Raw genomic sequence first — 57,671 nt, forward strand, 5'->3', positions numbered from 1 at the left:
GGGAAGCATTTTGTTTCCTTTGGTTCATCACTATCACATCTTCTTTTACAAAAATTATTTACTCTCCGCTTTTCGCGTCCGCTATTATTTTACCATATATTTTTGTATGTACTAAGCATTCTGCCGTGCTGTTACGGATATGGAAAGGGCCCGGGTTCTGGTGGATATCCCGGGCCGATGGCTTTACTATTCTAATCCGTTTTCCTGCTGCGCCCGATATTCGTCCTTTACCTCTGACCGGAAAGCATCCAGGCTGTCCCGGCGGCGCTCGTTCTTAGCTTCAATGCGCTTTTTGTCTTCTTCGTTTGCGAACTCCATAGAAGCCTCTGCTTCCTGCATATTCTCAATTGTATGGACGATCATTGATTGCAGCTTCTCAACGTTATCGCTTCTGTCATCGGGATTTGGCCTGTTATGTGCCATAACGTAACCCTCCTTGGCGGTAGTGGATTGTTGCCTGATTAGTTTACGGAATATGTTGTTTTTTCATGTAGGAAATGAGTGGGTAAAAGGGGAGGCATAAACATGCACTTAGAGATAAATAAGTGATCATACAAACAGCCGCCCTTGATTAGGGACGGCTGTGATTTATCATCTATTCGCCTTTAGTTTGAATAACCTGTGCGTGCTTTCCAGATGTATCCTGCATCTTCTTGCCTTTGTTGCCGCCGAATCCTCTTGATTTAGTTCCTATATGGTTCGGCACAAACTGGCTGCTGTCTTTTTTCGGATTGCCCATGCTTATCCCTCCTCCCTTTTAATATCTCCTTAAGAGGGGGAGTTACGAATGGGAATTTATTCAGCTTTGCCCATACGTTTTTCTTCAAGCCTTACTTCAATGCGATCTATGGCAGCCTGATCTTTCAGAAGCTGGCGCTTGTTTTCAAGGACAAGCTCTGCAAATGTCTGTTTTCTAGGTTTTCTCATTTCTTTCACCTTCCTTATTTCCTATTCTAACAGTTAATATGCCCAAAAAATCCTGTAATTATTACAACTTTTTGAAAATTTAAAGTAAAAGGGAGTAGTTGAAGGATATTTGCTTAAGACTTGTGGTTATTTAGGAATTTTTTAGAAGTGGGTTACATGACTAGCTTCTCGCGGCAATGCCATGTATCCCGGGGACCTGTTTAGATGCATGACTGGCTTTTTCGCAGCCATTTCGTGTACTTCGGGAAACTGTTGGCAAACATGACTGGCCTTCTTGCAGCCATATCATGTATCCCGGAAACCTTTTGGTGTACATGACTAGCCTTCTTGCAGCCATACCATGTATCCCGGAAACCTGTTGGCATACATGACCAGCCTTCTTGCAGTCATACCATGTATCCCGGAAACCTGTTGGCATACATGACCAGCCTTCTTCCAGTCATACCATTATCCCGGAAACCTCTTGGCATACATGACTAGCCTTCTGGCAGTCATACCATGTATCCCGGAAACCTCTTGGCATACATGACTAGCCTTCTAGCAGTCATACCATGTATCCCGGTGGCCTGAAAGGATACATTACCTCCCTTATCGCAGCTGCATGACCTCTGCTAAAAAATAAAAAATAAGCACCCAACAGGATGCTTACACTTCATTTCATTTTTTCAGTCATTTCCCACATGGTTTCTGCTTCCATCGCCGATAAATATTTATCCCGGATTATACCTTTTTCGTCAATAAAATAAGTTGTAGGAACCGTCATGACTTTATACTTGGTATTCACCTCGTCTTTTCCATCCAGAAGGATCGGAAAGGTAATTCCCATTTTCTCAATAAATTTTGCTGAATTGTATTGCGGATCGATATTGACAGCCAGGATGCTGATCTCATTCCCTGCTGCTTCATAAAATTTTTGCATCTCAGGCATCTCCTGTTTGCAGGGAGGGCACCATGGAGCCCAAAAATTGAGCATGACCTTTTTTCCGCGGAAATCAGAGAGCTTAACAGACTGCCCCTGAAGATCCTTCAGCTGAAAATCAGGTGCCTCTGTACCAACTGCAAGACCGGGCAAGTCCGCTTTAGCAGCATTCAGCGGCAATAGGACTGATATATGCACAAGCAGTAAGAAGGCCATCAGATTTATTAGTTTTCTGACCATTGCTATATTTCCTCCTTAAAAAGCTTATTTGATGAAGATATAAAGAATGCTTAACAGCCAAAATCCGCATAAAAAAGTGAATAACGCATAAATAACCAAATAGACCATTTCCCTGGCAGCCCAGCCTTGCTTTCTGCACTGTCCGGTAAAATAAAGAGCAGCACCGAGCAGGCCGAGAATAGCTTCTTTTATCCCTCCATTGAAATATAGCAAACCAAGGGGGTTGGTCCATAAAAGGGACGGCTGAAAAAGCAGCCTGCCAAACTTATATAAAAGAAACCAAATCAGCACTGCTGTAAAAAGCTTGTCCTCGAAGGTTTTTCGAAACTCTTGTCTGTTTTTCAAATGAAAGAAGAAAAACAGATGGACGATCAGCAGGGAAAGAAGGGATACCAGCAGGTCAACCTTAAGGTTAAAGGACCCTATTTCAATTGTCTCCATTATTACGTTGCCCCCGTTAGAAAAATATATGAGCGGAAAGAGCCCGCAGAAAAAAGCAAGCATTGCTGCTTGCTTCCTGAATATTATGAATGAAACAGCTTCTTCAGCTCTTCAGAATAATTCCCTTGAATGATCCCTTTTTCAGTGATGATGGCTGTAATCAGCTCAGCAGGCGTCACATCAAATGCCGGATTAAAAACCTTGACTCCGTCCGGTGCCGTGTTTTTGCCGAAACCATGCGTAATTTCTTCGGAGCCTCTCATTTCAATCGGGATAGCATCTCCTGATTCTGTTTTCATGTCAATGGTTGATGTAGGCGCAGCTACGTAAAAAGGGATATTATGTGCTTTGGCCAGCAGTGCAAGCCCGTATGTCCCAATTTTATTGGCAGTGTCCCCATTGGCGGCCACCCTGTCACAGCCGACAAAGACGGCTTCTGCCATTCCCTTTTGCATGACCATGGCAGCCATGCTGTCTGTGATAAGAGTCACATCAATGCCTGCCTGCTGGAGCTCCCATGCCGTCAGCCTTGCGCCTTGAAGGAGCGGCCGCGTTTCATCTGCATACACTTTTAGTTCCCAGCCCTTTTCCTTGGCAAGATAGAAAGGCGCCAGTGCTGTACCGTATCTCGCAGTTGCAATGCCGCCTGCATTGCAATGTGTCAGGACCCCCATCCCATCCTTCAAGAGGGCAAGCCCGTGGATGCCGATCATGCGGCATACCTCCTCATCCTCTTTCCTGATCTGGTGTGCCTCTTCCTCAAGCTTTTTCTTTATCAAGGCAACTGGCTGGTCTTTTTCCGCCAGGGCACGCTCATCCATCCTCTGCAAGGCCCAGAATAGGTTAACGGCAGTAGGACGGGAACTCGCCAGGTACTCGAGATTTTCTTTAAAATTTTTGTAAAACGATGAGAAATCCACCTCAGGAGCCTTATTGGCAGCCAGAACAAGTCCGTAGGCAGCGGCAATCCCTATGGCCGGAGCACCTCTGACTTTCAGCTGCTTGATTGCGTCCCACGCATCCTCCACCTTGGTGATTTCAAGAAATTCTGTGACCGCTGGCAGCAGGGTCTGATCCAATATATATAATGTGCCGTTATTATATGTAACGGATTGAAGGAATGTCTGTTCCACTTTTTGTTCCCCTCTCGAAGACTTTTCAAATTTTTCTGATGCTAGAGCTATTGTAGCAAGAATTATGTTAGACGCCTATATTTTATTTTTACAAAAGGAAAAAGCGCCGCAGCAATGCCGCGGCGCCCATACATTTATTAGTTTTTCAGTCTTTCGCGCAGAACCATCTGCAGGATTCCGCCATGGCGGTAGTAGTCGATTTCAACTTCAGAATCAAAACGGACAAGCACTTCAAAAGTAAGTCTGTTTCCATCTTCGTCTGTCGCTGTAACCTTTACGAAATCGCGCGGCCTTACATTTTCATCGATCTGTACATCGAATGTTTCCTTGCCAGTCAGGCCGAGAACTTCTGCATTTTCTCCTGCTTTGAATTGAAGCGGAAGGACACCCATAAGAACAAGGTTGGAACGGTGGATACGCTCATAGCTCTCAGCAATGACTGTCTTGATGCCGAGAAGATTTGTACCTTTGGCAGCCCAGTCACGGGAAGAGCCCATTCCATAGTCTTTGCCTGCAAGAACGGCAAGGCCGGTTCCACCTTCCTTGTATTTCATGCAAGCATCATAGATGCTTGTCACTTCGCCAGTCGGCCAGTATGTCGTGAAGCCGCCTTCAGTGCCAGGGGCAACCTGGTTGCGGATGCGGATGTTCGCGAATGTTCCGCGCATCATCACTTCATGGTTACCGCGGCGTGAGCCATAAGAGTTGAAATCACGCGGCTCAACGCCGTTTTCGCGCAGATATCTTCCTGCTGGAGTATCCTTGCCGATTGCGCCTGCAGGTGAGATATGGTCAGTTGTAACAGAGTCGCCGAATTTGCCGACTACACGCAGTCCGTTAAGCGGCTTGACTTCATCCGCATTTGGCGTAAGCCCTTCAAAGAACGGCGGGTTTTGGATGTAAGTTGAGTTCTCATCGAAAGAATACAGCGGTTCATTGCTGGTCTGGATTTCATTCCAGCGCTCGTTGTCGCTGAATACATGCTCATATTCTTTCTTGAAAAGCTCAGGTGTTACAGTCCTGCTGACAACCTCGTTGACTTCAGCAGTAGATGGCCAGATATCCTTGAAGAATACGTCGTTTCCATCTTTGTCTTTTCCGAGTGATTCATTCTGAAGGTCAATGTCAACAGTTCCAGCCAATGCATAAGCCACTACCAGCGGCGGTGAAGCCAGGTAGTTTCCTTTAACAAGCGGGTGGATACGACCTTCAAAGTTTCTGTTCCCTGAAAGGACGGAAGTGACAAGAAGATCGCTGTCAGCTACTGCCTTCTCGATTTCCTCTCTCAGCGGCCCGGAGTTTCCGATACAGGTTGTGCAGCCGTAACCGACCAGGTTGAAGCCGATCTGCTCAAGGTATGGAAGCAATCCGGAATCACGCAGATAGCCTGTAACTACCTTAGATCCAGGTGCAAGAGAAGTTTTTACATATTTAGGCACTTCAAGGCCAAGCTCGACCGCTTTCTTAGCTACAAGGCCGGCGCCGACAAGCACATATGGATTTGAAGTATTTGTACAGCTGGTAATCGCAGCAATGGCGATAGCACCTGTTTTCATTTTTGTTGAATCCCCATTTTGGAAATCAACGGTTACTTCTTTATTGATCTCTTTCTTGCTTAAACCGAACCCCTGGTTCCCTTGAGGAGCCGTAAGCGCCTGATTGAACTCTTCTTTCATGGCAGAAAGAGGAATCAAATCCTGCGGGCGTTTAGGACCGGAAAGGTTTGCTTCAATTTCAGCGAGATTGATCTCAACTACTTCAGTGTATACCGGTTCAAGTGAAGGATCGAAGAACAATCCATTCTCTCTGCAGTACTTTTCAACAAGCTTGATCTGCTCTTCAGATCTGCCTGTCAGACGCATGTAGTTGAGTGATTCTGAATCAACCGGGAAGAATCCGCAAGTTGCACCATATTCAGGGGCCATGTTGGCAATTGTCGCACGGTCAGCAAGCGGCAGTGCCGTTACACCTGATCCGAAGAACTCGACGAATTTGCCGACAACTCCCTGCTGGCGAAGAACCTGTGTCACCTTAAGCGCAAGGTCTGTTGCTGTAGCTCCGTTTGGAAGCTCACCAGTCAGCTTAACCCCTACTACTTCAGGCACAGGGAAATAAGAAGGCTGGCCTAGCATTCCTGCTTCAGCTTCAATTCCGCCTACACCCCAGCCAAGTACGCCGATACCGTTGATCATGGTTGTATGGGAATCCGTACCTACGAGTGAATCAGGGAAAGCTTCAAAATCGCCATCCGGCGTTTCAACTGCATGAACCACGTTTGCAAGGAATTCCAGGTTAACCTGGTGAACGATCCCGGTTGCCGGCGGAACAGCACGGTAGTTGTCAAATGCTTTCTGCGCCCAGCTAAGGAACTGATAACGCTCGGCATTACGTTCAAATTCAAGAACCATATTTGCTTCCAGGGAATCAGGTGTACCGTACTTATCAACCTGCACTGAGTGGTCGATAACCAGGTCGACCGGCTTCTCCGGATTAATTTTGTCAGGATCTCCGCCCATGTCAGCCATTGCTTTCCTTAATGAAGCAAGGTCAACAACCGCAGGAACGCCTGTGAAATCCTGAAGGATGACGCGTGAAGGCTTGAAAGGAACGTCTACTTCCTTCACTTGGTCAGATCCCCATTTTGCCAGGTTCTCTACATGCTCTTGTGTAATAACCCGTCCGTCAAACTGGCGCAGGACAGACTCAAGCAATACTTTAATGGAATAAGGCAACCTTGACACGCTGCCGATTCCTGCTTCTTCCAAAGCTGCTAATTGATAGTAATGATAGCGTTTACCGTCTAGTTCAAATGATTTCCTTGAATTAAAAACATCATTTTTAGACATATGTATTACCCCCTCTAATGATAATCATATACCAAAATTATAATAATTGTCGAAAAGTTTGAATTGTCATTTTCATCGCCACTTTTCTCACAATTCTTATCTTAATACAACCTTTTATATAAGTAAATAACAAGAAAGTTATTGTTTTTGATAAGTTTTACTTATTATATTTTTGATCGCAATTCATTTTGACATGATTGGACAGCTAACAGAGTCAATTTCTATATACCTTTTTGGAGATTTTTAAAACAAATATTATTGCAATAAAGCAATTTTTTACCGAATGAGGGCTGGTTTGCAGGCAAAAGATATGTATGCGGAGGTGAGAATTTTGGCGAAACGAAAAGCAAATCATGTACGTCCAGGCATGAACGCAGCTAAAAGCCAGGGTCAGGGCGCCGGGTTTAATGAGGAATTTTCAAATGAGCCATTGACAGAAGCGCAGAAACAAAACAATAAAAAACGCAAGAAAAACCAGTAATAGCTTGTATTGGGGCTTGGCCCCCTTTGAATAGCAGGACATAAAAAAACCCCTGAAACAGGGGTTTTTACATTTTGTCATTCAGCCGCATTAACTTCCTGGATGATTCTCGACAAATCTCGCTGAAATTGCTCCAGCTGGCCACGCTGATGTTCACTTGCTGTTTCAAGGGCATTTTCGATTTGCGCAAATGCTTCATTGACCTCATTTTCCAGATGCTTCAGCTGATGCCCGTAGCTTGCACTGTCGTTAACGATTTCATTATATAAGCCGCTGGCTTCGGCGAACCCTTGCTCTGCCGCCTGGAAAGCCTGCTGTTTGTCTTTATGATATGGCATGTTTTCACTCCTGTTAATCAAGATGTAGTGTTAAATTGTGCAGTCAGCAGGGAAAATATTCGGTATAAAAACAACTGCAAAAAACATCCTAATGTTAGGAGGGATGGCAAATGAACAAAAACGACAGCAAAGATATGCACAAAAATGCCCCAAAAGGAAATAACCCGGGTCAGCCTGAACCGTTAAGCGGCTCCAAGAAAGTAAAAAACCGCAACCATACAAGACAAAAGCATAATTCAGGGCACGACATGTAAGGTCCTGCAGAAGAAGGCCTGTCCCTACTCGGGAGACAGGCCTTTTGCAATCCTGCCCAGACAGGCAGAAATGATTTCTGCTTCTTCTTCGGAAACGGTCCGAAGATCGAATATCGTTTCTTCCTGGCGAATTCTTGCAATGATGGGCGTTCCCTGATGCTCCCTTAGCCTGACAGCCAGATCATCAGCTGAAATGCCGGGCATTATGATTGCTGCCGCATAGGTCGGCAGCTCCACATCCGGCATTGTGCCCCCGCCGACCATGCTGGTGCTTTCCATCACCTTCACTTCAGAGCCGGGGCACAGCAGACGTACAGCTTCGGCAAATGTTTCTGTTCTCACCTTGATTTCTTCCTTGTCAGCAAGCATATCCCTTATGACAGGAATTCCTAATAAGGTTTTTTCGTCTTTTATATAAGCCGAAAGCGTCGCTTCCAAAGCCGCCAGTGTCATCTTATCGACTCTTAGAACTCTTGCCAGCTGATGCTTCTTGAGCTTATCGATCAGTTCTTTACGGCCTGCGATGATGCCTGCCTGGGGCCCACCCAGGAGCTTATCACCGCTGAACGACACGATGCTTGCGCCGGCTTTCAGCACCTCGCTTACCACAGGCTCTTCCCCGATTCCATGCTTGCTGTAATCATACAGAACCCCGCTTCCGAGATCTTCGTAATAAATCAGCCCGCTCTTTGAAGCTTCTTCTGCCAGTTCACTGGCAGAGACACTTTTAGTAAAGCCCATGATCTTGAAGTTGCTCGTATGCACCTTCATCAGCATTGCGGTTGCCTCAGTCACTGCTTCCTGATAATCCCGGAGATGGGTTTTATTCGTTGTTCCCACTTCTACCAGCCTGGCCCCGGATTCCTCCATGATGGATGAAATTCGAAAAGAACCCCCAATTTCAACAAGCTCTCCCCGGGAAACAATGACCTCGCTGTCAGAAGCCAATGCCCTCAGAACGAGGAATACGGCAGCCGCATTATTATTGACGATCATCGCCGCTTCTGCACCCGTAATATCCTTTATCAAACCTTCCACGAGGTCATGGCGGGATCCCCTGCTGCCTTTTTCCAAATTGTATTCTAGATTGGAATAATTCCTGGCAATGCTGGCCATATGTTCAACAGCAGTCTCTGACAGCCTTGCTCTTCCTAAATTGGTGTGAAGAATGGTGCCTGTTGCATTGATTACTTTTTGTAAGGCAAAGCTGTATTTTTGCTCAGCGGCAGCTTCTACATCATTAAATAAACGGGCCAGAAATTCCGGGCTTCCCGGTTCAGGGCCGCTGTACCTCTCTAAGATAATCGCCTGTCTTACTGAGTCAAGCGCCATCTTGATCAGTTCGGCAAATCGTGCAGGCTCAAGCCCCAGCCTTTCCTGCAGGCTGAGCGCCCTTTCATCCCTCTGCAGCTCGTGTACAGGGGGAATTTGTCTGAGAATATTGTTCACTTTTGTAATCCTCCAGCATATTAATTAGAAGTATTATACCATTTTCACCCTGTGCGGTTCTAATGAATATACTGGTCGCAACAAGGGGGCATTATTATGGGAAGAAACAGCGAAGATAATCCATTCAAGGAAATGGAAAAATGGCTGGAGCACTTCTTTCTTGATCCGCTGACATCTTATCTTGATCAGTCGGCATTCCGGATCGACATTTTTGAGACAGATGCGGAATATATTGTGGAAGCTCTGCTGACAGATTATACAGCGGCGATGCTTTCTGTTATATTAAACGGCCATGAGCTGATCATCAGGGCTGAGAAAGATAAGGAAACAGTCAGCCGGGAAGTCGATTTTCCATTTCTTTTAACAGACAAACAGGTCACCTCCCGATTTTCCTGCGGCATACTGGAAATTTTCATTTCAAAGACCAGTAAAGGATCCGGCAAAGATCGCAGGGTGCCTATACAATAACCGTCCATCTAGAAGTTAACCATAACGGAAGCCCCGCTTTAAAAGAAGGCGGGGCTGTTTCTATCGTCATTTCATTTTATCAATGATTTCCTGGCTTTTAGGAAAGACGCCTGTTTCAAGCTTTGAATAGATTTTGCTTCCATTCACCGTCACTTCAAAGGCGCCGCCTGAACTGGGGACCAGCTCCATTTTACCTATTTCAGACCGGAAATGATTAAAAAGGTCCTCCGCGAAACTCGCGGCTTTTGGTGCGTAGTTTCACATCATGCAGAATTCAACCTTTACTTCATAATTTGCCATCAGTGCTGCCTCCTCTCCTGATTCTGTTTGCTGTTATTGTAGTACAAGCATGCAGGAGCCTGCAACCTTGCTGTCCTTCTCCTTAAAGAAATTCTGGCTTCAAGCAGTAATCAGCGTACTTTTTGGAACCCGCGCCCTCCAGATTCAATTCAACAAGGCTAATATGGACCAAACACACAGCAGGCATTAAAAGATCCTTATATCGGACAACATGTTAAAATAATTATAAGGGCCAGCCCGATGCGTATAAATTTAAGTGTATTAACTATAGCATAGTAGGTGAAAACGATATGAATATAGACCGCTACCTGGCCAGGATACAGGCCGATAAAAAGGAGACGGGGCTTGATGCTCTGGCACAGCTGCAAAAAAGCCATATGCAAAGGGTACCTTTTGAAAATCTCGATGTCATCAGGAAGGTCCCGATCAGATTGGATACAGATCAGTTTTACAAAAAAGTGGTGGAAAACAGCAGGGGCGGTTTCTGCTATGAGCTGAACGGCCTCTTCCAAACCCTTCTCTCAGAGATGGGCTATAGCTCTTCCCTCATCTCCTGTACTGTCAAAACACCTGCCGGATGGGCCAGGGAAAACAGCCATGCTGCCATACTTGTCTATCTTGACCAGCCCTATTTGACTGATGTAGGCTTCGGGGACTCAGCAAGGCAGCCTATCCCGCTTGACGGCACTGAAAAGGAGGATGCAAGCGGGAATTATAAAGTCAGGGCTCTGGGAGACGGCCGCTATGATTTGATGCATAATAACGGCGGGGAATGGCAGATTAAGTACCGGTTTTCTGATAAAAAAAGAAGCCTCGATTTCTTCCAGGATTCCTGCGAATTTAATCAAACATCAGCAGAATCGCCATTCACCAAAGATGATATCATTACTATCGCATCAGAGAACGGTCGAATCACGCTTTCAGGGAACACGCTTGTAAGAACAGAAAACGGAGAAAAGATTAAAACAGATTTAGACAAAGGTGCAAAACGGGAGGCGCTGAAAGTGTTCTTTGGCATCACAGAGGCATAGACGTTCAATAAAAAAGCTGGCGAGATGGTCTCCTGCCAGCTTTTTCACTTTATTTTACTGTTGTAACTTTCAGCTTTTCCAGCATATCTGCCGTCATTTTAGCAAGATCGTATTCAGCCTTAAAACCCCATTCATCTTTTGCTGCCGTACAATCAATAGAGTTGGGCCAGCTGTCAGCAATCGCCTGGCGGACAGGATCCACTTCATAGCTGAGCTCAAATGAAGGAATATGCTGACGGATAGCTTCAGCAATCTCTTCAGGCGCAAAGCTCATTGCCGCAACATTGAATGAGTTGCGGTGCTTGAGCCGGCCTGCATCAGCTTCCATCAAACTGATAATCGCATCAAGGGCATCCGGCATATACATCATATCCATATAAGTCCCTTTGTCGATATAGGAAGTGTACTTGCCTTCTTCGATCGCTTTATAATAGATTTCTACAGCATAGTCGGTAGTTCCGCCGCCTGGAGGAGTCACATATGAAATCAGGCCGGGGAAGCGCAAGCCTCTCGTATCCAGGCCGAATTTATGAAAATAATAATCGCAAAGGAGTTCGCCGGCAACTTTATTGACCCCGTACATGGTCGTTGGACGCTGAATGGTGTCCTGCGGAGTGGAATCCTTAGGTGTAGACGGGCCGAAAGCGCCAATTGAGCTTGGCGTAAAGAACTGGCTGTTCAGTTCCCGTGCAGCTTCCAGTGCATTCATAAGCCCGCCCATATTTAGGTTCCATGCAAAAACCGGATTTGCCTCAGCCGTCGCAGACAGCAAGGCTGCCATATGGATGACTGTATCTGCATTATGCTTCTTTGCTGTATCAAACATAGATTTAGCATCCGTAACATCCACGATTTCAAAAGGGCCAGACTGGGCCGCCTCAGAATCATTCCTTCGGATATCTGTTGCAATGACATTATCGGTACCATATATGTTTCTAAGCTTGATAGTCAGCTCTGAACCGATCTGGCCAAGAGCACCTGTAATAAAGATCTTTTTCATCGTTTTCCTCCACCTGAATCCGTCGTTTCATATCTATATTTTGAATCTTAGATAATACCCATTTCCTTGCCGACCTTCTTATAGATCGAAAGTGCCTGATCCAGCATATCCTTTGTATGCGCGGCTGTCGGCATGTTGCGGACGCGCCCAGTGCCCCGCGGAACAGTCGGGAACACGATTGATTTAGCATAGACACCTTCATCATTCAATTTTTTGCTGAATTCCTGGGTAGCCACTTCATCCCCGATGATGCAAGGAGTGATAGGCGTTTCACTGTCTCCAATATTGAAGCCGAGCTCCTTCAGCCCTTTTTTCAGATAATCGGCATTTTCCCAAAGCTTCTCATTCAGCTCAGTGCTTTCCATTAGGATGCTGATGGATTCGATGCATGCAGCTACATCAGCAGGTGTAAGTGAAGTCGAAAATAGGAATGGACGGCTTCTCACTTTCAGCCAGTCAATCAGCTGTTTCTTGCCGGCCACATATCCGCCGACAACACCGATGGCCTTGGAGAGCGTACCAATTTGGAAGTCCACTTTATCGGATAAGCCAAAATGCTTAACTGTACCTGCACCTTTGCCGAGCACACCAGATCCATGTGCATCATCAACATAAGTGATCAGGTCGAACTCTTCGGCAATTTCCACGATTTCAGGGAGCTTCGCAATATCTCCATCCATGGAGAATACTCCGTCTGTGATTACCATGACTTTATTATATTGTCCTGACTCTGTCGCTTCCTTTGCTTTTGCACGCAAATCTTCCATATCTGAGTGATTGAAGCGGATGATCTTTGCGCGGGACAGCCTGCAGCCGTCAATGATGGAAGCATGGTTCAGTTCATCGGAAAGAATAGCATCATTTTTGTCCATGACTGCAGAGATGGCAGCCATATTACAGTTAAAGCCTGACTGGTAAGCGATGGCTGCTTCTGTATGCTTGAATTCTGCCAGTTTTTCTTCCAATTTGATATGGATATCCATTGTGCCGTTGATTGTCCTGACAGCACCTGCTCCTACACCGTATGTATCAATTGCTTTTTTGGCAGCACTTTTAAGCCTGTCACTGGTAGCAAGGCCCAGGTAATTATTAGAGGATAAGTTGATCAATTCTCTGCCATTTATTTTAATCATGGGTCCGTTAGGGCTTTCCAGCGGGTCAATTACATTGTAAAGGCCCCTGCTTTTAAGATCCTCGAGATTTTCATTTAAAAAGCTATCCAAAGTTTTGCTGGACATATAGATCCCTCTCTTTATATAGAATAGAATGTCATCTGCAAACAAACAACTGTACTCCTTGGATGGACATTTCATGTCTGAAAAAGACTTATGTATCAAGGAGTTCCTTACTAGTTACTTTAACATATTTGATGAAATTGTACACTTGAAAAGGACAAAACAGCAGGTACTTTATTTTTCCCGGGAGGAGTGTATTTTAGTTTAAAAATAAAAGAAGGAAGCCTTTAAGCTTCCTAAAAATTGGAGAATCATTTTTAATTAGGATGTCGGTGGCTTAGCTTATCAACTTTGCTGCTGATTTCCGTTCCTGGCCTTCGCTTTCCGCAGGGCGGCGCTGAGCCTCCTCTTCGCTATGCTCATGCGGGGTCTAAGCTTTGCCGCTATTTCCCGCAGGAGTCTGCGTGCCTTCCACTACAATTAACAGGGTTTACAAATGTTTTTCTTATGTAAAATCAAAGCAGTTATGCAGTTATAATGAGGGAACAGCCATTGAAAAAAATTCTTACTCTAACATAGGATAGTTTTTTATATTATATTTGTTTACCAACTGTTAGTTTTAGGATTTCTTGAAAATTATCTTTCAATTAAAAAAACTTGCCTAAATTCAGGCAAGTCTCTTCTTAATATTGTGGTACTGGAGGATCAAATCCTAAAACTTTTTCACCGTCAACAGTCAGCCATACATAATAATGGTCGATTTCAGTTTTAAGGAGTTTTTCAAGCTTTTTGATAATTCTCTCTTGTGCTTCAAAAGTAATCTGAGCTGTTTCTTCTCCAAGCTCAATGCCTTCTAATCCAAGCATGTCAGCAATAGCTCTTGCTTCATCGTAAGATACCTCTACATACTTGTCGTACTCAGGCAGATAAGCTGCTTCTGCAGGCTTAATGCTGAAAACTGCACCAATTAAGAGTGCCATGACCAAAACACTGATTTTTTTCATTACTTTTCCCCCTTTTTAAATCTTGTCTTTCATTTTAAGGAATATATCTACAATGTACGGATTGTACATAGTTCCTTTGCATCTACAAATTTCTTCAAATGCCTCTTCTTTCGTTTTTCCTTTGCGGTAAACCCTGTCGCTTATAATGGCATCATAGGAATCTACTACAGCTATAATAGAAGCTTCAATGGAAATATCTTCGCCTTTAAGTCCATTCGGATAACCTTTTCCGTCATATCTTTCATGATGCTGCTCCACTATTTTCCCTGCCTGAACTAAGATTGGCAGACCAGTCTGCTCAAGGATTTCCCGCCCGAACTCGGAATGCTTTTTCATGATTTCCCATTCCTCGTTTGTCAACTTCCCTGGCTTTCTCAGAATCTCAAGAGGTATTTTCAACTTGCCAACATCATGCAAAAAGGAAGCTATATTTAAACTCATCAGCTGTTTGGAGTTAAAGCCCAAATATTCGCCAAACAACATGGACAGCTTATTAATCCTGCTGCAGTGGTCAACGGTGTATCCATCTTTTTCTTCTATAGATACAGCCAAATCCATTAGGTTTTTTGTTATCATGCTGTAATGGTGGAAAACCGGCTGTGATGTAACGTATAAGAATTCTGTCGTTTCTTCAGCCTGAAAGTAATAATGCTCCTTGACAGGAATTTTATAAAAGGAATCTCCAGCTTTATACGATTTCTTGGGATTGTCTGATTGGAGAATCAGCTCCCCTGAAAGAATATGTATAAATTCCATAGCATTCCAGTCTTCCTGTGGTTCAAGGCCCCATCTCGTATCGGCATGCAGCTTATGATAAATAACTTCTGTACCATCGCCAGATGCGAGGAGGGAGATCTGCAAGCCTTTCATGTGGACTGTTTCAATGAAACGATCTTCATTTATAATGCCCACTGTGTTACCCTCATTTCTATTTCTAAGATTGCTGTCGAAACAAGAAGAAAAGAATGTCAAATCTTCTTCTATTCTCCAACATTATAATACATAAAGTTAAATAGTAATATAGAGAATTAGAAAAATAAACAAGAATTTACATATTTTTTTTGGTAAATACTGAGAAAGTCCTATAAATAGCGCAGCGGCGCTCTCTTAACTATCAATCTTTGCTGCTGCGGGTACCAAAAGGCGCCGTGGTTTCGTGGTTTCATTGGCCAATCGCTCATCACCCTCTGAATAATCATACAAAAAATTGATTAGTTTACTCACATTACTTTAAAGGAAAATGAACAGTACACATGAAATCAGCCAAACTGGCTCGTATACATATTTGGAGGTTATATAAATGAAGCATCCGTTACATGTTACTTCGGAAATAGGAGAGTTGAAGTCGGTCCTTCTGCACAGGCCCGGCAAGGAGGTAGAAAACCTTACCCCTCAATACTTAAAAAGGCTGTTATTTGATGATATCCCCTATTTGCCGGCGATTCAAAAGGAACATGATTATTTTGCAGGAGTTCTGAGCAATCGGGGCATTGAAGTGCTTTATCTTGATAAGCTGATGACAGAAACGCTTGCACAGCCTGAAATCCGCGGCCGGTTCACAGAACAGATCCTGATGGAAAGCCAGTCCAATGTGAATGGCTCTTTTGAGGCAGTCTCTGAATATTTGAATTCACTGCCGGCAGATGAACTAGTGAGGAAAGTAATGGCCGGGGTACGGAAGAATGAAATTGATTTAAAAGAAAAAGTGCACCTTCATGAAATCATGGCGGATTCTTACCCATTCTTCCTTGATCCGATGCCAAATTTATATTTCACAAGAGATCCTGCAGCAGTCATTGGCAAAGGTATAACCATTAACAATATGAATGAACCGGCCAGAAGACGGGAATCCATTTTCATGGATTATATCATCAAGCATCACCCCCGCTTCAAAGAGCATGATATCCCTGTTTTCTTTAATCGGGATGAACATTATACACTAGAAGGCGGAGACGAGCTGGTGCTGAGCAGGGAAGTCGCTGCCATTGGTGTCAGTGCCAGGACATCTGCCCAGGGAATTGAAAAGCTGGCAAGGGAATTATTTGCCCGCCAGGAGGATATAAAGAAGGTAGTAGCTGTCGAAATCCCTAAATCACGGGCATTCATGCATCTGGATACAGTGTTCACCATGATTGACCATGATAAATTCACCTACCATCCTGCAATTGAATCCAGCGACGGGAAAATGAAGATATATATTCTGGAGCAGGGGAACTCTGGTGATCTGAAAATTACCGAAAAGGACAGCCTTGTAGAAACACTTAAAGAAGTCCTGAACCTTCCTGAGCTGGTCCTCTTGCCTTGCGGAGGCGGAGATGTTATTGCAGCAGCCAGGGAGCAATGGAATGACGGCTCCAATACCCTGGCAATTGCCCCTGGAGTAGTGGTTACCTATGACCGTAATTATGTTTCCAATGATATGATGAGGCAAAATGGCATCGAGGTCCTCGAAATCATGAGCTCTGAACTTTCGCGCGGCAGAGGCGGCCCTCGCTGTATGAGCATGCCGATTGTCAGAGAAGAACTATAAAAGGGCCTGGATGGCCCTTTTCTTTTGCTGTTTAATCAATCCAAGCCTCGCTAAGAAGCTTAATTCCTTCAGCTATTTCTTCGGGAGAAAGTCCTCCAAACCCCAGCATTATCAAGTCATCACCTTCTCCACCTGCCCAATACTGGTTCGCGGGATACACTTTTACGCCTTTTTTGGCAGCCTTGGCAGCCAGCTCTTCACTCTTCCTCCCTTCCAGCTTTATGAGGATATGAAGCCCTGCCTTTTGCCCAATCACAGCGGCTTTATGTTCCATCATAGAACTTACCGACTCCAGCAGTACTTTATGCTTTGCCTGATAAAGGACTCGCATTTTCCGGATATGCTGGTCAAAGTCCCCTTCCTTCATAAAACGTGCTGCAGCTTCTTGGATAATGGGAGCGACTGGCTGGCTGTACAGGCTGAAGTCCCTTTTATAGCCAGCCATAAGGGCCGGCGGCAAAACAATATAGCTCAGACGGGCAGCAGGAAGAAAGGATTTGGAAAGAGTTCCAAGGTAAATGACGCGATCATTAGGATCCAGACTTTTAAGCGGCGGAATCGGCTGTCCCTGATATCTGAACTCGCTGTCATAATCATCCTCCACAATATAACCGCCAGTTTCCGCAGCCCACTTCAGCAGTTTCAGCCGTTTATTGATTGAAAGGACCATACCCAGCGGAAATTGATGGGAAGGTGTCACATAAACCGCCTTCGCCCTCTTTTCTGCAAGCTCTTCAACACTGATTCCATCTTCCTCCACAGTGACTGGCTCTACTATTCCCCCTTGATGCAGCAGCACTTTCCCCACCCCGTCATAGCCTGGATTTTCCATCGCTATCACTTCTCCGCGAAGCTCGAGTATGCTCATAATCACTGAAATGCTGTTTTGGGTTCCTGAGGTGATGATGATTTGTTCTGGAGTGCACTCTATACCCCTGGATCTGTACAAATACCCTGTCAGCTCTCTCCTTAGGGAAAATTGGCCTTGCTTGTCTCCATATTGCAAAAGAGAGAGATCAAAGGCTGCTTCAGACAGGGCGTTTTTCCATCTTCTGGCTGGAAAAGCTACTGCATCAATATGGCCATATTGGAAATCTATCTTGGGTTTTTCCAGCTCTGCTTTTAATATAACAGGCAATTGTTCTTTCTCCTGCTTCAATGGAAATTCATCTAATTTGTTTACAATGATCCCGCTCTTCGGCCTGCTTTCGGCATAGCCTTCTGCCAACAGCTGCTGATACGCCTTTTCCACTGTATTTTTGCTTACGTCCAGAAATCGGGAAAACCTGCGGATGGAAGGAAGCTTTTCCCCTGGCTTTATTTTTCCTGACTCGATTTCCGACTTGATATACTGATATAGCTGAACATATAAAGGCATCTGGCTTTCCCTGTCTAAAAACGGCGTCATGCGGCACTCCCATCTGTCCCCTTAAGATATTATAAATCTGTCACTTTTAAGGCGGTCACATATACATTAATCTGAATATATCACAAATTCCTAAGGAGTGGAGTAAATGTTTCCAATGCGCCAATCAATGCTTGAAGTCAAAGGTCCGGAGAAAATCAGCACCTTCCTTAAGGGGGCCAGAACAGGATATCTTGGACTCAATGACAGTTCTTACCCTTATGTGGTGCCTCTTAATTTTATTTGGCAGGATGATTGTATCTATTTTCATGGAGCTTCTGAAGGAAGGAAAATGGAGCTGCTGCAAAACAATCCACATGTCTGCTTTACGGTAAGCGAAGATTTCGGCACACTTACCGACCCCGTCCCCGCAAAAACAGATACAGCTTATATGAGTGTCATGATATTTGGAAAAGCATTTGTGCTATCCGATATAGATGAAGCAACTATGGTTATGCAGAACATGCTCGACAAGTATGTACCCGGCTACTTCCAGGCACCGCTGCCAAAAGCCCATGTAGATAAATACCGTTCTTCGCTAGGAAGCAGGACAGCAGTTATAAAAATCTGTCCTGATGCTATAACAGCAAAAGGTAATTTTGCCGAAGAAGAAAGGAAGTACTATCCAGGCAAAACAGCAGCTGCCGATCTTAAGTGAAGAACAGTTTGGCCCAATTTTTAATATAAAAATGACGTGCAGCCTCCTGCACGTCATTTTATCAAGATTGAACAGCTTCTTCTTCAAGTTTCTTCATTCTCTCAGCCACTTCTTCTTCTGAAAGGTCATGTTCGCTGATATAGCGGTTGCGAGGGTGCACCCGGCAATCATGGCTGCAGCTCCGCAGATATTTATGCTCATTTTCTTCAGAGCTCAGGATTTGCTTATTGCATTCGGGGTTTGCGCACCTTACATATCTTTCGCAAGGCTCGCCTGTGTAATAGTCACGGCCGACGATGACATGCTCCTCCTGGTTGACAGGAACACTGATCCGGTCATCGAACACATAGCATTGGCCATCCCACAGCTTGCCGCGCACCTCAGGATCTTTACCGTACGTTACGATGCCCCCATGCAGCTGGCCGACATCCTCAAATCCTTCTTTAAGAAGCCACCCGGAGAACTTTTCGCAGCGGACGCCTCCAGTACAATAGGTAAGAATCTTCTTGCCCTCAAACTTATCTTTGTTTTCCTTGATCCATTCAGGAAGCTCACGGAAATTTTGGATATCCGGCTTAATTGCCCCCTTGAAATGTCCAAGGTCGTATTCATAGTCATTTCTCGCATCGAGGACGACAGTATCCGGGTCCTGCATCTTTTCAAAAAACTCTTTTGGTTCTAAATGTGTCCCTGTCAGCTTTAATGGATCGACATCATCTTCAAGGCTCAGGTTCACAAGTTCTTTTCTGACTCTGACGCGCATTTTTCTGAATGCATGCCCTTCTGCCTCATCAATCTTGAACACTGTACCTTTGAATAATGGATGATTGTCCATCATGTCGATATAGGCCTGTGTCTGCTCAACCGTGCCTGACACGGTGCCATTGATGCCCTCTTCAGAGATCAGCACACGTCCCTTAAGGCCGATGCCGTTGCAGAAATTCAAGTGTTCTTCTCTTTGTGCCGCAGGATCTTCTATATGAACATATTTGTAATAAAGCAAAATTCTATATGATTGTGTATCCATGATTTTTTCTTTCCTTTCCAGACCGTATGCAAGATTCTGTTCCGGCAGGCAGCCCCTTACCGGATTTTTTAAACCTATTCCATTATAACAGCCAAATAAAGGGTGTCAAAAACATTGTTTCCCGTAACCCGTAATAAATGGGCTGCTTCTAATGGTAATTGGAATCCTTCGCTATTGTTTTTTAGTATGATGAAATAATGGATTAGACATGCAAAGCGAGGAATATAAACGATGAGTTTATTAACTGTAGATCATTTAAGCCATACTTTTGCTGATAGAACTTTATTCAAAGATGTGTCCTTCCGTCTTCTCCAGGAAGACCATGTTGGCCTTGTAGGCGCAAACGGAGTCGGGAAATCGACTCTTATGAACATTATAACCAATCAGCTGATCCACGACAGCGGTAAAGTGGAGTGGACTCCCAATGTGCATTACGGCTATTTGGACCAGCATACAATTCTTACTCCGGGCAGGACAATGCGCGATGTGCTGAAGGATGCTTTCCTTCCACTATTCGAGCAGGAAAAAGCCCTGAATGAAGTGACAGCAAAAATGGCTGATGCCACTCCTGAAGAGCTTGAAGAGCTCCTTGAGCAAATGGGTGAAATCCAGGACCGTCTCGATGCCGGCGGGTTCTATTCCCTTGATATCAAGATTGAGGAAGCAGCTCGCGGCCTTGGCCTGGATGCAATCGGACTTGAGCGTGACGTTGCTGCACTGAGCGGCGGACAGCGTACAAAGGTTCTTCTGGCCAAGCTTCTCCTGGAGCAGCCTCAGGTCCTTTTGCTTGATGAGCCGACCAACTATCTGGATGTAGAACACATCCGCTGGCTCACCGGCTACCTGAAGGAATATCCTTATGCATTCATGCTGATTTCCCATGATACAGAATTTATGAATTCTGTATCAAATGTCATTTTCCACCTGGAATTTTCAAAGCTCAGCAGATATACCGCGAGTTATGATAAATTCCTTGAGCTTGCTGAGATCAATAAAAACCAGCATATCAATGCCTATGAAAAACAGCAGGAATTCATTAAAAAGCAGGAAGATTTCATTTCTAAAAATAAAGCCCGCTATTCAACAACAGGCCGTGCAAAAAGCCGCCAAAAGCAGCTTGACCGGATGGAACGGATTGATCGTCCTGAAACTGCTGTTAAGCCAACATTCGAGTTCAAAGAGTCCAGAAGCAGCAGCAGGTACGTGTTCGAAGGGAAGGATTTTGATATCGGTTATTCCGAGCCGCTCCTTCCAAAACTGAATATGACAGTTGAACGGGGAGAAAAAATTGCGATCGTTGGCTGCAATGGAGTCGGGAAGTCGACGCTGCTGAAAACAATGCTTGGCAAGATTTCCCCTCTCAGCGGAAAAATCGAGCGCGGAGACTTCTTATTCCCTTCTTATTTTGAACAAGAAGTAAAAGCCGGCAACATCACTCCGATCGATGATGTATGGAGCGAGTTCCCAAGCCTCGACCAGCACCAGGTCCGCGCCGCATTGGCAAGATGCGGATTGAAAAATGAACATATTTCCCGCCCGCTGAAACAATTGAGCGGAGGCGAGCAGGCGAAGGTCCGCCTTTGCAAGCTCCTGATGAATGAAAGCAATTGGCTCTTATTCGATGAGCCGACAAACCACCTGGATATTGCAGCAAAAGAAGAACTGAAGCGTGCGCTGAAAGCTTATAAAGGCACTGTTGTGCTTGTATGCCATGAGCCAGACTTTTATAAAGACTGGGTAACTAAGACCTGGGACGTTGAAGAATGGTCCCAAAAAATGAATCAGGCATAAACATTCCCCCCCTGCTGTGAAAGCATGGGGGTTTTTTATTAACTCCTTCCACTCCCTTTTATTTTCCCACACGGCGGCTGCCAAAGGTAACTCCATCCGCCTGTCCTTCTTTCATGGACATATTCTGAAACTTCCTTCACGCTCATAGGCTTATGATAGATTTTGGCGAAAAGGAGCTGAAAAGATGGACGGAACAGCAGTTTCTTTTAATTCAAGCTTCGATCCTTATGTATACCAGGCCGCCCTTACTTTAATAGGTGATTCTGTAACAGTGCAGACCACTCATGGATCTGTAAGGGGCGTCTTGATTAATGCCCTGCCGGACCACCTGGTAGTCGAGTCTGCCAGTACACCATTCTATATCCGCATTCAGCAGATTGTCTGGATTTTTCCAGGCTAACAACCCAGTGGAGGGAAAAATATGTTCAAGAGAATAAACAGGCTGGCAATTGAACTCCCTGAGCCTTCTCACGGTGACATGAATGCTGCAGCTGCCGTCCAGGAACTGCTTGGAGGCAAGTTTGGCGAAATGTCTACTCTCAATAACTATATGTTCCAATCCTTCAACTTCAGGAGTAAAAAGAAGCTGAAGCCATTCTACGATCTGGTCGCCAGCATAACCGCAGAAGAGTTTGGCCATGTGGAACTGGTGACAAATGCAATCAATCTGCTCTCGAAAGGAAATACCTTTCCTGGTGATCCGGATATTGCACCGCTTCAGAACGGGAAGGATGCACGAAACACTTATCATTTTATAGCCTCTGCCCAGACTGGCCTTCCCGGCGACTCAATGGGAAGGGCATGGACCGGGGACAATGTGTTCAGCAGCGGCAATCTGGTGCTGGATCTTCTTCATAATTTTTTCCTGGAAGTCGGTGCCAGGACACATAAAATGCGCGTTTATGAGATGACAGATCACCCTGTTGCAAGGGAAATGATCGGCTATCTTCTGGTCAGGGGAGGTACACACATATTAGCCTACGCAAAAGCGCTCGATATCGCGACTGGCGTCGACTTAACAAAGATGCTGCCCATTCCCGACTTAAGCAACTCCCGATTTGATGCAGCGCGGAAGTTTGAAGAAAAAGGGCTCAGCAATGTTCTTTATACATGGAGTGACACGGATTTTAAGGGAATAGGCCAGATTTGGAAAGGGTCAAATCCGGAAAACGGCGAGCCGCTGAAAGTCATTTACGGTACGCCTGAAGGCGGCCCGGTACCTGATCTTGATGAGCTCCCGGAAGAATTTGCACCTGGCATTACAAAAGATGATTATGAAAGGATCGCCAAACGGCTGCTGGAGGGACTTTAAAAAAGACTTAAATGGATTATAACCGGGAAAACTGACACTATCCTTTTTTAGCGTTGGGAGAGGTCAGATTGTTTCTGTTTATAAAAATTCTGGTATTATACCTTGTAACTATTGCAATCATGCGGCTGATGGGGAAGTCTTCCATTGTACAGATGACACCCTATGACCTTGTCGCCATTATCATTGTCGGCACTGTCGCATCCGAACCCTTGATCAGCACAGAATTTTGGCCTACCATTGGCTCCCTGGCCATCCTGGTTGTGCTTCATATCTGTTTTTCTTACTTAACCTTAAACCAGATTGGGAACAAATTCTTTCTGGGAGAGCCATCTATCCTGATTAAGGATGGAGAAATCATTGAAGATCAGCTGGAAAAAGCGCATTTGTCAGTCTCACAGGTTTTATCGATCCTGCGGAGCAAAGGATTTCCCAAAGTTTCTGATGTTGAGTATGCTGTACTGGAACCAATCGGGGAAATCAGCGTAATTCCCAAGACGGAAAATACCCCTGTTACTGTCGAGCATCTCAACATTAATATTGAAGATGAAGGCCTGCCTGTTTCTGTCATAGTCGACGGAAAGATTCAGCTCAGAAATTTAAAGCTTCTGCATCTTTCAAAAGATTGGCTGACAAAAAAACTGGATGAGAACAGCCTTTCAGCTAAAGACATCCTCTATGCTTTTGTAAATGAAAAGACAAAGACCCTGATTGTAAACAAAAGAGGAAAAGGCAAACTAACGATCAAGGATCACCGCAGACAGGAAAAATAGGAGCTGCCTTTTTACAGGCAGCTCCTATTTTCACGATTGTGCTGATTGGGACAGTTCACTCCTCAACACAAATTTCTGCAGTTTCCCGCTCGCGTTCCGCGGCAGGCTTTCACAGAAAATGTATTTTCTCGGCCGCTTATAATTGGCAAGCCTGCTGCTTTCCTTGCACCAGCTGTCCAATTCTTCCTCTGATACAGAAGGGTCTTTTTTAACAACGAATGCCGTCACAGTCTCTCCCCACCTGTCATCCGGCTGGCCGATGACTGCTGCGTCCAGGACTCCGCTATGTTCAAACAGGACATCCTCAATTTCCCTCGGGTAGATATTCTCTCCGCCGCTGATGATCATGTCATCCACCCTGTCCCTTACCCATAGGTAGCCATCTTCATCTAAAGCACCGATGTCCCCTGAATGGTACCATCCTTTATATAATGCTTTTTCTGTTGTTTCTTTCATATTGTAATATCCCTTCATCATGCTGGGACCTTTGACAATGATTTCTCCTGCTTCCCCTGCAGGAAGGATATCTTCGGGATCTGATGGCCCGTTATCGTTCGGCCTGACAATCCTGATCTCATGATTCAGGCAAGCCTGGCCGGCAGAGCCTGCTTTTGAAAGCTGATCATGCTCAGAAAGGAATGTGATGGCCGGTCCCATCTCTGTCATTCCGTAAGCCTGGACCAATAAGATACCAAGCTTCTCCCTGCACAGCTTAACAAGTGCCGGGGCCATCGGCGCAGCCCCGTACAAGCCAAGTTTCAGGCTGTCCAGGCAGTAAGCCATAAGATCTTCCTGCAATATCATATTCCACATAGTCGGAGCAGCGAAAAACTTAGTGATTCCCTCCTCCTCTATCAGCTGCAGCACCTTTTTAGGATTGAATTGATGGAGGATGATATTTCCAGCCCCTACATGGACGCGGGGAAGAAAGGCGCAATGCAGCTCTGCACAATGAAACATCGGTGCAGTGACCAGCCCTTTGTCAGAGGGTTCAAGCTTTGTCGCTGCAATAACCGTCAAGCTCTGTTCAGCCATATGCCTGTGTGTATGAATGACTCCTTTAGGCCGGCCGGTCGTTCCGCTTGTATACATGATCGCATAATCATCATCTTCACTGACATCAGCAAAAACCGGGCTGTCAGAGGCTTGCGAGACTTTTTCATCAAATGAGGCCGCATAGGAAGGCGGCTCCTCATCAATATACCAGAAAGCTGTTGCAGGAAATTGTCCTTCAAGAGCGGAAACCACTGGTTCAAGTGCCTCTTCGTAAATTAGAACCTTCGGGCTGGCATCTCTAAGGATATATGCTGCTTCTTCAGCCTGAAGGCGGAAATTGATTGGATTGAAAACGGCCCCGATTTTAGCACAGGCGAAAAAGACTGCCGCCAATTCCTCTGTGTTATATAAAAAAACAGAAACCCTGTCCCCCTTGCTGACACCTTCAGCAGCGAGCGCATGTGCGACCCGGTTGATGCGCAGATTCCATTCACTATAAGTGTATCGCCTGTTCTTCCTGACATCGTACACTGCCTCTTTTGCCGGAAATTTCATTACAGCAAGATCCAAAATCCTTCCTATCGTCACTGTCATGGCGTACCTCCTGAATATATTTATCAGCACCTTACCAGTCTGTCACAAGCGTTCTATGATGGTCGCATTTGCCATTCCATAGCCTTCGCACATTGTCTGCAGCCCGTACCTCCCTCCTGTCCTTTCCAGTTCATAGATCAGCCCTGTCATGATCCTTGCGCCGCTTGCTCCGAGCGGGTGGCCGAGTGCAATGGCTCCGCCGTTTGGATTCAGCTTAGCAGGATCGGCTCCAGTCTCCTTCAGCCACGCAAGAGGCACTGAAGCAAAGGCTTCATTCACTTCAAATATATCAATATCCCCGATTGAGAGCCCTGCTTTTTGCAGCGCCCTTTCCGTTGCCGGAATCGGCCCTGTCAGCATTAGGGTCGGATCTGATCCTACCACCGTTCTTGTAAGGATACGGAATCTCGGACGAAACCCAAGACTCTCTGCCTTCTCCCTTGACATGATCAAAAGGGCAGCTGCCCCGTCGCTTATCTGGCTGGAATTGCCTGCATGGATCCTGCCATTCTCCATGAATGCCGGCTTCAAGGTTCCCAGCAGCTCAAGTGATGTGTCCTTCCGCGGTCCGGAATCCTCTGATGCAATAAACATTGTCCCATCATCCTGCAGCGCCTTAATTGGGGCAATCTCACTTTGGAATTTGCCCTCTGCCTGTGCTTTCAGCGCTTTCTCGTGGCTTTCAAGAGAATATTCATCAAGCTGCTGTCTGGAGAATCCGTATTTTTCTGCGATTCTCTCTGCTGAAAGGCCCTGGTGGATCATCTCATGCTTCCTTTTAAGATTTTCACTTAATTTGGCTCCCTGAAAGCTGCTGCCAATCGGAACACGGGACATGCTCTCCACTCCGCCGGCTATGACGATATCCATATCCCCCGCGAGTATTGCCTGCGCTGCAAAATGGACTGCCTGCTGGCTTGAACCGCATTGCCTGTCAATGGATACACCAGGTACCTCAACAGGAAATCCGGCAATCAAAGAGGCAATCCTCGCTATATCACCTGCCTGCTCACCGGTTTGGCTGACACAGCCCATGATGACATCATCAACTAAAGAAGGATTGAGGCCCGCCCTCTCAGTCAGCTCTTTCAATATGAAAGCTGCAAGCTCATCTGGCCTTATATTCTTCAGTACGCCATTCTTCTTTCCTATCGGCGTCCGCACAGCTTCAGCAATAACAGCTTCCCTCATCGGCCAATCTCCTTTCTATCAGCATATTCCTAAAGGCCAAGCCCTTTGGCTATGATGGATTTCATGATTTCATTGGTACCGGCATAAATGCTCGCAACCGGAATATCCCTGTACCTTCTTGCAATCTCATACTCTTCCATATATCCATAGCCGCCATGAAGCTGAAGGCATTCAGCTGCTATCCTTCTGGCATTATCAGTCAGCTTCCATTTAGCCATAGAAACTTTTTGCGTGATATCCTTGCCTTCCATATGCTCCTTATTCAAGGTGACGAGGAAGCTTCTTCCCATCTCGATATCAGTGGCCATTTCTGCCATTTTAAATTGGGTGTTCTGGAAATTTCCCACCGGTCTGCCGAAGGCCTCCCTGCTTTTCACATAAGATAATGTAAGCTCCAGCATGACTTCAGAAGCAGCTTGTGCAGCAATGGCAACTACAAGCCTTTCCTGCTGCAGCTTTTTCATCATATATTGAAACCCTTGCCCTTCTTCTCCAATCAGATTTTCTTTAGGAACAAGACAGTCTTCAAAGATTAGCTCAGCCGTATCCTGAGAATGAAGGCCGATTTTATCCAGTTTTCTCCCCCTCGAAAAACCCTTGCATCCCCTTTCTACCGCAAGCAGGCTGATTCCCTTATATTTGGGGACCGCTTGAGGATCTGTTTTGCAGGCGACAATAACCAGATCGGCGTGCATCCCATTTGTGATGAATGTTTTTTGCCCGTTGAGACGATAATAATCACCTTCGTCAACAGCTGTCGTACTGATCCCTGCAAGATCGGAACCTGCACCAGGTTCTGTCATCGCAATCGCTGTAATAATGTCACCGGAAGCACATTTGGGGAGCCACTTATCCTTCTGTTTTTCAGAGCCAAATTCAGAAATATAGGGCACGGCTATGTCATTATGCAGGCCTATACCAACCAGTCCTGAACCCACTCTTTCCAATTCTTTATTAATAACGACGGAAAAACCCCAGTCAGTTCCGCTGCCTCCGTATACTTCATCTAAATCAGGACAGAGAAAACCCTGCTCTCCCATCTTCCTCCAGAAATCCCTTGGTATAAGCCGCTCTTGCTCCCATTGACCGTAGAAGGGATAGGCTTCCTTCTCCAGAAATTTCTTTAAGGCCTTTTGAAAAATCTGATGTTCCTCTTTAAGAAATCCTGTTTTTATAACCATGCTCCTCTCCCTTAGAAAACGCTTACATCAATAATTAATATCTCACTTCGGCTGCATGCGGATTGCCCCGTCAAGCCGGATGGTCTCTCCATTGAGCATCGGGTTTTCTATTATACTTTGTGCCAGCAAAGCAAATTCCTCTGGAAAGCCAAGACGGCGGGGAAACGGGACCGTTTTGCCAAGTGCAGACTTTGCTTCCTCAGGCAAAGAATCAAACATGGGAGTATGAAACAGGCCAGGGGCAATTGCCATCACCCTAATGCCGTATTCAGCCAGTTCCCTGGCAATCGGAAGGGTCATGCTTGCCACGCCTCCTTTGGAAGCACTGTAGGCTGCCTGCCCGACCTGCCCTTCAAAGGCAGCAACAGAAGAGGTGCTGATAATGACTCCTCTTTCCCCTCCTTCATCTGGTTCATTATTCTTCATCTTTTCTGCAACCAGCCGGATCATATTGAAGGTGCCAATCAAATTGACTGATATTACTTTTGAGAATAATTCGAGATCATGTACCCCCCTTTTGCTTATTACCTTTTGCCCCGCTGCAATGCCTGCGCAGTTAATGCATACGTTTATGCTACCAAACCTCTCAATGGCTGAGTTGAAAGCTTCGGACGCTTGATGGGCATCTGTAACATCTGCTTTGACAAACAGGCAGCTGCTGCCAAGCTCTTTTTGAATGCTGCTGCCCTTGTCACCGGACATATCAACAATGCAAACCCTGCCTCCCTTCTCTATGATCCTTCTTGCTGCAGCCTCGCCCAGTCCTGATGCACCGCCAGTTACAACAGCTGATATGTTTTTCATATGCATTCGGGCAATCCTCCTTTTTAAAGAATATTCTGAATATATAATTCTAGCTACCTGCTGAATTCTCCTTTTTCTTCCTATAGAATATTGCTATTTCCTTTGTTTAAAGTTACCATTGGCGTTCACAAAACTTTTGAAACATTCATAGAGAAGTTCGTGTATAATGAAATGGCTTACAACAGCACTACAATCTTTCTGTAAAGGATATGTTAAATGACAAATAAACGAATTGCTTGGATTACAGACAGCACAGCATTTATCACCAAGGAGCTTGAGCAGCATCAGGATGTTTATGTAATGCCTCTTACCATTGCATTTTCATCGGGCACCTATGAGGATGGGATCGATTTATCCTCTGATGATTTATATATGAAACTAAAAGCTGAAAAAGAAGTTCCGAAAACATCACAGCCTTCTGTCGGCAAATTCGCCGAGCTGTTTGAAAAATTAAAAGCTGATTATGACTGTGCAATCGCTGTCCACATCTCTTCCAAATTGAGCGGCACCCTGAACAGCTGCATGCAGGGCGCAGAGATAGCAGGCTTTCCAGTTGAAACAGTAGACTCAAAGATGATGTCTTATATCATTACCGGCCTGCTGAATAAGGGGATCGAGCTTCAATCCCAAGATACGGACTGGAAAGAAATTGCCCAAACACTAAGGCTTGAAGCCAATCAGTTTGAGAATTATATTCTGCTGGGCAATCTGGACCAATTCTACAAGGGCGGAAGAATGTCCGGGACTCAGTATCTCCTGGGAAGCATACTAAAAGTAAAGCCGATTATCCACGTTGACCGGAATGGAGAATTCCAGCTTTTTGATAAGGTGCGTTCGGAGAAAAAAGCCGTACGGCGCATGATAGAGCTTCTTGAAGAATCTGCAGAGAAACACAGAATAAAACAAGTACAGATCATGCATGGCAATGTCCTTGAAAAAGCACAGGAAATTGAAAAAGAGATTTTAACCAGATTTCCTGAAATGGGTACCTTCATCGGGGAAATCAGTTCAACAATTGCTGTGCATGCCGGGGAAGGCACCGTTGCTGTCGTCTGGCATTTTGAATAAACATACTGCACCTTCCGAACAGGAATCTTCTTGTTTTGGGAGGTTTTTTTTATGGAAAAAGCGAAACTATTAGAATGAGATGCAGCAAAGGGAGATGAACGAATGAGCATTGCAGTAATTTCAGATATACACGGAAATATCACTGCACTCGATCGGGTGCTGGGTTATTTAGAGGAGCGGAGGATCGACCGGATCTTTTGTCTCGGCGACCTCGTCGGGAAAGGGCCGCATTCAAAGAAAGCGATAGCGCGGGTTCAAGAAAAATGTGAAGTAGTAGTGCGCGGAAATTGGGATGACTTTATCCAGAAGCCGGCCGATTTTCCTGATCTTCAATGGCATCAGGAACAAATCGGCAAGGAAGGAATGGACTATTTAGGTACCCTTCCTTTTCATCATGACTTTATGATGAGCGGAAAATATATCAGACTTTTTCATGCTTCCGCTAAAAGCATTTACCACCGGGTAGTGCAGATGCGCCACCCGATTGAGGAACGGGAGGCTATGTTCGGGGCAAGTGATTTCATTGACGAAGATAAAAGGGAAATCATTCCTGACGTAGTCGGGTATGGAGATATCCATGCTGCTATGCTGGAGCCGATTGATCCCAAAAAGGTCCTGTTCAACACTGGAAGCGTCGGCAATCCGCTTGATGTGCCGGAAGCCTCTTTTGTTATCCTGCATGGTACATATCTTTCGGAAGAGCCGGCCCCTTTTTCAATCGAAATGGTCCGCCTTCCTTATGATATTGAAAAAGAAATCAGCATGGCCCGCGAGATGGGCATGCCAAACCTTGAACCCTATGCTCTGGAACTGAGGGAGGCTATTTATAGAGGCAGGCAGAAGGCTTAGGCTGGATAAAGAAATGTCTGCTGGAGCTAAGGGAAGTTTATATTTGTTGGGATGTAGATATTGAACTCCTTGGCAACAGTCGGGAAAACTACCAAGGTACGGATGTTGAACTTAATAATGTTTCCAAAGGATATAAAAAGAGAGTAAGGATTGCGAAAAATAATAGAAACTGAAACTCTTAGCTTGCAACGTATTATTGCACATAAATTTTAAAAACCCTGTTGCTTGGAGTGGAAGGCACGTAGACTCCTGCGGGATTGCAGCGGCAAAGCTGAGATTCCGCAGGAGCGGCAGCGACGAGGAAGCTCAGCGCCGCCCCGTGGAAAGCGAAGTGCCTGGAACGCAAAGCAACAGCCCCATCCTCAAACAAAACAGACTGTACACATATAGCATACAGTCCGTACATTTTTTAAAAAATCACCACTTCCCTCACTTCTCCAGCCAGGAATACATATAATTTTCATCTTCATATTTCCTTGCCTTCTTCACAACCTTTAAAGGCTTAAAAGTATCTATCATAACAGCCAGCTCCAGTGTTTCCTTTTTGCCAATGCTTGCCTCTGTCTTTCCCGGGTGAGGGCCGTGCGGGATTCCTCCGGGATGAAGGGTGATGGAGCCTTCCTTGATCCCTTTTCGGCTCATGAAATTCCCTTCGACATAATATAAAAGCTCATCACTGTTCACATTGCTGTGGTAATAGGGTGCCGGGATGCTTTCCGGATGATAATCATATAATCGCGGGACGAATGAGCAGACAACAAAATTATGCCCTTCAAATGTCTGGTGGACTGGCGGCGGCTGGTGGACACGGCCGGTGATCGGCTCAAAATCGGAAATATTGAAGGCCCATGGATATAGATACCCGTCCCACCCCTCGACATCAAGAGGATGATGGGCAAGAATATGTTCATGAAGATGGCCCCTCGTTTTTGTGACTACCTTATGAGGCCCTCTTTCTGTATGGGTCTCCAGTTTTTCAGGGCCACGGATATCACGCTCGCAGAATGGGCTGTGCTCAAGCAGCTGTCCGTACTCATTTCTGTACCTTTTTGGAGTCGTAATCTGGCTGAATGATTCAACAATAAGTGCCTTTGTGTCTTTTTCCGGAATGATCCTGAAAATCGTGCCGATCGGAATGACAATATAGTCCCCCGGCCCATAGCTGATTGTCCCGAACATCGTTTCAAACATGCCGTTTCCATAATGGATATAGTACATCTCATCTCCATCGCTGTTCCGGTAATAATCCTGCATATTTTCTGAGATATTAGCCGAAGCGATCAGCAGATCATCGTTTCCAAGCAGATATTCCCTTGCTTGAAGGGCATTTCCTCCATGCTTGATGTTCTCCGTCAGCAGATGCCGGTGTTTAAGTGCCGCCATTTCCTCATATTCTGGAAGATAGCTGCCTGAGAGGGATACCTCTTCTGTTTCTGTCGGCATAAAATGATGATACAAAATTGACTGAGTCCCCGAAAAGCCCTTTGTTCCCATGACCTGCTCCCTGAAAAGGGACCCATCTTCTTTTTTGAACATCGTGTGGCGTTTGTGCGGGATCCTCCCCATTTGCCTGTAGTACAAGCCTTCTCCCCCTTTCAGTCTGAAATCGTATTGAACAGCTTTCCAAGACCCGTGATTTCCAGCTCTACCGTATCGCCGGGCTTAAGCCAGCGGTGAACATCTTCCCCGAGCTCAAGGATGCAGCCGGTCCCTACTGTACCAGAACCAATCAGCTCCCCAGGGTAAAGTGTGGTATTCTCTGAAGCCCGCTCTATCATTTCACTGAATGAATAATAGATATCCTTAAGATTTCCTTCTGACAGCAGGATCCCGTTCACTTTCGCTGTCATATCCAAATCATACCCATTGTCCACCCGATAGCTCTCCAGCTCATCTTTTGTCACAATATAAGGGCCGATTGAAGTGGCAAAATCCTTTCCTTTTGCCGGTCCAAGACCGACCTTCATTTCTTTTCTTTGAATATCCCTGGCACTCCAGTCATTTAAGATGCAGTATCCAAAAATATATCCGTCCGCCTCTTTGGCAGAGATATTTTGGCCTTCTTTGCCGATGATACAGGCAATTTCCAATTCATAGTCCAGCTTGCTGCAGCCGGCAGGCAGAGTAATAGGCTCACCTGTCCCTTTTATGGATAGATGGTTGGAAAAATAAAATACCGGCAGCTCATACCATTCTTTTACCATTTCCAGGCCCCTGTTTTCCCGGGCTGTTTTGACATGCTCCTCAAAAGCATAAAAGTCACGGAAGCTTTTTGGGCATGGAAGCGGAGCCTTCAGTGTTACTTCCTCCAAAGGGTAAGCACCGCTGCCCGATTCTTTCCATTCAGGATGTGACTCAATCTGCTCCATGAAAAATGGATGATTTTCTAAAAATGCCAATAATGTTTTTGGTAGGATTCCCTTCGAAGCTTCATGCATATCAACAGCAGCAGTGCCCTCCAGCCAGCCGGACCTGACCGATCCATCCTGTTTTTGAAAGGTTATGAACTTCATTCCATCACCCCGGATCTGATTTTCTGATAATCTCGAAAACATCTGCAAGCGGGCCAGTATACATATGTCCCGCCAGCCTTCCAACCGGATCCAGCTTTTCAGTGTCGATTTTCCCATTATGATACAGGTCATCATTCACCTGCACATGCCTAACCATGCCAATCACCAGGCTTCCAGACCCTGGACCGTCTCCAAAGTGCAGGAGCTGATGGAGAGTGCATTCAAGATGGACTTGGGAACGCTTAATTCTCGGCGGCTTCACACTAGCGCTTCTTTCCTGCTCCAGCCCCGCCATTTCCAGTTCATTTACTTCACGTGCATAATCCGCTGCACATATATTCATTTTCTCTGCCATACTTCTGCTGACGATATTGATGACAAACTCCCCGGTTTCTTCAATATTAAGAAGTGTATCTTTTTTCTTTCCGTCTGTTCCCTTTCGCATAGGGGAAAAGCATACAAGCAGGGGGTTCGCACAGACGGCTGTAAAAAAGCTAAATGGTGCTGCATTGACGTTGCCGCTGTTGTCCATGGTCGTTACAAAGGCGATGGGACGGGGAAGAATGGATCCTGACAGGATTTTGTACCCCTCCTGCCAGGATAGGGAAGACACCGGGATTTCCACTTTTACACTCTCCTCCCCCTCACGGCCTGGCCAATAGCTTCAAGAACTGCATCATTATCTTCCTCTGTACCGATTGTTAATCTGACAGCCTCTCCCTGAAAGCTTGCATGAGTAAATTTCCTGACGATGATGCCTGATTCCATGAGCTTTTCAGCAAGTGCCCCTTGAATGAAAAGAAAGTTAGCTTCTGAGGCATAACACATGAATCCAAGCTCTTGAATACGGCCGCGCATTCTTTCTCTTTCCGTTCTGTTCTTTTCTCCACTCATCCTGACAAAATACTGATCCTCCAGCGCTGCTATGGCTGCGGCCTGTGAGAGGGCATTCACATTGAATACCTCCCTTACCTTATCCAGCTCTGCTATGATGGATGGATGCATCATTCCATATCCTGCCCGGAGCCCTGCAAGCCCGTATGCTTTTGAAAATGTCCGCAATACTGCAACATTATCGTGGAAGGTAAGCAGTTTTTCTGCCTCAGTCCTTTTTTCATGGTTCATATATTCATAATAGGCTTCATCCAGAACGATAAGTATATGTGCCGGTACAGCAGCGATGAATTGCTGGATAGCCTCTTTACATAAAGCTGTACCTGTCGGGTTGTTTGGATTGCAGATAAAGATCATCTTTGTTCTGGAGCTAATGCGGCTGCCCATCTCTACTAGATCGTGTAAGCCATCTTTAAGCGGGACTTCGACAGCCTTTCCGCCTTCAATCACGACATTTGCCTTGTACCTGGGAAAGGTAAGGTCTGCCATGATTGCTTCATCACCTTCACTGATATAGGCTCTTGCCAGGAGCCTGATGAGTTCCTCGGAACCGTTGCCGATTGAAATATACTCAGAAGGCAGATTGAGGAAATTGCCCAATGTCCGTTTGAGCGCTGAACATGCCCCATCAGGGTAGCGGGAGAGGTTTCCGGCCTGTTTGCTCATGGCTAAACTGACTAGCTTTGAGCAGCCGTATGCATTTTCATTGTCTGCAAGGCTTCTGATGCGGGAAAGCTTGTATTTTTCTTTTAATTCTTCTGCAGCTATCCCTAAAGGATAAGGGGTGATTCCCCTGATGCTTTCCTTCGTTAAAATCCGATCCATAGGAGAACCCCCTTTCTGTTTATAAGAATTACAGGTTTCCGCGTCTTTCCTGCTCTCTTTCAATCGACTCGAACAGCGCCTTGAAATTGCCTTCGCCAAACCCTCTTGCTCCTTTGCGCTGGATGATTTCGATGAATAAAGTAGGCCTGTCGACGACCGGCTTTGTAAAGATCTGCAAGAGGTAGCCTTCATCATCCCTGTCTACCAGAATGCTGAGCTCTTTCAGCTTATCAATCTCTTCGTCTATTTGGCCGACCCTCTCAGACAGCATCTCATAATAGGAAGAAGGAGTATCAAGGAATTCAACCCCATTTTTTCTGAGGACAGATACCGTCTGGACAATATCCTCTGTTAGGATGGCCAAATGCTGTACGCCTGCCCCATTATAGAATTCCAGGAACTCCTGGATTTGCGATTTCCTTTTCCCTTCTGCCGGTTCATTAATCGGGAACTTGATTCTTCCGCCGTTATGCATCACTTTGGACATGAGTGCGGAATATTCTGTGCTGATGTCAGAATCGGTGAAATGCTTCATTTCCTTGAATCCCATGACATTGGCGTAATAGTTCACCCATTCTTCCATTTCTTCCACATTTCCGACCACATGATCGATGCCGATGAAGCCGGCATCCTCGAATGGGGCCTTCGTTTCATATGGCTCATAACCCGGCATAAAGGCACCCTTATAATGATTCCGTTCCACCAAAGTGTGTATGGTATCTCCATATGTACCGATCACCGCCTTTTTGAGCTTGCCATGGTCATCCTCCAGCTCAAATGGCGGAACCAGTTCAATTGCGCCGCGCTCTACCGCACCTTTGTAAGCACTTTCAACATCATCAACAGCAAGGGCGATATCTTTGACCCCGTCACCGTGCTTCTTCACAAAAGCAGCCACCTTTGTTTCCTCTGTGAGCGAGCCTGTCACTACCAGCCTGATTTTTCGCTGCTGCAGTACATATGACACTGTCTCCCTGTTTCCTGTCTCAAGCCCTGAATAAGCGACAGGCTTGAAGCCAAAGCATGTGCAGAGGTAATGGCTGGCCTGTTTGGCATTGCCTGTATAAATTTCAAGATAGTCGACTTCCTTGACCGGAAAAATTTCTTCTGCCTTTTGTAATGGCGAAACCGTTCTTTGTTCCATCCTAATCCCTCCAACTGTTTTAATTTTCAGATTTATCTTAAAATATTTCTTTTCCTTCAGGCAAGAGCGCAGTGTGAAGCTCTGCTGCTGTAAAGCATTTCTTATGTTTTCACTTTTTCCCTAGCAGGCAGATGGATGCTTCTCGCTTTAAGAGATTCTACCGCTTCCAGCAGGGCTTCTGCTGAACTTGGATGAGCATACACAGGAAACAGCATATCTTCTTCCCTGGCAGCCATTTCAAGCAAAGAGACACCAGCACAAATCAGTTCCTGTGCGCCATCTCCTATCATATGAACGCCTAAAAGAAAGCCTGTTTCCTTTTCAAAAATCACTTTGGCCATTCCTTCCCTGCTCCCCTTCACACTTGCATAGCCCAAGGAAGAAAAAGGAAAGATTCCCGTGTCTATTTTATAACCCGCTTCCAGTGCCTCTTGCTCCGTCAGACCTGCATAAGCAATAGGCGGCTGGGTATGGATGACAACAGGGGCAAAACGCAAGTCAGCCTCCGTTTTCAAACCGGCAATCGTTTCGGCTGCAGCCTTTCCCTGTCTGATTGCCTTTGATGCGAGCGGCGGTCCGTCTGCCACGTCCCCAGCTGCAAAAATATGGCTGACAGAGGTTTTCCCTTGCTGGTCTATCTTAATAAATCCCGCTGTGTCTATTTCCACTCCCGCTCTATCAAGCCCCAGATTGGCAGTATTGGGCCGGAAGCCGGCTGCAGTTAAGAAACAGCTTCCTTTCAGCTGCTTATTTTCTCCGCCCAGTTCATAATTAATCTCGACACCCGAACCGCTTTCTTCTACAGACAGGAGCTTTGCCCCGCGGTAAACTTTGATTCTATTTTTCTTCAAGATTCTGCCGATCTCCCTATTCACAGCCGCATCAAATCCAAAATCATCTTTTTCCTGATCCAGCATAATTGATGTCCTGGCCCCGAAAGCCTGAAAGCTCATGGCCATTTCCAGGGCGATATAGCCGCTCCCGTAAATAATGAGCTCATCAGGAAGCTTTTTCAGGGAAAATACAGACCAGCAGTCCAAAAGCTTTTCGGAACGCGGGGAATTATCGTGTGGCCAAATTGGTGTGCTTCCGGTTGCTATGAGGCAGTGTTTGAAGCGGAATACCTGATATGCTTCGCCATTTTCAATGCCCATCCGGTCAGCTGAGAGAAAAAAGGCATTGCCTTTCACCAGCTCAATCTCATTGCTTTTGCACAGCTCTTCAACTCCTTTTTTCAGCTGTGCTGTTTTCCGGTCTTTTTCATTCATGAGCTTTTCCAGCTGGAAAGCGGAAAAAGACAGTTCAATGCCGTATTCACCCGCAGCCTTTATCTTCCTGATCCGGTCTGCAGCTTCGGCATAAAGCTTAGAAGGAATGCACCCCTTATGGAGGCATACACCGCCAAGATCCGTTTTTTCAATCAGCGTGACCTTTCTGCCTAGCTGTGCCGCCCTGATGGCTGCCTGGTAGCCGCCGGGTCCCCCTCCAATGATCACAACATCCTTTTCATAAGCCAGTTCCCCTACTACCATCACACCAGCTCCAATAGCATCAGTTTGGGATTCTCGATCAGTTCCGCAAAACGGTTAGTAAAACCGACAGCAGCAGCGCCATCTGCTATCCTGTGGTCAAATGACATGGAAAGCTTCATGATGGAGCGGATGACAATCTGATCGTCCTTATCGACCACCGGCATTTTTTTCGTCTTATGCAAGGAAATAATGCTTGTCTGCGGGTGCAGGATGATCGGGGTGGCGCCGGTGCTGCCGTTCAATGGCCCCACATTGCTTACCGTGAAAGTGCCTCCGGCCGTTTCCTTTGCCAACAGCCTGCCATCCAGCGCCTTCCTGGTCAAATTCTGCAGATCCGCTGCGATTTCGGCAATCGTCTTTTCCTCCGCATTCCGGATGACCGGCACGATAAGGCCATCCTCCGCATTGACGGCCACCCCAATATGGTGCTCAGGCAGCAAATGGATCAGTCCAGCCTTCTCATCCAGCCTGCTGTTAAACACGGGGAAGCGTTTGAGAGCCATTGATAAAGCTTTTATATAAAAAGCTGTCATCGTCACTTGCTTTTCCTGCTTTTTGAGCTCTTCCCGGTATACGGAAAGCTCTGTGACATCCACATCCTCAAAATGGGTGCAATGAGGAATAAGGGAAAGCGACTGAACCATCTTCTCGGCAGTCATTTTCCGCCGTCCTGAGTAAGAGATGGCAGAATCATGAGCGGCTACCGGTCTCTCTGGATCTTTTTTTATCTTCCCGGACTCTTTTTCCCTTGCAGACACATCACCTTGTCCGGCCATCCTGAAAATATCGGTGTCCACCACTCTTCCGCCAGGACCTGATCCTTCAATATCATCTATGTTTATATCATTTTCTCTTGCAAGCTTCCTTGTGTAAGGTGATGCGAGGATTCTCTTCACTTGTTTGCCAGCTTGTGATCCCTCTTCAATTGCTGCTTGGCGGCTGTTTTCCGGCTCCAGCAGAAGCAGTACTGCCCCAACTTCTACCGTCTCCCCTGGCTTTACCGCAAACTCACGGACTATGCCCGCTCTTGGCGCAGGTATTTCTGCTGTCATTTTATCGGTCTGAACCTCGACCAGGGGCTCATCCGCCCGCACAAAATCACCCTGTTTGACAAGGAAACAATTGATTTCTGCTTCTGACATCCCTTCCCCGATATCATGGAGCTTCACTTCCATATTAAAACACCTCCTGATAAAAGCTCAGTTGATTGCTTAGAACGTCCAGACCTTTTCAATCGCACGGCAGACTCGTTCAGCCGTCGGCAGATAATGGTCTTCAAAACCGAAATAGGGAACAGGTGCATCAAAGCCTGCAACCAGTTCAGCCGGTGCTTTCTGATATAAGAAGGAGGTATCATTGATAATGGCCAGAACATCATTGCCAACAGAGGTTGATGCATGAGCCTCCTGGACAATGACGGTGCGCCCCGTTTTCTGCACCGAGGCAGAGATGATATCCTTATCCAGAGGATACAAGGTGCGGAGGTCTAGAACATCACATGAAATACCTTTTCTCTTCATTTCCTCAGCAGCCTTCATGGCAATCGGCACCATAGCGCCCCAGGCGATGACCGTCACATCATCTCCATCCATTAATTTACTCCCTTTGCCTATCTCTACGGCATACTTTCCCTCCGGCACCTCTGCCCGCAGTGACCGATAGCTTTTCATCGGTTCTAGAAACAGGACAGGGTCAGGATCCTCAATGGCGGCAATCAAGAGCCCTTTTGCATCAGCCGGATTGGACGGGCAGACTACCTTAATGCCCGGCATATGGGTAAAAAGGGCTTCAGTACTGTCACAATGGATTTCCGGTGCTCTTACTCCTGCACCATATGGGGCCCTTATCACAAGCGGGACGGTATAATGTCCCATCGACCTCATTCGGAGCCGGGAGGCATGTGTCATGATCTGCTCAAAGGCAGGATAAATAAAGCCAAGAAACTGGATTTCCGCCACAGGCCTGAATCCATTGACGGCCATCCCGATGCTTGCACCGATGAATCCCGCTTCACTCAGCGGGGTGTCCATGACCCGCTCTTCACCGTATTTTTCCTGCAGGCCTTCGGTCGCGCGGAACACCCCTCCATTTTTCCCGATATCCTCTCCGAGCACCAGAACTTCATCATTTTCCGCCAGCATGATGTCCAATGCTTCATTTACTGCCTGTACAAGCGTCATGGTGCTGGTCTTGACTGCTGTTTCCATCTAAGCACCCCCAAGCTGGCTAAGGTATTTTTCCTTTTGCTCTTTTAGCGGCCATATCAGCTCTGCAAACACATGATCAAAAATATCAGCCGGATCGGCAGGCGGGTATGCTTCCATCTCTGCAATAGCCAAATCAATTTCTGCAGCTGCTTCCGATTCTGCTCTCTTTGCCCAGTTCTCATCGTACAGATCTTTATTCTTCAGCCAGCGTTCCATTCTAAGAATCGGATCGATTTTTCCTCTTAGAACGCTGCTTTCCTGCTGATCCCTGTATTTGGCGGGATCATCGGCGGTCGTATGGGCACCATATCTCCATGTCACCGCCTCGATTAAGGTCGGACCGCCGCCTTCCCTTGCCCTCTCCAGCGCCTTTTTGGTCTCACGATATACAGCAAATACATCGTTCCCATCAACCCGGACACCAGGAATGTCATAGGCAAGGCTTTTTTGCGCAATAGTTTTGGTATTCATCTGCTTTGACAGCGGGACGGAAATCGCATATTGGTTGTTTTGATTGAAAAAGACCACAGGCGCCTTAACGATGCTGGCAAAATTGAGGCCCTCATGAAAATCCCCTTCAGAAGTGGCCCCGTCTCCAAAATAGACAATGGCAGCTTTTTTCGTTCCTTTGCGTTTTTCCGCATATGCCGCCCCGGCTGCATGTGGGATCTGGGTGGCGATCGGAATTGCAGGAGGAAAGATATTCTTTCCTTCAGGGGGAATGCATCCTTCATTTCGTCCGTTCCAGAATAGCAGCACGTTTCTCATTGAATGCCCGAAAGCCAAAGCTGCTCCATGGTCCCGATAGGTAGGGAACATCCAATCCGATTCTTCGAGCGCCATCGCGCTCCCTATCTGGGCAGCTTCCTGGCCTTCAAACGGAGCATACGTCCCTATCCTTCCCTGGCGCTGCAGGCTGACCGCTTTCCGGTCAAAGACCCTGATCCGGACAAGCTGCCTGTAGAACTCCAGAGCAAGCTCTGTGTCAAACCCTGAGGTACCGGATACCTCGTTTCCGTTTTCATCAATCATCCTATTGACTGGAAATTGGCTCTCCATCCTATCACCCTTTTCAGTAAAGTCATTGGCATACAGTTATGTCCGGACTGCCCATTTCGGCCGTTTCATATGGGAAAAAAAGCTGTTCCTCCTGGTTCTCGCTTCAATCCTCTGCTCGCAGAACTGGTTGGCAGCCTCAATGGTTGTGATCCCTTCAGCTGCCGAATAGTCGTACACATTAAGCAGCGCACTATATATCGCCTTCGTTTTCCGGAGGACCCTTTCTTTATTAGGGGAATACAGTTCATCTGCCACCTGGATAAGTCCGCCGGCATTCACAATATAGTCCGGTGCATAAAGAATTCCTTTTTGCTGGAGCATGCCGCCATGCCTGAATTCAAGCAGCTGATTATTCGCCGACCCGGCAACCGCCCTGACCCGGAGCTGTTCTATACTTTCATCGTTGAGGATGCCTCCCAGAGCACAGGGGACAAAGACATCAGCATCTGCACGGTAAATTTCTTCACTGCTGACCGCTTTGAGGCCCGCTCCCATTTTTCCCGCCTTTGCCATCAGCTCATTGATGGCTTCTTCATTGATATCAGCAACATAAAGATCAGCGCCTTCCTCCAGCAGCTTTTCAGCCACTTTGAACCCTACCTTGCCGAGCCCCTGGATGCTGTAGGACCGTCCGCCAAGGTCCGATGTCCCATAAAGAACCTGGTTTGTGGCTTTAAGCCCATAAATCACCCCTTGGGCAGTCGGAACAGAAGAGTCCCCGCTTCCCCCATATTCTTCGTCAGCACCTACAATGCAATTGGTTTCCTTCATGGCGTGGACAAAGTCTTCAGGGGTGGTTCCCATATCTGTGCCTGTGTAGAACCTTCCATTCAACGATTCAACGAATTGGCCGAATGCCCTGAAAAGCTCGGGTGTCTTATCCTTTGAAGGATCGCCGATGATCACCGCTTTCCCTCCGCCAAAATCTACATCTGCTGCAGCGCACTTATAAGTCATCCCCTTGGACAGACGCAGGACATCTTCAAGTGCTGCGTCTGCCGAAGGATAGGGAAACATCCTGCAGCCGCCAAGTGCAGGACCCAGCCTTGTGCTGTGGATCGCAATGATCGCCTTAAGGCCTGTTGCTTCGTCGTTGCAGAACAACACCTGTTCATGCTCACGGATCGTATCAAACATATCCATCGTCTCTCAATCCCCCTCTATATGTTAGCGCTTTCATTTAATGATGCATAAAAGCTTTAGTCCAACCGGATCTTCTCTGTAAATCTTTTAATCTTGCTCCGCGGAAGGATAGCCTGGGTGACCTGCCCTTTGCCGATCACTGTATCCCCATGGAAAGCCTTGACTGATGTAAAAATCAGATTTCGTTCAAGCCTGACGACTTCCGCAGTGACATTCAATATGCTCCCCTCAGCAGCAGGAGCAAGATGCTTCACTGTGACTGCGTACCCCATCCCTTCTTCGCTCTCTTCTAAAAATGGGAGGATTACTTTTCTTGATGCCCATTCCATATAATAGACCATGCTGGCTGTGGAAAAGAGCTGGTGGACAATCTGACCCCCGAATTGCGCAAACATCTCGGATCCGACTGTCAGATGGATGGATGCAGCCGCTCCTTCTTTTAAACCCGGCTTCACTGAACAACACCCTCAAATATGTATGACGTATTTTTAACGTTATAATAACATTATGACAAACGAATAGTCAATCAATTGCAAATTTTCTTAAATCATCCAGCAAAAGAAAAAGGATTAACATAAGGCATAGTGCTGCCTCCTTAATCCTTTTCCTTCATTCATCTACGAGAGAAGAGCCCTGTCGCTTGCCAGCTGCCGGCCGCGGATTCGCTGGAACTCGCTGAGCAAATCTTCAATCCCTAATTTATTCTTTTTATCTTCTTCAATCTCCAGGATGATTTGTCCTTTATCCATCATGATAAGCCGATTCCCGAGATCCAAAGCCTGCTGCATATTATGGGTGACCATGATGGTAGTCAGCTTGTAATTGCTGACAATCTCCTTTGTGAGGCGGGTGATCAGCTCGGCCCTGGCAGGATCAAGGGCCGCAGTGTGTTCATCAAGCAGGAGGATGGAAGGCTCTGTGAAGGTGGCCATAAGCAGGGATAAAGCCTGCCTTTCACCTCCGGATAACAGTCCAACCTTGGCATTCAGCCTATTTTCAAGACCGAGATGAAGGGCCTCAAGGACTTCCCTGAAATTTTCCCTCCGCTTTTTAGTGACGCCCCTTTTAAAAGTCCTGCCTTTATTGCGGGAATAGGCCATAGCCAGATTTTCTTCTATCGTCATGCTTGGGGCCGTTCCTGCCATTGGATCCTGAAAAACCCTCCCGATCAGAAATGACCTTTTATGCTCAGGCATCATCGCCACATTTTTACCATTAATCAGCACGCTTCCTGCATCTGGAATCATGACGCCTGAAATGATATTCATCAGTGTCGACTTCCCCGCCCCATTTGAACCGATGACAGTGACAAAATCGCCCGCAGTTAAAGAAAGGCTCACACTGTCAAGAGCATTTTTCTCATCAGGCGTCCCTTCATTGAAGATTTTGCTGATATTATTTAGCTGCAGCACGCTGATCCACCTCCCTTTCTCCGGAAAGATAGCCTTCACCGGGCTGAGTGCGAAGCCTCTTGGCCTTTCTTCTTCCTTCCCTTATCCGATCAAGTGTTTTAGGCATGATCAGAGCAATGATGACAATGACCGCTGTAATGAGCTTCATGTCCCCCGGTTCAAGGAAATCTACACGCAGGGCAAGTGTGACGACGATCCTGTAGATGATTGCTCCGCCAATTACGGCAAGAGTTGTCCTTGCTATGGTTTTTGTGCCAAATATAGCTTCCCCGATGATGACCGATGCCAGTCCGATTATGATCATCCCGATGCCCATCCCGACATCAGCAAATCCACCCTGCTGGGCAATCAATGCGCCAGAGAAAGCGACAAGGCTGTTAGACAGCCCCAGGCCGAGTATGACCATCAGATTTGTATCTGCTGAGAGGCTTCTGATCATCCTTTTATTGTCGCCGGTTGCCCTTAAAGCAAGGCCTATCTCCGTTTTCAGGAACTGATCCGCCAGAAGCTTAATGGCAAATGCAGTTAACAGCATCATTATGAGGATCCCCCATGTCCTTGGAAGGCTGTCCCCCAGCCCTACGGCTGCAAGAATGCCATTCAGCATGGGATCGATCCCTGTTTTATCCCATGCATCCCTGATGCCAGTCATGGCTGTCTCTGTATTGAGAAGAGGTACATTGGACTTTCCCATGATCCTTAAATTAATGGAATACAAAGCGATCATCATCAGGATGCCGGACAGCAGGCTGTTTATTTTTCCATAAGCGTGCAGGATTCCGGTAAGGCAGCCGGCGGCAAACCCTGCTATAAGGGCAGCAGCTGTAGCGATAAAAGGATTGACGCCGCTTACGATCAGGGTTGCTGCAACGGCAGCACCCGTCACAAAGCTGCCGTCCACTGTAAGATCCGGAAAATCCAGCACCCTGAAAGAAAGATAGACACCGAGCGCCATGATACTATAGATGATGCCTGACTCAAATGCTCCGAAGATTGCTGTAAACATCTAAAGACCACGCCCTTCGCTATTCTTCATAAAACTCGGCTAGATCCTTCCATTCTTCCTTGATCTCAAGTCCTTGTTCTTCCGCAGCTTTTGGATTGAACACGAGTTTGATATTTTCAGGCAGTCCTACCGGGATTTCACTTGGCTTCTTATCTCCCTTGAGGATGTCTGCGGCCATTTTGCCAGTCTGATAGCCAATCTCGAAATAATCAAACCCGCTTGCCGCTACCCCGCCCCGCTTAAGGGAATCGAGCTCACCCACAAAAAGAGGGATTTTTTTGCTTTGTGCTACAGCTATGACCGATTCAAGTGCGGAAACGACCGTATTGTCTGTCGGGACATAGATGGCATCTGCCCTTCCTACTAAAGACTCTGCAGCCTGCTTGACTTCTGCGGAAGTGGAGACGGACGCCTCTACCACCTCGGCCCCATTTTTTTCTGCCAGTTCTTTGACTTTCTCGACCTGTACTTCAGAGTTCTGCTCTCCGGCGTTAAAGATGACGCCAATCTTCCTGGCACCTGCTTCCTTTGTCATGAAATCAATCGTTTTGCCTGTAGCATCAGGATGATTATCTGTCGTGCCGGTGATATTATCGCCCGGTTCATCAAATGACTTCACAAGCCCGGCACCGACAGGATCTGTTACTGAGGTAAATACGATGGGAATATCCTTTGTCGCATTCAATGCACTGACCGCACTTGGCGTGGCATTGGCAAAAATGAGGTCCACCTGGTCACCCGCGAAATTATTGGCAATGGTCTGTGTGTTATTCATATCTGCCTGGGCATTCTGGAAGTCATATTCAACATTATCGCCTTCTTTGAAGCCTGCTTCCTCTAGCGCCTTTTTGAAGCCTTCAGTTGCTGCATCCAGTGAAGGATGCTCGGCAAATTGAGTCAATCCGATCTGATAAATCTTCTTGTCCCCATTTTTGCTATTACCGCCTGTAGCCTCATCGCTCCCGCAGCCAGACAGGAGCAGGCTTCCTGCCAGCAGTAAAGAAGCAGCTTTGATCGATTTTTTCATGACAATCCCCCTTGCAAAATTATTGGCATCTCACACTGACTCTCTCTTCTGCTGCATTTATGTAATCGCTTACATAAAATATGATAAATTATCTCATCAGCGTTTTTACACCGTTATATTATCACCTGGTTTTAAAATATGTCAATAATATTCTAAAGATTTAGTTAATTAAAACTATTAATCTTCAACTTGCTTATTGCTGCCGGGCTTTACTGAAAACTCTAAACTGGCCTGCTGTTTTTTCGATAGCTTCTTCCGCCTCTTCCATCATCCGCTTGAACAGATCGGCAACCGCCGGAATATCTGCAATAAGCCCGGCGGTCTGCCCGGCATTCATGAACCCTCTCACCCCATCTCCTTCAAGAGCTCCTTTTTTATGATAATCTTCATTAGTAAATAAGCTGTATTCAGAAGGATTTTCTGTTTCTTTCTGAAGCAGAAAATCAGCATACTCTGTATGCAGTATTCTTCGGATCTGCCCTGCACTTCTGCCGACTATGATCGTGCTTGCATCGCTGGCATCAAGCAGAGCATTTTTGTAATTTTCGTGGAAAGGTGCCTCTTTGACTGCGATGAGGCGCGTGCCGATCTGCACGCCGCTTGCACCTAGCATGAATACAGAAGCCATTCCTCTTCCATCGCTGATCCCGCCTGCTGCCGCCACCGGAATGTTGACCCTGCTGCAGATCTGGGGGATAAGAGAAAGCGTTGTCGTTTCCAGCCTGGAATTGATGCCTGCTGCTTCATAGCCTTCAGCAGAAATAATGTCCGCTCCTGAAGCTTCCGCCTTTTCAGCCTGTCTGACCGATGCAGTGACAGCAATGGTTTTGATTCCTTTAGACTTCAGCCGGCTTATATATGGTGCGGGATTTCCAGCTGAAAGCGATACAGCTGCTGCGCCGTATTTTTCAGCAAGCTCCATTGCCTCTTCCGCAAAAGGGGACACGGTGATGGGAATATTGACAGCGAATGGCCTGCTTGTCAGGTTCCTCAGCGCAAGCAGCTTAGCTTCAATTTCTTTAGGGAGCATAGTCCCTATCCCTATGGTGCCAAGCCCTCCGGCATTGGAAACCGCGGCTGCAAGCCGGCTGCTGCTGATATTTCCCATGCCTCCTTGTATGATCGGATACTTGATATGTAAAATCTCCGTCAACCTATTCAATAGATTACCCCTTCCGTAAAAATAGTGTTACACTATTTTGAAAATTAACATAATATAAACAAAACCGCAAGGTACGTTCCATAAACTCATATAATCTGTACGCTTAAGGGGCTCTGTTTTGAAAGGTAAAGCATATCGGTACTGTCTCCTGAATCAAGACACGAAAAAGACTCCTGGATTTCCCGTATCCAGGAGCCTTTCTTATACGCTCTTTTACACAACTTATTCTTATATTAGAAAGGATCTGTCACTAACTCTATATTATGTGAAACTTTATTTTTGGCTATAACTGTACTAGTGTGCTGGTCAGCGCAAAGTTTGAGCCAACAGGGATGTATGCTTATATGCTTATGGCAGATAGAAAGACCAGAAGCGGGTACGCTTTGTCTGCAGTCTATCCGATAATGCTGCATCATCTGCTGTGCAGCCGGCTTACTATTCCTGTGGCTTTGATGTTAATGCGTGAAGCAGGAAGGACAAATGATTATTCTGTTTAACGGCCGCAGCAGGTTCTGCGGCGGGGGCGTGTACCGCCGGCAGCGCCTGAGACATATGTTGTGCTGTCCCCGCTGGGAAGCAGCTGGTTTTTATTTTCCAGCAAATTTTTCTTTTTGGCTTCGCCGGTAATCTTTCCGGCAGGAAACTTCTTTCCTTTTTTGAAGCTTTCATAGAATTTTCTGGCCTGTTCCATTTCTCTCACTCCCTGATTATTTTACCCGGTTGGCGATCAATTCTTAAATGGATTGAAAACACTTGATTGGGATTTTGCTTGGGGATAATATTTCTGAATCAGCTCCATCTTGTTGTCCTGGTTCTGGTTTTTATCATTCCTTGCTTTGTCCCTGGCCCTTCTGATAAGTGCCTCAGCCATTTCTGCTGTCTGATCTCTTGCGGATTCGGGCTTTCTTGGCGGCATCATCATTGCTGCGCTTCTCTGGGAATTTCCCATTAAATCCTGGTTTTGCCGCGGTTGCATTTTATCCTGGTCCTGCCTGTGGGAAGCGGCATTTTTTGCCTGCTGGATTTTGCCTGCAGATCTCTTTTTCATGGTTTCCACTTTGGTCTTGAGTTCTTTATCACGCTGCTCCATTTCTTTCACTTTGCCGCCAAGCTTCAAATTCTGTTCTTTATAATCGGCAAGTTCAGCCTCCAGTTCTTTCGTTTTCTGGAGGTATTCCTCATCCCTTTTGATGAAATCGCGGATCTGTTCTTTCAGCTCTTTCATTTCGCTTGTATATTGCAGTTCATTTTCTTCATAACGCTCAAAATGCCCGTTCATATCGCTTAGCAGATTTTCATATGAGCTTAAAAGAGAATGCAGTTCCTTGATTTTATCCTGAAGCTCCTCAAGCTTTGCTAAACTTTGCGTCTGACTTTCATTATTCCACCAAGACCTTAGCAAATGTATCCAGCTCCCTCTTTTTATAGTATTCACGTCTTGCTCTTCTGGAGTAGGCAATGTGAATCCATCAGTCACCCATTTTTCTGTAATATTTTGAAAGGTGCCTTTCATTTCTCCGAACCATTTGGTTTGTTCTTCCCTTATAGTCATCATCCCTGCCAGGCTGGACTGGAGATGCACGAGGATAATTCTTCTGTCATCATGATATTTATTGCTGCTGAGATCACCCGCCTTCGAGACAAGGCTGGAAAGTTTTTGGCTTTCTTCATCCAGCTTAATGGCCATTTCTTCAGCGAGTTTTCGGTTATCCTTCAGCTTCCTTTTGTACTCCATTTTCCTTCGGCTTAGCTCTTTCTCCAGCTCTTGGCTTCTCTTTGCGGAGGAAGTCAATAAAAACTCAAGATTGGTAATTTGATTGTACATATTCATTCTCTGCCGGGCATATTCATTAATGGTTTGATCTTTCTTTTGTATATCCCGCCTGAGTTCTTGATCTTCCGCCTGGATCTGATTAATTTTTGTTAAAATGTCCTTTAGCAGCTCATCTGCCCTGAAGTCATTCTCATGGCCGGAAACTGCTTCCTTTTCTTCTTGTTCTGGCCGGTCAATTGCCGGGGCCGGGACCGCTGGTGTCTCCTGCTCTATCAATGCGATATCTGACAGAAGCGCTTTTGTTTGCCCATTGTATAAAAGCAGCGTTTTCTTTATGCTGTTTAAATTATGCCTGGAGGTATCCAAAAAATTGATAATGCTTCCCGGCTCCCATGACTCTAATCCTTCAAGTTCCTCCGGTGTTGAATGATGTGCATCCTTTTTCATTGCATCCCCTCCTTCTGAGGCATTTATCTTATTTATCTATATGTGAATTTTACTTCTCCGTTACACTATACAGGCACGAAAAGATGGATCGGCAATATGTATATGCAGGGGTGATCTAATTGAAAAAAAGCTTTCTGCTTGACCGCTTTCTGACTGTGGATTATATGGAACAGCTTGTAGTAAGAAACGGGTTCAGCCTTGTCAACAAGCCTCCGAAAGATCTAAAAAAAACACTGCTGTATTATAAGAATAAACTCGATTCCGGGAATGAAGCCCCTTATATAGTAAATGAGGATGAAATAGTAATGGCAGAAATTCCGTTAAATAATGCGGAATATTATCAGATCAAATGGAATATCCCGAAACTCCTGTACTTGATAGAAAGAGAGCAGATACAGAAGACCGCCTTGCCTGAGGATCTGGCAGAAAAGCTCAGCCGGAAATCAGATATAGAAAAATTCCCCGCAGATGCTGAAAACAAAGATATCATTCTGCTATCCTATCCCCCTATTTCAAGGAAATTCATCATCGCCCAGGGCGATATGAAGAAATTGGCTGAAGACACGAAGACAATCACCGCCTATATCCTCCCGCCTTATATCCATCTTAAAGCTGCTGCCGATTCGCGTGACAGGAACTTATTCTGCATTCACTTCAATTATTCGCTCATTTGCAGCTATTTGGCTGGACAGATAACGCTTGAAGAAGCTGAAAAAAGGATCTTCCCGGTCTTTTGAATAATTACGCAATCAGGCTTTAAGGAGAGTGAGTAAAATGGCAGAATCCGCAATCGCTTCTATTATCTTCCCAGTGAAAAACGAAGGCGAAAATGTTAAAAAAACTCTGGAATCATTCTTCTCGGCATCAATTGGCCAGCCCTATGAATTGATTATTGTTGATGATCAATCAAATGATCAATGCTGTGAATTTTTAAAAACTGAGTACTTGGATAAAAACATTATTCTCGTCACTACAGACGGTGTGGGAGCCGCCAACGCGAGGAATGAAGGAGCCAAGCTAGCAAGAGGAGAAGTGCTTGTCTTCTGTGATGCCCATCTGGAGTTTGAAGACTATTGGCTGGACCTTCTGATCGAGCCTCTTCTAAAAGGCCTGACCGATGCTGTCACACCTGCCATCGGGGCCATCGGCAACCCCCATTTCACCGGCTATGGCCAGACATTATGGGTAAATGAGAGATCTTCAAAGATCCGGACACACTGGAATGTCAAACAGGACGATCTTTTTGAGACTGCCATTCTGCCGGGAGGCTGCTTTGCCATCAATCGATCGGTCTTTGAGGATGCGGGAGGTTTTGAGACTGGGTTTCCAGTTTGGGGATATGAGGATGTGGAGATTTCAATCAAGCTTTGGCTGTTCGGATATAAATGCCATGTCCAGCCAAAAGCTAAAGTGCTTCACTTATTCAGGAAGGTACAGCCTTATAGAGTTGAACTTGACGATTATTTCTATAATCTGCTCAGGCTGTCTTACCTCCATTTCAATTCTGCGAGGATTTATAAAGTCCGGAAAATGCTTATAAATGGAAACCAGAAGGAAATCGAAAATAGAGTGCTTGCAAACGGGGCATTGGAAAAAAAGAAAAGTTATCTTGCAAGGCGCAAATATGATGATGATTGGTTTTTCACCAAGTTTAATATTTTCTTTTAATCTGCCAGCCGCTTTCCGGATTGAGTTCCGGGAGCGGCCTTTTTATTGTAAGAAGGCAGTTTATCTATTTTTTTAAATTTCCTGCTGTGCCGGGACAAACTTACTGGCAAACATACTACTCTGAAATACTATATATTGAAATACGGCAGCTTCACTTTAACCGTATTGATTTAACTATATGCTGGAAGGAGGTAATTATATGGCACTATTGTCAACCGGCCCGATCCTGAATCCTGCGGTAGGCGGTTCAAGACCAACGAGAACGGTCACAATTAAAGTGGACAATAGAAATGGAGCAAGCCCAGGAACAGTAGTGATTCAAGGTTATCAGCTGAATGGTTCGCGCACTATATATGTGTCTGAGCTGGTGAACGTTCCGGCAAACGCTGTCCTTACAAGAAACTACTTTGCGAATTTCGATAGCTTCGAATTTGACTTTACAACTGGCGGAGCTGCTGAAGCGGATATCCAGGTTTCTGTTTGGGGTCGTGATGCAGCCGGAGGATTGGTAGCAGCACACCGCATCGTTTCGGATGAACTGCTGGGTTCAGATCGTGGCCCTCAAGGCCAGCAAGGTCCTCAAGGCAATACTGGGGCTCAAGGGTCCCAAGGTCCCCAAGGTACTGGAGCTCAGGGTCCTCAAGGCAGCCAAGGTCCTCAGGGCAATACTGGGGCTCAGGGGCCACAGGGCACTGGTGCACAAGGTCCTCAGGGTCCTACCGGGGCTCAGGGGGCTACTGGTTCTCAAGGCGCACAAGGTCCTCAGGGTACTGGAGAACAAGGTCCTCAAGGAATTCAAGGACCTCAAGGAGTTACTGGCGGTACCGGTGCTCAGGGGCCTCAAGGTCCTACCGGAGTAACTGGCGCTCAAGGCGCCCAGGGTCCTCAAGGGGTTACTGGTTCCCAAGGAGCTACAGGCGAGCAAGGAGCTCAAGGCCCTCAAGGGGCTACTGGTTCCCAAGGCGCACAAGGACCTCAAGGGGTTACTGGTTCTCAAGGCGTTCAAGGTCCTCAAGGTTCTACCGGTGCTCAAGGGGCTACTGGTTCTCAAGGCCCTCAAGGTCCATTTGGTGTTCAAGGTCCTCAAGGTCCTACAGGGGTTACTGGTGCACAGGGCGCCCAAGGTCCTCAAGGTTCAACTGGGGCAGCCGGCGCTCAGGGTCCTCAGGGACCTCAGGGCGAACAGGGTCCTGCGGCTCCATAGGCCTTCACAGATGGTATCCTGCTGCTTAACAGCTACTTTTGAAAAACTGCCTGCAGACTCAGTTTCTGAGACTGCAGGCTTTTTATATATAAAGCTATTCAATTATTGGTTTAATATCCGCATCCCTCCTCATACCGTCTACTATTCTATAAAGATTGCAATCTTAAAATCCGCTCCCATAAATGGACAAACTCACAATCAATCTTAAGATCAATAAATAAAATAAATAAGAGAACGAGTAGTTTATGAGACTTTAGTTTCAGACCAAAGTGTTAGGAGGATAACTATGGCAGTTTTATCTACTGGACCTATTTCCAATCCGCCTGTAGGAGGAAACAGGATAACCAGGACCGTCAATATTAAAATTGACAACAGAGATTCAGTGAATTCTTCAACCGTACAGCTGCAGGGATATAGATTGAATGGCTCCAGGATTTTATTTGCCCTTGAAACCATTAACGTCGGGCCAAACCAGGTTATTACCAGGAACCTGACTGCTAATTTCGATGCTTTTGAATTTGTTTTTACTACAGGCGGCCCTGCCGAAGCCAGCACACAAATATCAGTTTGGGGCAGAGATGTCTCCGGCCAGCTAGTTGCTGCACACCGGGTAGTATCTGACGAGCTTCTCGGATCTAATCAGGGTGCTCAAGGTCCGCAGGGTCCTCAAGGCAGCACAGGTGTTCAAGGTCCTCAAGGCAGTACCGGTGCCACTGGTGTTCAAGGTCCTCAAGGCAATACTGGCGCCACTGGCGCTCAAGGTCCTCAAGGCAGTACAGGTGCCACTGGTGCTCAAGGTCCTCAAGGCAGTACCGGCGCCACTGGCGCTCAAGGTCCTCAAGGCAGTACCGGCGCCACTGGTTCTCAAGGTCCTCAAGGGAGCACTGGCGCCACTGGTGCTCAAGGCCCTCAAGGCAATACTGGCGCCACTGGCGCTCAAGGTCCTCAGGGCCCTCAAGGTACCGGTGTTCAGGGGCCACAAGGTCCTCAAGGCAATACAGGATCGCAGGGAGAGCAGGGTCCTCAAGGATCGGGTGCTCAGGGCCCTCAGGGTCCTCAAGGCAATACTGGCGTTCAGGGTCCGCAAGGTGAGCAAGGGCCTCAAGGATCGGGTGCTCAAGGCCCTCAGGGTCCTCAAGGCAATACAGGAGCACAGGGTCCTCAAGGCAACACAGGCGCTCAGGGTCCTCAAGGCAACACTGGTGCCCAAGGAGGACAAGGTCCTCAAGGAGTCACTGGCTCTGCGGGAGCTCAAGGTCCTCAAGGAGTCACTGGCTCTGCGGGAGCTCAAGGTCCTCAAGGGCCGACCGGCGTTTCAGGTGCTCAAGGCCCTCAGGGTCCACAGGGAACCACAGGTTCTGCCGGTGCACAGGGCACTCAAGGTCCTCAAGGCTCTACCGGCGTTACTGGAGCTCAGGGCCCTCAAGGTCCTCAGGGTGTAACTGGGGCTGCTGGAAGCCAGGGTCCGCAGGGAGCAACTGGTTCTCCTGGTGCAGAGGGTCCCCAAGGTGAACAAGGCCCTCAGGGAGAACAAGGCCCAAGCGATTTCCTATGGGGACAAGAAACGATATTCTGGGCAGATTCAAGTGCTCCCGGACCTGGTGACGGCTCTCCTCTCAACCCGTTCAACTCCCTGCAGGCCGCTGTTACCGCTGCTGTAAACAGCCCATTGGCTGTTACATTCGGGATGCGGGCAAGGCTGGTAATCCTGATTGCAGCCAATTCAGTATTCGATGAGGATATTGTCATACCGCCTGCAAGGCATGTCCAGCTGCTGGGTCTTGGCCCGTGGGTTCTTGGAAATGCAGACCTTGCAAACTTTGGATCTTCGACTCCGAGAAATGTAACCATTCAAACAAGCCAGGCAGCAGAGAATGTATACCTCATCCAAGGCCCTGCCTTTGATGCCCGTCCAGTAACGGTAATCGGAACATTTGATAATGGTACATCCGTCAGTACCCATACCAATTATACGAATGGCGCCATTATCAGCGGCAATGTGATATTCCAGAATGTATCACTTGGCGATCCATTTACTACAATCGAATTCCAGCTTCACAATGCAAAAATCAATGGGAATGTCGTTCAATCTGGCCACATGGGCCAGCTGAACACATATGCTTACAACAGCTGGTTCGCAGGAACAGTAATCCACAATGGACTAAGGCTGCAGCGGATGGTGGACAGCCGCTCAGACAGCACAATGCAGATAGCTGTGTACAGTAACATCCTAAACTCTTTTATTGGCGGAAATGTTACTGCAAATCCGGCAACTGATGTACCGCCAATTGGAATTTTCGGCACCCAGTTTGGCACAATTACCTGGACTGGAAACCTGACACTTGACGGGGCATCCAATTACTATTTTGGAAACTCAGATTCATCGGTGACTGGTACGAAAATTGTCCTATTCAATGGATCCTGATTAAATTTAAGCCAAGGAATACACTGCAGCCAGTCTCGCAGCTGCAGTCTGGCACAGTCCCTAGTATTTACTTTTACTTGTCCATTATTTTAGAAGAAAGATATCAAGGCATGTTTTAGGAATAGGCCAGGCGCTGCCGGCCATAAAATGAATGAGGGGCGTTCATTTCGCCCCTTTCCATCCTTGAAAATTATTAAGGGCCGGACCATATTTTTTCTTTATACGATCCGTTTCCTCACTAATTTCTCTTAAATGCTTTTTCGTCCCCATTTTATTGTGGATTCTATAAAGAGTCAGCGGCTCTTGAAGAAAAGCAGGGTTATGTTTTAAGCACACCCTTATCCAGTATTCATAATCATGCGCATACCGATAAGAAAGATCAAAAATTCCTGCACTGGCAAGCAGTTCTCTTTTCATCATGATTGTAGATCCATTAATCGTACAGCTTGTTTTCAACCCATCAAGCAGAGATTCCTTGCTGTAGTTTGAGAGAACACCAGATCCTGTCAGAATTTCGTTCTTGTCATTGATAAGCTTGTAATCAGTAAAAGAGAATTTTGCATTCTCCCTTTTCATAAAACTGAGCTGCTTTTCAATTTTTTCAGGAATAATGATGTCATCAGAACTCAGCCAGACAATATACTCGCCTTTCGCCCTTTTGAAGCCTTTATTTAAAGCGGAGGCTGTCCCTCCATTTGATTTTTTCATATAAACAATCCGGTTTAAGAAAGGCTTAAGAAGCTGATCATGAAGTGTTGAGCCGTCATCCACTAGAATGATTTCGATATTTTTATAGGTTTGCTGCAATGCACTTGAGATGCTCTTGCCAACATAGCTGCAGTTATAGAATGGGATAATGATTGTTACAAGATCCTGTTGATTTGAAATGGAGTCCGGGAGCAGCATCACGTATTCCCCTTCCTGTACTTAAAGTGAATTTTCCCCTTATTTAAAGAGGTGTCCGTAAGGCCTCCTGATATTATAGATTGCTGAGCCTGCAATGGTGCCTGATTTGAACTGATTTTTATAAAAGGAATGAGGTGAAATGAAGAATGAATGACCGCAATCTGAATATACTTTTTACCTTTTATGTCCCAAGCGGTGGTGTCGAAACATTGAACCGGCAGAGATTACAGGCACTCAGCCAGGTTGGCATCAACTGCCATTTCCTTTATACACAGAGCGGTACAGGGCTTCAGAACAAAACGGATGCCACATTATATGTGACCAATACCGATTTAGGCATCAAGGAAATCCTTCAAAAAGGGAGCTATGAAGCGATTGTTGTCGGCTCCGATCTTGCCATGCTTCAGCGTCTCAGGTCCCTGGGATATCAGGGAATTCTGATTTTTGAAAGCCAGGGCCTTGGACAGGATAAAGATTATGCTGAAAAGTTCTTGAAAGCCAATGCCATGCCTATTATCAATCCGTATTGTGATGCAATTCTCTATCCCAAGGCACCTCATCTTATTAAAGCGTTTGAAACTTATTTTCCATCTAAGAAAAAATACTCTTTTCACAATTGCTTTAACACAAAAGATTTCCATTACCGGCATTTGCCGAAAAGGCCACATCCAATTATAGGCTGGGTCGGAAGGCTTGAAGAAAATAAGAATTGGAAAGACTTCCTCATGATCGGAGCCAAACTGATCAGGCAGAACCCTTCGATCAAATTATGGATGTTTGAGGACAGTACCCTTGCTCCGGCGGATCAAAGGACAGCGTTTGAAACAGTTATTAAACAGCTTAATCTCCAATCCCACCTGACTGTATTTGCCAATCTTCCACATGACCGGATGGCAGACCACTATTCCATGATCGGGGATTCAGGCGGGTTTCTCTGTTCTACCTCTAAGGTAGAAGGCTTCGGCTATGCCGTCCTGGAGGCAATGGTCTGCAAATGCCCCGTCCTTTCAACAGATTCAGATGGGGTGCGGCATTTTATCATCCATAATACTACTGGCAAGTTTTTTACTTTAGGCAATATCCAGCATGCCGTCAAGGAGGGGCAGGATCTTTTGACAAATGCTCCTTTACGGGAAGCAATCAGGCAAAGGGCAGCTCAGCATATACAGCAGAATTTTTCTCCCGGAGATTATGCTGCCAACTTCATTAATATGATTACTGAATTAAAGCAAATAAAGAAATAAGCTGCCTGGAAAAGAAAAAAAGAAGGGTTTCCCCTTCTTTTAAACAATGCTTTTTATAGCGGCTGACCATTCAATAGATTCGGGAATGTTACGCAATCCTGAATAATGAGGTCTTCATCCGGCACGAACGCAGCTCCTGCGCCAGCAAAGGTCACTAACGGAAGTCCCGCTACATCAGTAAGAACAATGGAATATCCATCCAGATCCGTACCGATATTTTCAACCAGTGTCAATGTAAACAATACGGTGCGGTCAGGCACGCTCGGGTCAGCAAATACAATTGTGCCCGCCCCAGTAACTGTCAGTGTAGTAATGCCAAGGACAGTCGTGCATGTTGGCATATTGAATTCTTCTGCAGTGAAGACAAAGCTTTGGTCGACAGCAAGAGTCCCCGTACCAGTCGGTACAACAAAATCTTCGACAATCCATTGCAGGGTGCTTCCTGTCAGTTGGCAGTTGTCGCAGATTTCAGCTCTCAATTCTGTCGTATAAGTTCCTGCAGCAAGGGCTTCTGCAAAAATAATCGGGTCAAATGCGATTGGTACAGGGCCTGTAATAGGGTCTGTATCCACAAACGCCTGGCAGTCACAATTGTCGCGAGGGAAGAAGTCGCATTGCTCCGGCCATTCAAACGGCGGGCAAACCCCACCAGGAGGAATGACAATATCGTTTGGACGCGGGAAGCAGAATTTCGCCAGGACTTCCAGCTTTACATCAGCCTCAACCTGAATCTCAAAGCAGATATCAAGCATGATTTGCAGGCCAAGATCAGGAATACCAGTTTCAATGAAGTTTGTTTCACAGTTCAATGAAATCAGGCGGCAGAATACGTTGTCGCTTGTAAATGGCTCAGGAGCACAGACAACGAGGCGGCGCGATTCGCTGATAGTTGGACGGAAGCTGCAAATGACAGCGCCAGTGCTATCATAGATTGTAACAAGCGGCCTGATTGTGAAGATGACCTTCACAATAGCCAGGTCTGTCATGACTCCGTTTACCGGAATTTTGCGCCTTTCAATTCTGGAAGACACTGTACAGGTTGCATTTCCATCTGTATCTGGAGGATCAAGCGGGAAAAATCCTCCTACATCGGGAACGCAGCATGTTACATCAAGCGGGGTTCTCCCTTCTGCTACTGCCAGTGCAACTGCGGCTGCACATTCGGGCGGCAAGGTAATTCCTGTATCAGTAGTAATAGCATCAAATACCCAGTCATATACCTTGGAAACCCGAATACATTCTTCTTGAACGTTATTAGGGGTCAGTTGCGGTCTCTTATGACGCTTCAACTAAATCATCCTTTCTAATAGGTTGTGTATTCAATTCATCATATGGATATTTGGGATAAATGGTTCTAATCAACGAGCCTGTTTTTTCAGTATGATGATCTTGGGTTGATTTCATATTTTCATATTTTGGACTAAAGCCGATATAAAGGAGTATGCGCCATGAACCTATCTGTTTTTTTGGAAGAGAAGCCAATGGGAGATGCTTTGCTGTCTTCATTGATGAGCATCACGCTTTTTTGTGAAGAACATGGGTATACCGCTAAATGGGAGGAGACTGAGAGAAAGCTTCACATCGCTTCAGGAAGAAAGCTGGAATCCATTCTTTTAGCACCTCCTTCATCAGGTGTGGATAATGCTTTCCTGGAAGCCCTAAAAGGTTACCTGGAGGGGGAAGGCTTCCTTGCTATTACAGGCAGCCAGATTGAAGAAGCAAAGCTTAAACCGCATATCCTGCTGGAAATAGCCGAATCGGATCAGTTCTCACTGCCGCAGCTTAGTCTTGAGCATCCCAGCCACCTGGATGACCGGGTGAAGAATGCTCTTTTATCGGAGCTTAATAGAAGATCTCTTCCTTATCAGATTAAAGAATTGAAGTATTTAAAAGCACA

Annotated in this window: 56 protein-coding genes and 3 pseudogenes (2 of these 59 cut by a window edge); 19 read left to right on the forward strand and 40 right to left on the reverse strand. The window is 46.2% G+C overall.

Annotation, left to right across the window (positions count from 1 at the left end):
• From RBB45_RS19575 to acnA, 8 genes are all read right to left on the reverse strand, one after another.
• Nucleotides 1-28, reverse strand: the 5' portion of a protein-coding gene (locus RBB45_RS19575) for an AAA family ATPase (RefSeq protein WP_306010229.1). Its footprint begins 2,336 nt before the window's first position; only the first 28 of its 2,364 coding nucleotides appear in the window; the start codon lies at nt 26-28; its stop codon lies beyond the left edge, outside the window.
• Between the two features lie 158 nt (nt 29-186).
• Nucleotides 187-423 (reverse strand): small acid-soluble spore protein Tlp, encoded by a 237-nt coding sequence (gene tlp / locus RBB45_RS19580; protein ID WP_009790922.1) that lies wholly within the window; start codon nt 421-423, stop codon nt 187-189.
• Between the two features lie 172 nt (nt 424-595).
• Entirely contained in the window at nt 596-739 is a 144-nt protein-coding gene (locus tag RBB45_RS19585; RefSeq protein ID WP_009790921.1) for an acid-soluble spore protein N, read from the reverse strand.
• Nucleotides 740-795: 56 nt separating this feature from the next.
• Nucleotides 796-927, reverse strand: a complete 132-nt coding sequence (locus tag RBB45_RS19590; protein ID WP_022543828.1) for an FbpB family small basic protein — start codon at nt 925-927, stop codon at nt 796-798.
• Between the two features lie 652 nt (nt 928-1,579).
• Complete coding sequence (locus RBB45_RS19595) at nt 1,580-2,086, reverse strand: peroxiredoxin family protein (RefSeq protein WP_306010230.1); 507 nt, start codon at nt 2,084-2,086, stop codon at nt 1,580-1,582.
• Between the two features lie 24 nt (nt 2,087-2,110).
• On the reverse strand, nt 2,111-2,527 hold the full coding sequence (locus RBB45_RS19600; protein WP_141195056.1) for a hypothetical protein: 417 nt from the start codon (nt 2,525-2,527) through the stop codon (nt 2,111-2,113).
• 83 nt (nt 2,528-2,610) lie between these two features.
• The gene (mtnA, locus tag RBB45_RS19605; protein ID WP_248138289.1) at nt 2,611-3,660 is read right to left on the reverse strand and encodes an S-methyl-5-thioribose-1-phosphate isomerase; all 1,050 of its coding nucleotides are present in this window, start codon (nt 3,658-3,660) and stop codon (nt 2,611-2,613) included.
• 137 nt (nt 3,661-3,797) lie between these two features.
• Nucleotides 3,798-6,506, reverse strand: coding sequence for an aconitate hydratase AcnA (acnA, locus tag RBB45_RS19610; protein ID WP_306010231.1), 2,709 nt, complete (start codon nt 6,504-6,506; stop codon nt 3,798-3,800).
• Nucleotides 6,507-6,837: 331 nt separating this feature from the next.
• On the opposite strand from acnA, the gene sspO reads away from it, so the two are divergent.
• A complete protein-coding gene (gene sspO / locus RBB45_RS19615) occupies nt 6,838-6,987 on the forward strand; it encodes a small acid-soluble spore protein O (RefSeq protein WP_035400962.1) in 150 nt (49 codons plus the stop codon).
• Nucleotides 6,988-7,064: 77 nt separating this feature from the next.
• Here sspO and RBB45_RS19620 read toward each other — a convergent pair whose 3' ends face one another.
• Nucleotides 7,065-7,325, reverse strand: a complete 261-nt coding sequence (locus RBB45_RS19620; RefSeq protein WP_009790914.1) for a hypothetical protein — start codon at nt 7,323-7,325, stop codon at nt 7,065-7,067.
• Nucleotides 7,326-7,435: 110 nt separating this feature from the next.
• Between RBB45_RS19620 and RBB45_RS19625 the strand changes: the two genes are divergently transcribed.
• Complete coding sequence (locus tag RBB45_RS19625; protein ID WP_009790913.1) at nt 7,436-7,579, forward strand: small acid-soluble spore protein P; 144 nt, start codon at nt 7,436-7,438, stop codon at nt 7,577-7,579.
• A 24-nt stretch (nt 7,580-7,603) separates the two neighbouring features.
• On the opposite strand, the gene selA is transcribed toward RBB45_RS19625, so the two are convergent.
• Entirely contained in the window at nt 7,604-9,028 is a 1,425-nt protein-coding gene (selA, locus tag RBB45_RS19630; protein WP_306010232.1) for an L-seryl-tRNA(Sec) selenium transferase, read from the reverse strand.
• Nucleotides 9,029-9,124: 96 nt separating this feature from the next.
• Between selA and RBB45_RS19635 the strand changes: the two genes are divergently transcribed.
• Entirely contained in the window at nt 9,125-9,496 is a 372-nt protein-coding gene (locus RBB45_RS19635; protein WP_009790911.1) for an Hsp20/alpha crystallin family protein, read from the forward strand.
• A 66-nt stretch (nt 9,497-9,562) separates the two neighbouring features.
• On the opposite strand, the pseudogene RBB45_RS19640 reads toward RBB45_RS19635, so the two are convergent.
• Nucleotides 9,563-9,742 (reverse strand): annotated as a pseudogene (locus RBB45_RS19640) (Rdx family protein); the annotation flags it as partial.
• A 344-nt stretch (nt 9,743-10,086) separates the two neighbouring features.
• Here RBB45_RS19640 and RBB45_RS19645 point away from each other — a divergent pair.
• Entirely contained in the window at nt 10,087-10,827 is a 741-nt protein-coding gene (locus tag RBB45_RS19645) for an arylamine N-acetyltransferase family protein (protein ID WP_224951943.1), read from the forward strand.
• A gap of 49 nt (nt 10,828-10,876) precedes the next feature.
• Here the strand turns inward: RBB45_RS19645 and RBB45_RS19650 are convergent, their stop codons facing one another.
• The 4 genes from RBB45_RS19650 to RBB45_RS19665 form a co-directional block, all read right to left on the reverse strand.
• Nucleotides 10,877-11,827, reverse strand: a complete 951-nt coding sequence (locus RBB45_RS19650) for an L-threonine 3-dehydrogenase (protein WP_009790907.1) — start codon at nt 11,825-11,827, stop codon at nt 10,877-10,879.
• Between the two features lie 47 nt (nt 11,828-11,874).
• Nucleotides 11,875-13,065: a glycine C-acetyltransferase gene (locus tag RBB45_RS19655; RefSeq protein ID WP_009790906.1), complete on the reverse strand. Its 1,191-nt coding sequence runs from the start codon at nt 13,063-13,065 to the stop codon at nt 11,875-11,877.
• Between the two features lie 620 nt (nt 13,066-13,685).
• A complete protein-coding gene (locus RBB45_RS19660; RefSeq protein WP_248138286.1) occupies nt 13,686-14,006 on the reverse strand; it encodes an 8-amino-7-oxononanoate synthase in 321 nt (106 codons plus the stop codon).
• A 15-nt stretch (nt 14,007-14,021) separates the two neighbouring features.
• A complete protein-coding gene (locus RBB45_RS19665) occupies nt 14,022-14,918 on the reverse strand; it encodes an HD-GYP domain-containing protein (protein ID WP_248138285.1) in 897 nt (298 codons plus the stop codon).
• A 388-nt stretch (nt 14,919-15,306) separates the two neighbouring features.
• Here RBB45_RS19665 and arcA point away from each other — a divergent pair, with 388 nt between their 5' ends.
• On the forward strand, nt 15,307-16,536 hold the full coding sequence (gene arcA / locus RBB45_RS19670) for an arginine deiminase (RefSeq protein ID WP_306010233.1): 1,230 nt from the start codon (nt 15,307-15,309) through the stop codon (nt 16,534-16,536).
• 31 nt (nt 16,537-16,567) lie between these two features.
• On the opposite strand, the gene pdxR is transcribed toward arcA, so the two are convergent.
• A complete protein-coding gene (pdxR, locus tag RBB45_RS19675; protein ID WP_306010234.1) occupies nt 16,568-17,944 on the reverse strand; it encodes a MocR-like pyridoxine biosynthesis transcription factor PdxR in 1,377 nt (458 codons plus the stop codon).
• A 106-nt stretch (nt 17,945-18,050) separates the two neighbouring features.
• On the opposite strand from pdxR, the gene RBB45_RS19680 reads away from it, so the two are divergent.
• On the forward strand, nt 18,051-18,599 hold the full coding sequence (locus tag RBB45_RS19680; RefSeq protein ID WP_306010235.1) for a pyridoxamine 5'-phosphate oxidase family protein: 549 nt from the start codon (nt 18,051-18,053) through the stop codon (nt 18,597-18,599).
• Between the two features lie 61 nt (nt 18,600-18,660).
• On the opposite strand, the gene trhO is transcribed toward RBB45_RS19680, so the two are convergent.
• Nucleotides 18,661-19,626, reverse strand: a complete 966-nt coding sequence (trhO, locus tag RBB45_RS19685) for an oxygen-dependent tRNA uridine(34) hydroxylase TrhO (protein WP_224951934.1) — start codon at nt 19,624-19,626, stop codon at nt 18,661-18,663.
• 231 nt (nt 19,627-19,857) lie between these two features.
• Here trhO and RBB45_RS19690 point away from each other — a divergent pair, with 231 nt between their 5' ends.
• The 4 genes from RBB45_RS19690 (at nt 19,858) to RBB45_RS19705 (ending at nt 23,499) form a co-directional block, all read left to right on the forward strand.
• Nucleotides 19,858-21,417 (forward strand): ABC-F family ATP-binding cassette domain-containing protein, encoded by a 1,560-nt coding sequence (locus tag RBB45_RS19690; protein ID WP_306010236.1) that lies wholly within the window; start codon nt 19,858-19,860, stop codon nt 21,415-21,417.
• 184 nt (nt 21,418-21,601) lie between these two features.
• A complete protein-coding gene (locus tag RBB45_RS19695; protein WP_094769227.1) occupies nt 21,602-21,817 on the forward strand; it encodes a YuzF family protein in 216 nt (71 codons plus the stop codon).
• A 21-nt stretch (nt 21,818-21,838) separates the two neighbouring features.
• Nucleotides 21,839-22,729: a manganese catalase family protein gene (locus RBB45_RS19700; protein WP_224951933.1), complete on the forward strand. Its 891-nt coding sequence runs from the start codon at nt 21,839-21,841 to the stop codon at nt 22,727-22,729.
• 68 nt (nt 22,730-22,797) lie between these two features.
• On the forward strand, nt 22,798-23,499 hold the full coding sequence (locus tag RBB45_RS19705; protein ID WP_022543820.1) for a DUF421 domain-containing protein: 702 nt from the start codon (nt 22,798-22,800) through the stop codon (nt 23,497-23,499).
• Nucleotides 23,500-23,529: 30 nt separating this feature from the next.
• On the opposite strand, the gene RBB45_RS19710 is transcribed toward RBB45_RS19705, so the two are convergent.
• The 4 genes from RBB45_RS19710 to RBB45_RS19725 are packed head-to-tail and all read right to left on the reverse strand — an operon-like array spanning nt 23,530 to nt 28,271.
• Entirely contained in the window at nt 23,530-25,089 is a 1,560-nt protein-coding gene (locus RBB45_RS19710; RefSeq protein ID WP_224951930.1) for a fatty acid--CoA ligase, read from the reverse strand.
• A gap of 42 nt (nt 25,090-25,131) precedes the next feature.
• Complete coding sequence (locus RBB45_RS19715) at nt 25,132-26,280, reverse strand: thiolase family protein (protein ID WP_224951928.1); 1,149 nt, start codon at nt 26,278-26,280, stop codon at nt 25,132-25,134.
• Between the two features lie 29 nt (nt 26,281-26,309).
• Entirely contained in the window at nt 26,310-27,461 is a 1,152-nt protein-coding gene (locus tag RBB45_RS19720; protein ID WP_371931629.1) for an acyl-CoA dehydrogenase family protein, read from the reverse strand.
• A 42-nt stretch (nt 27,462-27,503) separates the two neighbouring features.
• On the reverse strand, nt 27,504-28,271 hold the full coding sequence (locus RBB45_RS19725) for a 3-hydroxyacyl-CoA dehydrogenase (protein WP_009790890.1): 768 nt from the start codon (nt 28,269-28,271) through the stop codon (nt 27,504-27,506).
• Nucleotides 28,272-28,481: 210 nt separating this feature from the next.
• Between RBB45_RS19725 and RBB45_RS19730 the strand changes: the two genes are divergently transcribed.
• Nucleotides 28,482-29,333, forward strand: coding sequence for a DegV family protein (locus RBB45_RS19730; RefSeq protein ID WP_009790889.1), 852 nt, complete (start codon nt 28,482-28,484; stop codon nt 29,331-29,333).
• A 102-nt stretch (nt 29,334-29,435) separates the two neighbouring features.
• Nucleotides 29,436-30,182, forward strand: coding sequence for a metallophosphoesterase family protein (locus RBB45_RS19735; RefSeq protein ID WP_306010237.1), 747 nt, complete (start codon nt 29,436-29,438; stop codon nt 30,180-30,182).
• A 429-nt stretch (nt 30,183-30,611) separates the two neighbouring features.
• On the opposite strand, the gene RBB45_RS19740 is transcribed toward RBB45_RS19735, so the two are convergent.
• From RBB45_RS19740 to RBB45_RS19820, 17 genes are all read right to left on the reverse strand, one after another.
• A complete protein-coding gene (locus RBB45_RS19740; protein WP_306010247.1) occupies nt 30,612-31,748 on the reverse strand; it encodes a homogentisate 1,2-dioxygenase in 1,137 nt (378 codons plus the stop codon).
• 29 nt (nt 31,749-31,777) lie between these two features.
• Nucleotides 31,778-32,695: a fumarylacetoacetate hydrolase family protein gene (locus RBB45_RS19745; protein WP_148949517.1), complete on the reverse strand. Its 918-nt coding sequence runs from the start codon at nt 32,693-32,695 to the stop codon at nt 31,778-31,780.
• Nucleotides 32,696-32,699: 4 nt separating this feature from the next.
• On the reverse strand, nt 32,700-33,320 hold the full coding sequence (locus RBB45_RS19750) for a flavin reductase family protein (protein ID WP_009790884.1): 621 nt from the start codon (nt 33,318-33,320) through the stop codon (nt 32,700-32,702).
• A gap of 2 nt (nt 33,321-33,322) precedes the next feature.
• Complete coding sequence (hisC, locus tag RBB45_RS19755; protein WP_224951922.1) at nt 33,323-34,414, reverse strand: histidinol-phosphate transaminase; 1,092 nt, start codon at nt 34,412-34,414, stop codon at nt 33,323-33,325.
• Nucleotides 34,415-34,442: 28 nt separating this feature from the next.
• Nucleotides 34,443-35,558, reverse strand: coding sequence for a 4-hydroxyphenylpyruvate dioxygenase (gene hppD / locus RBB45_RS19760; RefSeq protein WP_009790882.1), 1,116 nt, complete (start codon nt 35,556-35,558; stop codon nt 34,443-34,445).
• A gap of 101 nt (nt 35,559-35,659) precedes the next feature.
• Nucleotides 35,660-37,090 (reverse strand): dihydrolipoyl dehydrogenase family protein, encoded by a 1,431-nt coding sequence (locus RBB45_RS19765; protein WP_306010238.1) that lies wholly within the window; start codon nt 37,088-37,090, stop codon nt 35,660-35,662.
• Nucleotides 37,090-38,265, reverse strand: a complete 1,176-nt coding sequence (locus tag RBB45_RS19770; protein WP_306010239.1) for a dihydrolipoamide acetyltransferase family protein — start codon at nt 38,263-38,265, stop codon at nt 37,090-37,092. The genes RBB45_RS19765 and RBB45_RS19770 overlap by 1 nt, the downstream gene beginning before the upstream one ends.
• Before the next feature lie 36 nt (nt 38,266-38,301).
• The gene (locus tag RBB45_RS19775; protein ID WP_306010240.1) at nt 38,302-39,297 is read right to left on the reverse strand and encodes an alpha-ketoacid dehydrogenase subunit beta; all 996 of its coding nucleotides are present in this window, start codon (nt 39,295-39,297) and stop codon (nt 38,302-38,304) included.
• Complete coding sequence (gene pdhA / locus RBB45_RS19780) at nt 39,298-40,356, reverse strand: pyruvate dehydrogenase (acetyl-transferring) E1 component subunit alpha (protein WP_148949522.1); 1,059 nt, start codon at nt 40,354-40,356, stop codon at nt 39,298-39,300.
• A gap of 36 nt (nt 40,357-40,392) precedes the next feature.
• Entirely contained in the window at nt 40,393-41,499 is a 1,107-nt protein-coding gene (locus tag RBB45_RS19785; RefSeq protein ID WP_094769212.1) for a Glu/Leu/Phe/Val dehydrogenase dimerization domain-containing protein, read from the reverse strand.
• Nucleotides 41,500-41,555: 56 nt separating this feature from the next.
• Complete coding sequence (locus RBB45_RS19790; RefSeq protein ID WP_306010241.1) at nt 41,556-41,954, reverse strand: thioesterase family protein; 399 nt, start codon at nt 41,952-41,954, stop codon at nt 41,556-41,558.
• A 162-nt stretch (nt 41,955-42,116) separates the two neighbouring features.
• On the reverse strand, nt 42,117-42,911 hold the full coding sequence (locus RBB45_RS19795) for an ABC transporter ATP-binding protein (RefSeq protein ID WP_009790875.1): 795 nt from the start codon (nt 42,909-42,911) through the stop codon (nt 42,117-42,119).
• The gene (locus RBB45_RS19800) at nt 42,895-43,917 is read right to left on the reverse strand and encodes an ABC transporter permease (protein ID WP_306010242.1); all 1,023 of its coding nucleotides are present in this window, start codon (nt 43,915-43,917) and stop codon (nt 42,895-42,897) included. The genes RBB45_RS19795 and RBB45_RS19800 overlap by 17 nt, the downstream gene beginning before the upstream one ends.
• A 19-nt stretch (nt 43,918-43,936) precedes the next feature.
• Nucleotides 43,937-44,944 carry an ABC transporter substrate-binding protein gene (locus RBB45_RS19805; RefSeq protein ID WP_148949525.1) on the reverse strand — a complete coding sequence of 336 codons (1,008 nt, stop codon included), beginning with the start codon at nt 44,942-44,944 and terminating at the stop codon, nt 43,937-43,939.
• Between the two features lie 193 nt (nt 44,945-45,137).
• Entirely contained in the window at nt 45,138-46,106 is a 969-nt protein-coding gene (locus RBB45_RS19810) for an NAD(P)H-dependent flavin oxidoreductase (RefSeq protein ID WP_224951906.1), read from the reverse strand.
• 493 nt (nt 46,107-46,599) lie between these two features.
• Nucleotides 46,600-46,797: a hypothetical protein gene (locus RBB45_RS19815; RefSeq protein WP_094769206.1), complete on the reverse strand. Its 198-nt coding sequence runs from the start codon at nt 46,795-46,797 to the stop codon at nt 46,600-46,602.
• 36 nt (nt 46,798-46,833) lie between these two features.
• A complete protein-coding gene (locus RBB45_RS19820) occupies nt 46,834-48,327 on the reverse strand; it encodes a coiled-coil domain-containing protein (protein ID WP_224951905.1) in 1,494 nt (497 codons plus the stop codon).
• A 119-nt stretch (nt 48,328-48,446) separates the two neighbouring features.
• Here RBB45_RS19820 and RBB45_RS19825 point away from each other — a divergent pair, with 119 nt between their 5' ends.
• The 5 genes and pseudogenes from RBB45_RS19825 to RBB45_RS19845 all read left to right on the forward strand — a co-directional run bounded on the left by RBB45_RS19825 (nt 48,447) and on the right by RBB45_RS19845 (nt 53,624).
• Nucleotides 48,447-49,064, forward strand: a complete 618-nt coding sequence (locus RBB45_RS19825) for a hypothetical protein (RefSeq protein WP_148949528.1) — start codon at nt 48,447-48,449, stop codon at nt 49,062-49,064.
• 37 nt (nt 49,065-49,101) lie between these two features.
• On the forward strand, nt 49,102-49,995 hold the full coding sequence (locus RBB45_RS19830; protein ID WP_148949529.1) for a glycosyltransferase: 894 nt from the start codon (nt 49,102-49,104) through the stop codon (nt 49,993-49,995).
• Between the two features lie 556 nt (nt 49,996-50,551).
• Nucleotides 50,552-51,190, forward strand: a pseudogene (locus RBB45_RS26430) (collagen-like domain-containing protein); the annotation flags it as partial.
• A gap of 295 nt (nt 51,191-51,485) precedes the next feature.
• Nucleotides 51,486-52,736 (forward strand): annotated as a pseudogene (locus RBB45_RS19840) (collagen-like triple helix repeat-containing protein); the annotation flags it as partial.
• A 132-nt stretch (nt 52,737-52,868) separates the two neighbouring features.
• A complete protein-coding gene (locus RBB45_RS19845; RefSeq protein WP_222928998.1) occupies nt 52,869-53,624 on the forward strand; it encodes a hypothetical protein in 756 nt (251 codons plus the stop codon).
• 162 nt (nt 53,625-53,786) lie between these two features.
• Here the strand turns inward: RBB45_RS19845 and RBB45_RS19850 are convergent, their stop codons facing one another.
• The gene (locus tag RBB45_RS19850) at nt 53,787-54,530 is read right to left on the reverse strand and encodes a glycosyltransferase (protein WP_306010243.1); all 744 of its coding nucleotides are present in this window, start codon (nt 54,528-54,530) and stop codon (nt 53,787-53,789) included.
• A gap of 146 nt (nt 54,531-54,676) precedes the next feature.
• On the opposite strand from RBB45_RS19850, the gene RBB45_RS19855 reads away from it, so the two are divergent.
• On the forward strand, nt 54,677-55,774 hold the full coding sequence (locus tag RBB45_RS19855) for a glycosyltransferase family 4 protein (RefSeq protein WP_306010244.1): 1,098 nt from the start codon (nt 54,677-54,679) through the stop codon (nt 55,772-55,774).
• A 53-nt stretch (nt 55,775-55,827) separates the two neighbouring features.
• Here RBB45_RS19855 and RBB45_RS19860 read toward each other — a convergent pair whose 3' ends face one another.
• Nucleotides 55,828-57,063, reverse strand: coding sequence for a BMQ_0737 family morphogenetic spore coat protein (locus RBB45_RS19860; RefSeq protein WP_224951904.1), 1,236 nt, complete (start codon nt 57,061-57,063; stop codon nt 55,828-55,830).
• A gap of 159 nt (nt 57,064-57,222) precedes the next feature.
• Between RBB45_RS19860 and RBB45_RS19865 the strand changes: the two genes are divergently transcribed.
• A protein-coding gene (locus tag RBB45_RS19865; RefSeq protein WP_306010245.1) for a hypothetical protein crosses the window boundary here: on the forward strand, nt 57,223-57,671 show its 5' portion. 88 nt of this gene lie beyond the right edge of the window; the window shows 449 of its 537 coding nt (coding positions 1-449); it begins with the start codon at nt 57,223-57,225; its stop codon lies beyond the right edge, outside the window.

The sequence above is a fragment of the Bacillus sp. MMSF_3328 genome, from assembly GCF_030733525.1.
Taxonomy (GTDB): Bacteria; Bacillota; Bacilli; order Bacillales; family Cytobacillaceae; genus Bacillus_AB; species Bacillus_AB infantis.

Excerpts from the sequence above, each read along its gene's own strand:
- RBB45_RS19735 (WP_306010237.1), top strand. The coding sequence starts at position 29,436 with ATGAGCATTGCAGTAATTTCAGATATACACGGAAATATCACTGCACTC.
- RBB45_RS19600 (WP_141195056.1), bottom strand. The coding sequence starts at position 2,527 with ATGGAGACAATTGAAATAGGGTCCTTTAACCTTAAGGTTGACCTGCTG.
- RBB45_RS19720 (WP_371931629.1), bottom strand. The coding sequence starts at position 27,461 with ATGGTTATAAAAACAGGATTTCTTAAAGAGGAACATCAGATTTTTCAA.
- RBB45_RS19770 (WP_306010239.1), bottom strand. The coding sequence starts at position 38,265 with ATGGAAGTGAAGCTCCATGATATCGGGGAAGGGATGTCAGAAGCAGAA.
- RBB45_RS19715 (WP_224951928.1), bottom strand. The coding sequence starts at position 26,280 with ATGAGGGAAGCTGTTATTGCTGAAGCTGTGCGGACGCCGATAGGAAAG.
- RBB45_RS19830 (WP_148949529.1), top strand. The coding sequence starts at position 49,102 with ATGGCAGAATCCGCAATCGCTTCTATTATCTTCCCAGTGAAAAACGAA.
- RBB45_RS19620 (WP_009790914.1), bottom strand. The coding sequence starts at position 7,325 with ATGCCATATCATAAAGACAAACAGCAGGCTTTCCAGGCGGCAGAGCAA.
- RBB45_RS19785 (WP_094769212.1), bottom strand. The coding sequence starts at position 41,499 with ATGGATATGTTTGATACGATCCGTGAGCATGAACAGGTGTTGTTCTGC.
- RBB45_RS19710 (WP_224951930.1), bottom strand. The coding sequence starts at position 25,089 with ATGACAGTGACGATAGGAAGGATTTTGGATCTTGCTGTAATGAAATTT.
- RBB45_RS19725 (WP_009790890.1), bottom strand. The coding sequence starts at position 28,271 with ATGCATATGAAAAACATATCAGCTGTTGTAACTGGCGGTGCATCAGGA.
- RBB45_RS19590 (WP_022543828.1), bottom strand. The coding sequence starts at position 927 with ATGAGAAAACCTAGAAAACAGACATTTGCAGAGCTTGTCCTTGAAAAC.
- pdhA (WP_148949522.1), bottom strand. The coding sequence starts at position 40,356 with ATGGAGAGCCAATTTCCAGTCAATAGGATGATTGATGAAAACGGAAAC.
- acnA (WP_306010231.1), bottom strand. The coding sequence starts at position 6,506 with ATGTCTAAAAATGATGTTTTTAATTCAAGGAAATCATTTGAACTAGAC.
- trhO (WP_224951934.1), bottom strand. The coding sequence starts at position 19,626 with ATGGATACACAATCATATAGAATTTTGCTTTATTACAAATATGTTCAT.
- RBB45_RS19700 (WP_224951933.1), top strand. The coding sequence starts at position 21,839 with ATGTTCAAGAGAATAAACAGGCTGGCAATTGAACTCCCTGAGCCTTCT.
- RBB45_RS19740 (WP_306010247.1), bottom strand. The coding sequence starts at position 31,748 with ATGGGGAGGATCCCGCACAAACGCCACACGATGTTCAAAAAAGAAGAT.
- RBB45_RS19775 (WP_306010240.1), bottom strand. The coding sequence starts at position 39,297 with ATGGAAACAGCAGTCAAGACCAGCACCATGACGCTTGTACAGGCAGTA.
- RBB45_RS19800 (WP_306010242.1), bottom strand. The coding sequence starts at position 43,917 with ATGTTTACAGCAATCTTCGGAGCATTTGAGTCAGGCATCATCTATAGT.
- tlp (WP_009790922.1), bottom strand. The coding sequence starts at position 423 with ATGGCACATAACAGGCCAAATCCCGATGACAGAAGCGATAACGTTGAG.
- RBB45_RS19695 (WP_094769227.1), top strand. The coding sequence starts at position 21,602 with ATGGACGGAACAGCAGTTTCTTTTAATTCAAGCTTCGATCCTTATGTA.
- pdxR (WP_306010234.1), bottom strand. The coding sequence starts at position 17,944 with ATGACGCCGTTTTTAGACAGGGAAAGCCAGATGCCTTTATATGTTCAG.
- RBB45_RS19805 (WP_148949525.1), bottom strand. The coding sequence starts at position 44,944 with ATGAAAAAATCGATCAAAGCTGCTTCTTTACTGCTGGCAGGAAGCCTG.
- RBB45_RS19690 (WP_306010236.1), top strand. The coding sequence starts at position 19,858 with ATGAGTTTATTAACTGTAGATCATTTAAGCCATACTTTTGCTGATAGA.
- RBB45_RS19745 (WP_148949517.1), bottom strand. The coding sequence starts at position 32,695 with ATGAAGTTCATAACCTTTCAAAAACAGGATGGATCGGTCAGGTCCGGC.
- RBB45_RS19730 (WP_009790889.1), top strand. The coding sequence starts at position 28,482 with ATGACAAATAAACGAATTGCTTGGATTACAGACAGCACAGCATTTATC.
- RBB45_RS19855 (WP_306010244.1), top strand. The coding sequence starts at position 54,677 with ATGAATGACCGCAATCTGAATATACTTTTTACCTTTTATGTCCCAAGC.
- RBB45_RS19655 (WP_009790906.1), bottom strand. The coding sequence starts at position 13,065 with ATGTCCAGCAAAACTTTGGATAGCTTTTTAAATGAAAATCTCGAGGAT.
- RBB45_RS19850 (WP_306010243.1), bottom strand. The coding sequence starts at position 54,530 with ATGCTGCTCCCGGACTCCATTTCAAATCAACAGGATCTTGTAACAATC.
- RBB45_RS19815 (WP_094769206.1), bottom strand. The coding sequence starts at position 46,797 with ATGGAACAGGCCAGAAAATTCTATGAAAGCTTCAAAAAAGGAAAGAAG.
- hisC (WP_224951922.1), bottom strand. The coding sequence starts at position 34,414 with ATGGATCGGATTTTAACGAAGGAAAGCATCAGGGGAATCACCCCTTAT.
- RBB45_RS19635 (WP_009790911.1), top strand. The coding sequence starts at position 9,125 with ATGGGAAGAAACAGCGAAGATAATCCATTCAAGGAAATGGAAAAATGG.
- RBB45_RS19650 (WP_009790907.1), bottom strand. The coding sequence starts at position 11,827 with ATGAAAAAGATCTTTATTACAGGTGCTCTTGGCCAGATCGGTTCAGAG.
- hppD (WP_009790882.1), bottom strand. The coding sequence starts at position 35,558 with ATGGAACAAAGAACGGTTTCGCCATTACAAAAGGCAGAAGAAATTTTT.
- RBB45_RS19625 (WP_009790913.1), top strand. The coding sequence starts at position 7,436 with ATGAACAAAAACGACAGCAAAGATATGCACAAAAATGCCCCAAAAGGA.
- RBB45_RS19595 (WP_306010230.1), bottom strand. The coding sequence starts at position 2,086 with ATGGTCAGAAAACTAATAAATCTGATGGCCTTCTTACTGCTTGTGCAT.
- RBB45_RS19585 (WP_009790921.1), bottom strand. The coding sequence starts at position 739 with ATGGGCAATCCGAAAAAAGACAGCAGCCAGTTTGTGCCGAACCATATA.
- RBB45_RS19680 (WP_306010235.1), top strand. The coding sequence starts at position 18,051 with ATGTTTCCAATGCGCCAATCAATGCTTGAAGTCAAAGGTCCGGAGAAA.
- RBB45_RS19820 (WP_224951905.1), bottom strand. The coding sequence starts at position 48,327 with ATGAAAAAGGATGCACATCATTCAACACCGGAGGAACTTGAAGGATTA.
- RBB45_RS19660 (WP_248138286.1), bottom strand. The coding sequence starts at position 14,006 with ATGAAAAAAATCAGTGTTTTGGTCATGGCACTCTTAATTGGTGCAGTT.
- RBB45_RS19645 (WP_224951943.1), top strand. The coding sequence starts at position 10,087 with ATGAATATAGACCGCTACCTGGCCAGGATACAGGCCGATAAAAAGGAG.
- arcA (WP_306010233.1), top strand. The coding sequence starts at position 15,307 with ATGAAGCATCCGTTACATGTTACTTCGGAAATAGGAGAGTTGAAGTCG.
- RBB45_RS19765 (WP_306010238.1), bottom strand. The coding sequence starts at position 37,090 with ATGGTAGTAGGGGAACTGGCTTATGAAAAGGATGTTGTGATCATTGGA.